This window comes from Bradyrhizobium sp. 23AC, from assembly GCF_054863025.1.
Genome location: NZ_JAVAYN010000001.1, coordinates 1012241 through 1067874, shown reverse-complemented (window position 1 = coordinate 1067874; position 55634 = coordinate 1012241). Strand labels below are relative to the sequence as shown.

Here is a 55634-nt window from a genome sequence, read left to right as displayed (position 1 = left end):
CCTGGTGCAGGCTGCGGCCGGCGACAGCGACGGCGAGCTGATGATCGAGAGCGGCGGCGGTAATCTTGGCGCCACTCACGTCGTCACCGGCACGGCGAGCGCCGAGGCGATCAAGGTGCCGTCGCTGCGGCTGACACGCATTCTCGACGAGGCCGGCGTCCGCCAAGTCGATTCGCTGAAGATCGACGTCGAGGGTTTTGAGGACCGCGTGCTGATCGGCTTCTTCCGCGATGCGCCGCCCTCGCTATGGCCGCGCGCGGTCGTCATCGAGCATCTGTCACAAAACGAATGGCAGCAGGATTGTATTGCCGACATGGTCGCGCGTGGATTCGCGATCATGCGCAAGACACGAAGCAATACGTTCCTCTCACGCTGACAAGGACGAAGGAGGTTACGATGATCGACCATCTGGGTTTCTCCGTCTCCGACTATGACCGCGCCAAGGCGTTCTACGCCGAGGCGCTGGCTCCGCTCGGCTACGGCCTGATCATGGAGGTCACGGCGGAGCAGACCGGCCACGCTGCCGCCGCAGGCTTCGGCGCCAACGGCAAGCCGGATTTCTGGATCGGCGGCGAAGGCGCCATGAACAAGCCGGTGCATGTCGCGATCGCGGCCAGGGACCGCGCCACCGTCGACGCGTTCTACAAGGCGGCCATCGCGGCCGGCGGCCGCGATAACGGCCCACCCGGCATCCGCCCGCATTACCATGCGAACTATTACGGCGCCTTCGTGCTCGACCCTGATGGCCACAACATCGAGGCCGTCTGCCACGCGCCGGAATAAGGCAGATCCAGCGCGGCGCGATGAGGGAACATCGGCGCGGCATCATCGTTGTTCTTCTCCGGACAACTGATCCCGATGATGCCGATGCCGATCGAACCGCCCGAGATTCCACCGGCAACACCGGGGACTCCAGCCGAACCGCCGCCCGGCATTCCGCCGGGCAATCCGCAGCCTGAAATCACGCCGCCGGTGCGCGAACCCGGCTCGCCACCGCGGCCCGACGAATTGCCGGGCCGCATGCCTGAAGAGATTCCATCGCGCGGGCCGAACGGGCCGCTGACGCCGAATCCTGCGACGGATGCAATTCCTCCGCGGGATCGCGCATGAAGCGGCCGATCACATGTGGGGCAATTGCAACCAGCGTCTGAATGCGCAATGAACGTTGCCGGAGTGACGTGATTTCCGTGCAGAAATAAATCGGGCCGCGACCGCATCGCCCGCCACAATCCGGCCTAACGCGTAGCTGTTCATCCCAACACTTCGTCAAAGAACCTTCCGGGGAAGTTCACCACCATGACCAATCTTCGTTTCGTGCTGCTCGCGACGACGGCTCTGACCGCGATGCAATTCGCAAGCTCCGCATCGCAAGCGCAAAGTGCGCCGCCGCTCGTGGTCGCACAGGCGCAGCCTCAAGACACGGGCCCTGACGGAAAACCGAAGCAGCCGCCGAAGGGACCCGCGGCTGCGCCGCCTGCTGGGCCCGCGCGCCCGGCCGCTCCGCCGCCCGCCGCTGCACCGCCCCACCCGCCCGCTGCGCCGCCGCCGGCTGCCGCACCGCCGCGTCCCGCCGCGCCGCCACCGCCTCCGCCGCCACCTGCGGCCCGTCCGGCCCCGCCGCCGCCACCACCGCCGCCTGCCGCACCGAAGCAACCGTCGCCGCCGCCGGCCGCAGCGCCGCAGCAGCACGCCCCGACGCCTCCGCCGCCTGCGGCACGCCCGGCTCCCACGCCGCCGGCACCGCCGCCTGCTGCAGCTCCGCAGCACGCACCGACGCCGCCGCCTCCCGCAGCACGTCCGGCTCCGACGCCGCCAGCGCCGCCGCCCGCTGCAACGCCTCCGGGCCGCCCCGCCCCGGCACCCACGGCGACGCCTTCTCCCGCGCCCGCAGCGCCGACGGCGCGACCGGGAGCGCCTGCTCCGACCGCCACACCTGCCCCGACTGCGACACCCGCGCCGACCGCAACGCCGGCTCCGGGCAGCACGCCTGGCGCACCGCCGGCGGGCCGTCCCGGTGCACCGCCGCCCGGCGGACGTCCCGGCACGCCTCCGGCTGCAGGATCGCCGGCTCCCGGTGCCGCGCCCGCTGCGACGGCCACGCCGGCTCCCGGCAGCACGCCGACGCCACCGCCCGGACGTCCGGGTGCGGCGACGCCGGCCCCCGGCGCGGCTCCGGCCCCGACTGCGACGCCAACCCCTGGTCAGCAGGGTGCAACGCCGCCCGCGGCCGGAACCCCGCCTGCCGGCCCGCAGGCTGGTGCCCCGCCCCGGCCGCCGGCGCCTCCCGCCGGCGCTGCCGCGCCGACCGTCGTCCCTGGCACACCGGCCGCCGCGCCGCCGCCCGACAGGGCACAATACAGGCCGCCGACGGTCGCGCCCGCCTTCCGGGCCGCGCCGACGATCGCCGCGCCCTTGCCGCCGCCGCCGCGCCCGCAGCAGCGCGACCTGACCCCGCTCGCGATCGGTGCAGGCGTGGTGGCCGGCGCCGTGATCGGCGCCACCATTGCCGACATGCACAGCCAGCGACGCGAGGTCGTCGAAGGCGGCCGCACCGTCTACACCGAGCCGGACCGCATCATCATCCGCGATCCGGGCGGGCAGGCTTATGTCCGCGGCAACGACCTCTATCGCTTCCGCTATGGCGCCCGTGACATCCGCACCGACACCGTCGGCGGTGAAACCCGCACCGTCGTGGTCCGTCCCGACGGCAGCGAGATCATCACCGTGGTCGGTGCGGACGGTTCTCTGCGGCGGCGAATCCGCAGGGACCCCCGCGGGGGCGAGCTCGTCATCATCGACAACACCTACCGCGATCCGCGGGCAGTCGGCGGCTTCTATGTCGACGTGCCGCCGCCGGTCGTGAACATTCCCTATGATCGCTACATCGTCGACGCCCAGGAGGCATCGCCGGACGTGATCTACCAGACCATGGTGGCACCGCCGGTGCAGCGGATCGATCGGCGTTACTCGCTCGACGAGATCCGCTACAGCCCCAATGTTCGCATGCAGATGCCGAGCATCGACGTCAACACGATCAACTTCGAGACGGGATCGTGGACCATCCCGCCGGACCAGGCGGCCCGGCTGCAGGTGATCGCCGACGGCCTCAACCAGGCGATTCAGCAGAACCCGCGCGCGGTGTTCCTGATCGAGGGACACACCGACGCGGTCGGCAACGAGGTCGACAATCTGTCATTGTCGGACCGTCGTGCGCAGTCCGCGGCCGAATTGCTGACGCAGCAATTCAACGTGCCCGCGGAGAACCTGACATCGCAGGGCTATGGCGAGCAGTATCTGAAGGAGCAGTCGCAGGGTCCGAGCCTGATCAACCGGCGCGTGACCATCCGCAACATCACGCCGCTGCTCAACGGCGGTCAGGCCTCGCTGCCGCCGCCCCCGCCCGGCACCGCCCCGCCGCGCTGAGGCGAAACACAAATGCAAATGGCCGGGAGCAATCCCGGCCATTTTTGTTTGGAGAGCATTGCCGCTATTGCCGAGCGGCCAGCCCCAACGCGTCGACCATGACGCGAAAGACTTCAGTATTGTCCATCGAGCCGCGCACATGATCGCTGCCCGGCCCCGTCGCCGTGAGGATGACATCCTCACCCGAATGCACACTGGCGCCGATCATCGCCGGCAGATTGCCCGGGCGCAGCACGACGCCCGGAACATCCTTGTATTTGTCGTTGGCCTTGAACGTCCCGTCCTCCGCAGCTTTCACCGTCGGCTCGTTGGGATTGTCGAGCTTCGGGCGGAACGTCTCGTAATGGTCCGGCAGGCTGGCCGAGAAGATGGCAAGCCGCCGGCTCACGTCGATGCGGGCCGGATAACCCTCCGCATCCGGCGCCGGATAATTCGGAAACCCGGCCTGGTCGTAGACGCCGACGCGCTCGCGCAGCGACACGTTGGGCGCGGTGCCCATGTCGTCATTCACCGTGCCGACGAGGCTGTTGGGATGATTGTGGTCCGCCAACACCAGGATGAGGGTGTCCTCGCCACGCGCACGCGCCCATTCACGGGTCTGACGCACCGCGTTGTCGAGCATGATCGTGTCGAAGACGGCGCGCTCCATGTCGAGCAAATGCGCGTATTTGTCGATCATTCCGGACTCGACCATCAGGAAGAAACCGGCCTCGTTCTTCGCCAGGATGTTCAGCGCTGCCTGCACCTGCTCGGTCAAGTCAGGCTGCTCGGGAAACTTCTTCACGCCGCCGGCTTTGAGGAATTTGCGGTCCAGCACGCCGTCCATGTTGCCGGCGGCGAAGAGGCCGAGCAGCTTGCTGGTCTCCGGCTTTGCTGCAGAAGCACCGAGCTCGCTCGCGGTGGTCGCCACCTGATAGCCTGCGTCACGAAACTTCGCGATGTAGTCGGTCTCGTCCTTACGCTTGGAGCCGGCGGCAGATTTCGGCAGGAAATTCGCGCTGCCGCCGCCCATCAGCACATCCGGCCTGGCCGCGAACAACTGCTCGACGATCTCGTCATAAGCGGCGCGCCTGCGCGTATGCGCGACCATCGCCGCCGGCGTCGCGTCTTCGATCTCGGTGTTGGTGACGATGCCGATCGCCATGCCGAGCCGCCTCTTGGCGAGGCTCGTGATGGTTTCGACCCGGGGATCGTCGAACGGGCTTGCGGTGCGGTCCGCATAGACGCCGAGAGCGTTGACGGCACTCTTGTGCCCGGTCGCATAGGCGCTGGCCGAGTTCGCGGAGTCCGTGATGATCGAGTCCGAGCCCGCGGTCGCCACCAGTGCCATATGAGGCATGTCGTCGATGGCGAGCTTGCCGCGGCTCTTGCCCTCCGTAATGCCCTTGGACAGGATTCGGGCCGCGACCCGATGCGCCGGCGACATGCCATCGCCGATGAACAGGATGACGTTCTTCGCCTTGCGCGGACCCGTGTCGTAGACCGTCCATGTGACGCTGCGCTGGCGCGTGCCCTCGCTGACGTCCACGACAATGCTGCCCGGCGTTGTCAGCGTGACGTCGCGCAGAATCAGCGCCGACTGCTCCTTGCCGTCCTCGCGCTCAATGAAGGTCCCTGAACGGCCGAACGTGGTCGCATAATCCGCGCCGTTCACCGTGACCTTCAAGCTGGCGGGATCGACCGGCCCGGGGAATTCGACCTTGAAGTCGAATTGGGCTCCGGCAAGGATCTCGGCACGATCGATCGGATAGATCGTCTGTGCCGACAGTGACGTTGTCCAAAGCAAGACGATGAGAGAGGCGACGGCCGATCCCTTGACCATGTTCGATGCTCCGCGATGCCCATTCAGGGGGAAGCGGGGAGCCTAACGGCCGAGGATGACACCGTCATTATGTCGTCCATCGCCCGATCGGGCGGCAAAAGGCCTCAACCCTTGTCGCTCTCGAGCCGGAAGATCTGCGAGCCTTCGCTGCCCGAGAGCAGGCCGGTGTCGCTGTAGAGCTTCAGCTTGGTGCGGGTGTCGGCGATGTCGAGGTTGCGCATGGTCAGCTGACCGATACGGTCGGCCGGCGAGAACGCGGCATCCTCGACCTTCTCCATGCTGAGCCTTTCAGGCGCATAGGTGAGATTCGGGCTCTCGGTGTTGAGGATCGAATAATCGTTGCCGCGGCGCAGCTCCAGCGTCACCTCGCCGGTGACGGCGCGCGCGACCCAGCGCTGCGCAGTCTCGCGCAGCATCAGCGCCTGCGAGTCGAACCAGCGGCCCTGATAGAGCAGGCGACCCAGGCGCATGCCGCTGATGCGGTACTGCTCGATGGTGTCCTCGTTGTGGATGCCGGTGACGAGGCGCTCATAGGCGATGTGCAAGAGCGCCATGCCCGGCGCTTCGTAGATGCCGCGGCTCTTGGCCTCGATGATGCGGTTCTCGATCTGGTCGCTCATGCCGAGGCCGTGGCGGCCGCCGATGACGTTGGCTTCCAGGAACAGCGCGACGGGATCGGCGAAGGTCTGGCCGTTGAGCGCGACTGGCTGGCCTTCCTCGAAACGAACCACGACTTTCTCGGCCTTGACGGCGCAGTCGTCGCGCCAGAACGGCACGCCCATGATCGGGTTGACGATCTTGATGCCGCTGTCGAGGCTCTCGAGGTCCTTGGCTTCGTGCGTGGCGCCGAGCAGATTGCTGTCGGTCGAATACGCCTTCTCGGCGCTCATCTTGTAGGCAAAGCCCTGCGCGGTCATGAATGCCGACATCTCGGCGCGGCCGCCGAGCTCGTCAATGAACTGCTGGTCGAGCCAGGGCTTGTAGATCTTCAGGCCGGGATTGGTGAGCAGGCCGTAGCGGTAGAAGCGCTCGATGTCGTTGCCCTTGAAGGTCGAGCCGTCGCCCCAGATGTTGACGCCGTCTTCCTTCATCGCCGCGACCAGCATCGTGCCGGTGACGGCGCGGCCGAGCGGGGTGGTATTGAAATAGGTGATGCCGCCGGTCGAGATATGGAAGGCGCCCGACTGGATCGCGGCGATGCCTTCATGGACCAGCTGCGTGCGGCAATCGACGAGCCGGGCCTTCTCGGCACCGAACTCCATCGCCTTGCGCGGGATCTCGTTGTAGTCGGCCTCGTCGGGCTGGCCGAGATTGGCGGTGTAGGCGTAGCAGCGCGCGCCCTTCTGCTTCATCCAGAGCAGCGCCGCGGAGGTGTCGAGGCCGCCCGAAAAAGCGATGCCGACTTTCTCACCCTTGGGCAGGCTTTTCAGGATCGTGGTCATGGCGCTTCCAATCGGGTCTCAAGGGGCTGATGTCATGGACGGGTTGACCGCGCGAATATCAAATTTCGCGAGGCTCGGCACCCATTTAATGGCTTAAACCGAGGGTTCGGGACCGGTCTTGCCGCCGAACAGGCGCCGGCGGAGCCGGTAGGCGGGCATGTTCAGCCGGGTCAGGGCGGCATCCACCGCCTCGTCCGAGAACCGGGTCCGTGGCCAGCGGTAGATCAGCGCGTAGGCAAACCAGATCACGACGAAACTGACGAGGCCGGCGATCGCCACATCGGTGAAGAAATGGCCGCCAAAGGCCATGCGCAGCCCGCTGGTGACGGCGCCGAACACCACCGCGCCGGCATAAGCGAGCGGGCGCCATGCCGGCGGCGCCAGCGCGGCCGGCGCCAGCGTCCAGAACGCGGTCGCGCCCTCGCCCGAGAAGAACGAGCAGTTGCGCACGCAATCGCCGCGCGGATCCCACCAGGCCACGAACTGCTGGTCGCCGGCGAACTGCGTCACCACCACCGGGCGCGGGCGGCCCCAATAGGTCTTGAAGGTGAGGTTGGTGAGGATGCCGGCCGACATGATGATCGTGACCAGCAGAAACACGATCGCGCGCCCCGACACCATCAAGGGACGATCGGGCCGGATCATCTTGACCACGAGCGCCACAAGCGAGGGCAGCACGAAGGCCCAGGCGACCCACATCGCGGCGTCACGCGCAAAGCCCGCCCAGTCGTTCAGCTTGAGCGGAAAGGTTTTGGTTTGGGGGTCGAAGGACAGCGACGCGAGCTTGAGATCGAGCTCGGGATAGAGGCCGAAAACGACGCCGATCACGAGCCACAGCGCCAGGGCGATGAAGAGTCCAGTCCGGTTCATGGCGCGCGGTTTAGCGGAGTGGAGAGGCGATGGAAACCCTTGCCAGGGTCATTCCGGGGCGGCTCGCGGAGCCGAACCCGGAATCTCGAAGCAACCTACCGCGCGTCCGGCCTCGAATTCGACGGCAGCGGTGGAGGCGGCCGGCGCGGGGGCGGCGGGATGCGCCAGGCGCCGGCATTGCGGCCGGCGATCAGCCAATAGACGATGCCGGCGACGATGCCGGCGCCGGTCATGATCTCCAGATGGCGCCGCACGATGCCTTCGAACTGAAACGTGTCGGAGTGAAAGGGAACGAGGCCGAGATAGCAGGCAAGCCCGACGAGGCCGCCGCCAACGGCGTAAGCGAGCGCGCTGCGGATGTAGAGGGCTTCGGTGATCGCAACGATCACTGCCGCCGGCACCAGCGCAAAGCCGGAGATGAAGATGAAGCCGAAGCCGAGCAGGATGTCGATCGCGCCCTGATCGACTGGGCCGGCGCCGAGATCGGCGAACTCCGGAAACAGCAGCGCGACGACCACGATCATGCCGCCGACGAAACAGGCGGCGAGGAAGCCGATGAAGATGACGATGAGGCGGCCGATCAGGGACATGCGGGGGAAGCCACCGTAGTCGTCATTGCGAGCGCAGCGAAGCAATCCAGACTGCCGCCACGGAGGGATTCTGGATTGCTTCGCTTCGCTCGCAATGACGAAGATGCGAGACGCAGGCACGCATCCTCAATCCGTCATCGCCATGGCGCGCAGCGCCTGGCGTTCCCTGGCGCTGAGCTTTTCGGTCTCCGACTTGAGCTGGCCGCAGGCGGCGAGGATGTCGCGGCCACGCGGGGTACGCACCGGCGAGGAATAGCCGGCGTTAAAGATGTATTCGGAGAATTTTTCGATCTGGTCCCAGTCCGAACACTCGTACGCGGTGCCGGGCCAGGGATTGAACGGGATCAGGTTGATCTTGGCGTGAATGCCCTTGAGCATCTTCACCAGCAATTTTGCATCGTCGAGCGAATCGTTGACGCCCTTGAGCATCACATATTCGAAGGTAATGCGGCGCGCATTCGAGGCGCCGGGATAGTCGCGACAGGCCTGCAGCAGCTCCTTGATCGGATATTTGCGGTTGAGCGGCACCAGCTCGTTGCGCAGCTCGTCGCGTACCGCATGCAGCGAGATCGCGAGCATGACGCCGATCTCCTCGCCGGCGCGCACGATGTTCGGCACCACGCCCGAGGTCGACAGCGTGATGCGGCGGCGGGAGATGCCGATGCCTTCATTGTCGCCGACGATCAGCAGCGCATCGCGCACCGCGTCGAAATTGTAGAGCGGCTCGCCCATCCCCATCATCACGATGTTGGTGACGCGGCGCGTGCCGTCCTCGCGATCGGCCCAATCATTCAATCGATCCCGCGCCACCATGATCTGTCCGACGATCTCACCGGCGGTGAGATTGCGCACCAGGCGCTGCGTGCCGGTGTGGCAGAAGGAGCAATTCAGCGTGCAGCCGACCTGCGAGGAGACGCAGAGCGTGCCGCGATCGGTCTCGGGAATGTAGACGCACTCGACTTCATGGGCGCGCTCGACATTGTCGCCGCTCGGCAGACGCAGCAGCCATTTCCGGGTGCCGTCGTTGGAGATCTGCTCGGCCACGACTTCGGGCCGGTCGACCGTAAAATGCTGTGCGAGCTCGGCGCGAATGCCCTTCGAGATCGAAGTCATATCGTCGAAACTCTGGGCGCCGCGGAAATAGAGCCAGTGCCAGAGCTGCTGCACGCGCATCTTGCGCTGCGCCGGCGCGACGCCGATCTCGCCGAGGCGATCGGCAAGCTCGGTGCGCGACAGACCGATCAGCGAGGGCCTCGCCGGCGGCACATAGGTCTCAAGTGGCGTCTTCTCCACCAGGATTGCGTTATGCGGCTCGGTCGTCGTCGGTTGCATTGAATGGACCTAAAGGTTTTGCGTCGTTTCGGAATGGTCCGAAGGGATCGCAAAGCGACCCTGAGGACCAGACCTCAGGTGCGCAACTGCGCACCGGGGAACCTCGAGATTCCGGGTTCGATGCTGCGCATCGCCCCGGAATGACGGAAGAAATCTGGAACCGGCCCTATATAGCAACCGGAACAGCCGATTGCGACCATGGCTGTCGCTTAGCCTTAAAGGACTAAGCCGAGAGGCTTACCGCCGGCAATCCTGGGCGATCTTGTCCAGCGCCTGGGCGAGGCCTTTCAGCGAGAACGTGTCGGTCGTCTCGGTGCCCTTGGCCGAGACACCCTTGACGACCAGCTCGGCGGATTTGCGCATGGCTTCGACCATCCGCTCCTCCTCGGCCGCGTTCTTGATCCAGAGGCCGTCGCCCTGCGTGTACATGGCGAAGGCGGCGCCGCCGACCTCGACCGACGATTCCGAGCCCGGCTTCAGCGCGTAGCCGATCATGACCGAGACTTCGTTGTTCACCTTCTCGGCCGGACGGGTCGAGACGAAGGCATAAGCGGGATCGCGCGGCCGATTCGGCGGATTGGTCTTCGACGACGAGGGTTTTGCCAGCGCGAAGCAGACCTTCTTGCCGTTGGGGGTGGCCGAATAAGCGCCCCAGGTGCCGAACTGGCCGATCAGGGTCGGCTCCGCGCCCCCCGCAACCGCCGCGGGCGGGACCGCAGGCTTGCTCTCGGGCTTTGCCGCACTCTTCGCAGCCGCATTGGCCGGCGGAGCCGCCGACTTCGGCGCGGCCTTCGGCGCCGGTTGCGCCGTCTGCGCCCGCGCAAGATCGGCGATCCCGCACGTCATCATGCCGATCATCAAAGCTAAAGATAGCACCCGCCACATGCTGGAGTGGTTCCCTCAATATTGTGACTGGAAGATGGCCCGGCCGCGCTTTGTCCCCCGGCAGGGATAGCCGGGAAAGTCCAATTTGGGAAGGCAGTTAGCGGTATCAGCGGCGCCTTAAGCTTTGGATCGCGCGGCGCGCTGGTCGGCCCATTGCGTCTCGGTCCAACGCAACAAATCCTCGGCGCCGGAACTGCGCAAATGTGCGCCACCGTCGATGACGACCATCTCGCCATTGATGTAGCCGGCGCGGTCCGAGACCAGGAAGCTGGCAAGGTCGGCGAGCTCGCTGTGCTCTCCGGTCCGGCCAAGCGGATTGCGCGCGGTCCAGCCTTCGTCACGGCCTTCGGGTCGGAGCTGCCCCGACGCGCCCGCGGTCGGGAACGGACCCGGGGCGATGGCGACGGTGCGGATGCCTTTCGGCCCCCATTCCACCGCGAGGCTTTTGGTCATCGCCAGCAGCGCCGACTTCGCCATCGCCGAGGGCACGGTGAAGGCGCGGCCGGTGATGGTCGAAGTCGAGAGGATCGAGAGCACGACGCCGCCATGCTTGTCCTCGATCCAGCGCCTGCCGGCGGCGAGCGTGCAATACATCGCGCCATGCAGCGTCGGCGCGAGGATCGCATCGGCTGCTCGGAACGATAAATGCTCGCTCTGTGCGATGAACGTCGCAGCGGCGTTGTTGACGAGAATATCGAGCGGGGCCTCGCGCCAGATCTGCTCCATCATGCTGTCGACGGCGGCGCCGTCGCGGATGTCGCAGGCGATGGTGGTGACCTTGCCACCGGTCTCTTCGCGCAGCTCGCTCGCGGTTGCGTCCAGCCGGTCGAGCTTGCGGCCGCAGATCACGAGCTCGGCACCGAGCGCGAGGAAACGGCGTCCCATCGCCGCGCCAAGGCCGGAGCCACCGCCGGTGACGAGGATGCGCTTGTCCCTCAGCAGGCCTGTTTCAAACATCGTTTGAATCCTCCCTTTCTTCTTGCTCCGTCATTGCGAGCGCAGCGAAGCAATCCGGAATCCGTCCGGCGGAAATAGTCTGGATTGCTTCGCTGCGCTCGCAATGACGAGGATAGGCCGAACATGGCGTCCAGCAAAGAAACCGGATTGTCGCCCGTGCCTAAATCCGGCAGAAACGGCCAAACTATAATTCCACTCGAAACGTCCAAGGTGCCGCCATGAAAGCCATCCTCTGCTCGCAATATTGCCAGCCTGACGATCTCGTGCTGGCTGAAGTGCCGGATCCGGTGGCCGGTCCCGGCGAAGCGGTGATCGCGATCAAGGCGGCGGCGCTGAACTTCTTCGACATCCTGATGATTCAGGGCAAGTACCAGATCAAGCCGCCATTCCCGTTCTCGCCGGCCGCGGAAGTCGCGGGCGTAATCGAGAGCATCGGCGCCGGCGTGACCGATCTGAAGGTCGGCGACCGCGTCGTCGCTTCCTGCGGCCACAACGGCGCGCGCGAGAAGATCGCGCTGCCGGCGGCATCCATCGTGAAGATCCCCGACAATCTCGACTACGACCGCGCGGCCGGCATCATCATCATCTACGGCACGGCGCTGCATGCGTTGGAAGATCGCGCCAGCCCGAAGCCGGGCGAGACGCTTGCGGTGTTAGGTGCGGCCGGAGGCACCGGCCTTGCCGCCTGCGAGCTCGGCAAGCTGATGGGATTGAAGGTGATCGCCTGCGCCTCGTCGGACGAGAAGCTCGAATTCGCGAAAGCGCATGGCGCCGAGCTGACCTTGAACTACGCCAAGGAAGATCTGAAGGAAGGCTTGCGAAAACTCACGGGCGGCAAGGGCGTCGACATCATCTTCGATCCGGTTGGTGGTGCCTATGCCGAGAAGGCGCTGCGCTCGATCGCCTGGGAAGGCCGCTTCCTCGTGATCGGTTTCGCCGCGGGCGACATTCCGAAGATGCCGCTGAACCTCGCACTCTTGAAGGGCTGCGACATCCGCGGCGTGTTCTGGGGCGCCTGGACCCGACAGAATCCGGAGAAGAACCGCGCCAATCTCGAGAAGCTCGTGAAGTGGACCGCGGAAGGAAAGATCTCGTCGCATGTCGACCGCACCTTCCCGCTGGCGCAGACAGCGGATGCACTGAAGGTGCTCGCGGGACGTCAGGCCATGGGCAAGGTGATTTTGCATCCGTGAGGATGTAGGCATCGCCATCGCCACATACACAACTGTCACCGCTCGAATCGCTGGCGTCGCTGAAGCTGCGCCAGCTTTTTCGTGCGCCGTCGCCTGGTAAAGCTCCCTCAACCATTCCCGCCAAAATTGCGGTGCATTCCCCGGCTTCGCCGCAATCAAACCCAAATCTCTCCCGATTCGCGCAAATCGTCGTCGTTTTTTGGTCTGATTCAGACGGCGATTTATCGGCTCCAGTTTGCGGGGTACGTCTGGACAACAATAAAAAGACTGAAGCCGGGAATGCCCCTGCGTTGCGTAGTAATGGGGAGCATCACCATGGAGACGACGGCGTACCGCCCGTCGAAGGAGTCGAGTGCGCTCGACTTCAATCGAGCCGCATCACATCCGCCGACCGCGTCCTTTGTCCGTGCGCGCGCCGCACGGGCCGATCTTTCGCAGGACGATCCGATTCCACTGTTCCTGTCCGATCCGCTCGGCGCGCCGGACCCAAGCGAATATACGCCGGTGGAGTTGCGTTCCAGAATTGTGCCGCGTGTTCTCGCGGCTGTTCTGGCAGCGTCCACCCTGGCAGTTCTGGCCGTCCTGTATCAATCCGACTTTCGCGGCTTCTTCACCGCCAATGCCGGTAGCTGGGTGGGGCTCGCGCCGGACATGGCCATGGCGTCGGCCAATGCGCCGGCGACACCGCAGACCCCGCTCAAGGATCCGGCCCGCGTGTCCGACACGACGCTGGCGAGCGCCGACTTACGGGATACCCCTGCACCGCTGGCGCCAAGCCGCGAAGCGATAGCGACCGCCTATCAGGTTGCGCTGCAAGCGCAAGGACCAGTGCAAGGACCAGTGCAGGCACCGGAGCCCGTCGCGGCACAGCCTGCACCGCCTGAGCCGGTCAGGACGCTCGACGCCGACACGCTGGCAGGGTTGATGACGCGCGCGAAAAGCCTGTTGAGGATCGGTGACATCGCCGCAGCGCGGCTGCTGCTCGAACGCGCGGCCAATGCGCAAGATGCAACGGCCGCGCTTCTGCTGGCGCAGACCTATGATCCCACGGTGCTCGGCACCAGCGATGCGCGAAGTGTCATTGCCGACGCATCCGCCGCTCGTGACTGGTACCAGCGGGCTGCATCACTCGGATCGGCGGAGGCGCGCCAGCGCCTCGTCCGGTTTCAGAACTAGAACTCTTCAGAGGACATCATGCGTAACGCTTTTGGAATGGCACTTGCCGCCATCATGACGATCTATGCCTCCACCGCCAGCGGCGCCGAGCAGACCGAATATGATCCGGCCAAGGTCTCGGACGGCCTGAAGGCCATCTTCCAGTTCGGCTCGACCTCGACCAAGCAGGCGCTGAATGCCAACACCGTCACGCTGATCACCGGCACGATCGGCGGCACCTATGTGCAGTTCGGCGCCGACCTCGCCTCGGTGCTCGACGACGGCAACAAGATCCGCGTGCTGCCGATCGTCGGCCGCGGCTCGGTGCAGAGCGTTGCCGACATCCTGTTCCTGCAAGGCGTCGATCTCGGCATCGTGCGGGCCGACACGCTCGACTATCTCGAGCGCAAGGGTTTTGCCAAGGACATCAAGAAGCAGTTCACCTATGTGACAAAGCTCTACAACGAAGAGATGCAGGTGATCGCGCCGAAATCGATCGCGACATTGAAAGACCTCGAAGGCAAGAAGGTCAGCGTCGACCTGCCCAATGGCGGCACCTTCGTCACCGCGCTCACGGTGTTCGAGCGGCTCGGGATCAAGGCGAACTTCGTCTATGTCGAGCAGCGCATCGCGATGGAGAAATTGAAGGCCGGCGAGATCGACGCCGTCATCGTGGTCGGCGGCAAGCCCTACAAATCGGTCTCGACCTTCAACAATGACGGCCGCTTTCATCTTGCCAAGGTCGACTATGCAAAGCCGCTCCAGAGCGACTATCTACCGGCGACGCTGACGACCAAGGACTATCCGAACCTGATCAAGGAGGGCGAGAGCGTGGACACCATCGCGGTGCCGGCGGTGCTCGCGGCCTATAGTTGGGCGCCCAACACCGAACGCTATCGCAAGCTCGCGCTGTTCGTGGACGCGTTCTTCACCAAATTCCCCGCGCTCCAGAGCCCGCCTTTCCATCCCAAATGGAAGGAGGTCTCGCTCGCGGCACCCCTGTCGGGTTGGAACAGATTGCCGGTGGCGCAGCAATGGCTCGATAAGCACGGCGTCGAGCCGGTGACCCGGCAACGATTCGAGGCGTTCCTGAAGCAGAGCCCCACGGCCGCAAACGTCTCCGACGCGGACAGGGAAAAGCTGTTCAAGCAATTCCAGGCATGGGACGCGGAGAAGGCGCGGGCGGAGGCGGGGAAGAAGTAGCGAGCGCGTTTCGTCGCCACACACTCAGTGTCATCGCCCGGCTTGACCGGGCGATCCAGTATCCCAGAGACAGTCGTTATCGATCGAGAGGCCGGGGCGTACTGGATGCCCCGGTCAAGCCGGGGCATGACAGCGGAATGTGTGGTTGAGTCCGCGTTGACTACGCCGCTTCCACGTCCGCATCGCCCTCCTCACCCACCCCGCGCTTCAGCACAGCGCGCGCGGCTTCGCGATGCTCATTCGTGATGTGGCCGGAAACCATGCGGATGGCGGTGGCGAGCACCGCGGCGTCGTCGGCGAAGCCGAGGACCGGCATCACGTCGGCGACGAAATCGAACGGCAGGATGAAATAGGCGATCGCACCGAGCAGCGCGGCCTGGACGTGGCGCGGGGTCTGCCGGTCGAACGCGCAGTAATAAGCAGCAAGCAGGTCTTCCGCGAACGGCAGCTGCGCGGCGACACGCTTCAGCTTGCGCCAGAAGCGGCGGCGCACGCTCTCACGATCTTCCGCGAGCCGATCGGCCGGCTCGAAACCGACGCTGTGTTCGGCAGCCATCTTCGACAAACTCCCCGTTCGGCCCCGGGTGGCGGATCGCCGATCCCGGCTGATCACAAGATGGGGATGTGGCCGATCGCTGCAAGACGTCGGCCGGTCTCAGCCTGCGATCGCGTTCATCGTCTTGGCCAGCGCGACGTCGAGCGCCGTGACGCCGCCGGCGTCGTGGGTCGACAGCACCACCTCCACCGTCTTGTAGACGTTGCGCCATTCGGGGTGGTGATCCATCTTCTCGGCGGCCAGCGCAGCGCGGGTCATGAAGCCGAACGCCTCGTTGAAATCCTTGAAGATAAAGGTTTTGCCGATGGCATCCCGGCCCTGAACCTCGCTCCAACCGGGTAGTCCGCCCAGCGCCTGCCGGCGCGCCTCCGCCGAAAGCCGATCTGCCATTGTCATGTCTCCGTCCTTCAGGGGAACTTTACCCTAACACCCCGCTGACGCCCGGGTTCATACGGGGATTTCCGCCATCCGCTAACCATGACGGAGATGTAACCCCGCCGCACAAGAAATTTGCTACAATTGCGGGCGTAAATCGCCGGCCAAGATGAAACTGAGCCTGAAGCGCCTGTTTGGGAGATCGATGACCGGGGGATTGGACCTGGCCGAAACGCCCTCTCCGCCTTCGCCGCGATCTGCGGCGCGGAAGACCGCGCTCGTGTCTCTTGCGCTCGTGCTTGCGATCATCGGCGCGCTCGTCGGCGGCTACTACTTCGCCATGCGGCCCGTGACGTTGAAGATCGCGGTCGGTCCCGCCAACAGCGACGACGTCAAGGTCGTGCAGGCGCTGACGCAGGCCTTCACGCAGAGCAAGGGTCAGGTGCGGCTGCGACCGATCCAGACCGACGGCGCCACCGCCAGCGCCAATGCGCTTGCGGAAGGCAAGGTCGATCTCGCCATTGTGCGCGGCGACCTCGACGTGCCCAAAAACGCGCAAGCGGTCGCGACCCTGCGCAAGAACGTCGTGGTGCTGTGGTCCGTACCGGGCAAAGGCAAGAAGCGGGGCGCGAAGATCACCAAGATCTCGCAGCTCGCCGGCCATCGCGTCGGCGTGGTCGGCCGCACCCAGGCCAACGTCAATCTGCTCAAGGTGATCCTCCAGCAATACAACGTCGATCCCGCCAAGGTCGAGATCGTGCAATTCCCGGCCAACGAGGTCGCCGAAGCGATCAAGGCCCAGAAGGCCGACGTCTATCTCGCCGCCGGCCCGGTCAACAGCAAGATCACGGCGGATGCGATCGCCGCCTCCACCAAGGATTTCGGCGCGCCCAGCTTCCTCGCGATCGAGTCCGCGGATGCGATCGCGCAGAACCATCCGGTCTACGAAGCGTCCGAGATTCCCGCCGGCACCTATGGCGGCTCGCCCGCCCGCCCGGATGACGAGGTCAAGACCATCAGCTTCTCGCACCACGTGGTGGCGCGCAAAGGCGTGTCCGAAACCACCATCGCAGCGTTCACGCGCCAGCTCTTCGCCGTGCGCCAGCAACTGGTGACGGAATTCCCGCTGGCGGCGAAGATCGAAACGCCCGACACCGACAAGGATGCGGTGATCCCGGTGCATCCGGGCGCTGCCGCCTTCGTCGACGGCGAGGAAAAGACCTTCCTCGACAAATACAGCGATTACATCTGGTGGAGCCTGATGGCGTTGTCCGCCATGGGCTCGATCGGCGCCTGGTTCGCCGGCTATCTGAAGAAGGACGAGCGCGACAACAACAACCATCAGCGCGAACGGCTGCTCGACATGATCGCGGCCGCACGCAGATGCGAGACGACCGAAGAGCTCGACCAGATGCAGACCGAGGCTGACGAGATCCTGCGCGACACGCTGCGCTGCTTCGATCACGGCGCGATCGAGGAAGCCGCGCTCACCGCCTTCAACATCGCGCTGGATCAGTTCCACGCCGCCGTCGCCGACCGCAAGGCGGTGCTGTTCAGCCTGCCGCAGAACCTGCAACGCGCTGGCGCGCAGTTCAGGGCCGCCGGCAACGCGTAACGCTCGCGCGCGTTATCGCTGCGTCACATTGTCTCAATATAGCTCACACGGTCATTCCGGCATGGTCCGAAGGACCAGACCGCAGGTGCGCAATTGCGCACCGGGAATGCTCAAGATTCCGGATTCGCGCTTCGCGCGCCCCGGAATGACAGCGCAAGACAGCTAGCCAGCGAACCCGTCCCATGAACATCAAATTCTCCCGCCGCCGCTTCCTCGCCACCGGCGCCGGTGCGCTCGGCACGATGGCGATGCCCTATCTCTCGCGCGCCGCGGACCGGCCGATGGTCACTCATGGCGTGCAGTCGGGCGACGTCACAGCCAGTGGCGGCGTGGTGTGGGCGCGCACCGATCGGCCCGCGCAGATGCTGGTCGAGGTGGCGACGACGGAGTCATTCAGGGATGCCCGCGCGCTGCCGCCGATCGCAGCGCTCCCCGAGAGCGACTTCACCGCAAAGATGCTGATCGACAGCCTGCCGGGCGGCCAGGACATCTTTTACCGCGTCCGCTTCCGCGATCTCTCCCACAGCGCCATCGAGGGCGAGCCGGTGGTCGGCCGCTTCCGCACCGCGCCGGCCGACCGCCGCGACGTCAGCTTCGTCTGGGGCGGAGACGTCGCCGGCCAGGGCTGGGGCATCAATCCCGACGACGGGGGCATGTTCACCTTCTCGGCGATGCGCAAGCACCGTCCGGATTTCTTCCTGCATTCGGGCGACACCATCTATGCCGATGGCCCGATTGTATCCGAGGTGAAGCTCGCCGACGGCAAGATCTGGAAGAACGTCACCATCCCCGAGAAGGCCAAGGCCGCCGAGACGCTGGACGAGTACCGCGCCGCGCACAAATACAATTTCACTGACGAAAACCTCCGCGCCTTCAATGCCGAGGTGCCGATCTTCGTGCAATGGGACGACCATGAGGTGACCAACAACTGGTCGCTGTCGAAGGAATTGCCGGCCGCCTACAAGGAGCGCGACATCGCCTTGCTCGCCGCCCGCGCGGGCCGCGCCTTCCACGAGATGTATCCGATGCGCGAGAGCATCGTTGAGCCGGGGCGGGTCTATCGCCAGATCTCCTACGGCCCGCATCTCGACGTGTTCGTGCTCGACGAGCGCAGCTATCGCGGTCCGAACGGCCCCAATCTCGAAACCGCTTACGGCCCCGCCAGCTACTTCCTCGGCCCGCACCAGATCACCTGGCTCAAGCGCGGCCTGCTCAATTCCCGCGCGACCTGGAAGGTGATCGCCTCCGACATGCCGCTCAGCCTCGTCGTCGCGGACACGCCGAAGGGCGGCTCGGAAGCGATCGCGCAGGGTGACGGCTCGGAAGCGATCGCGCAGGGTGACGGCCCGGTGCGCGGCCGCGAGTTCGAGATCGCCGACATCCTGCGCTTCATCAAGATGGCGCCGATCAGCAACACGGTGTGGCTGACGGCGGACGTGCACTACGCCGCCGCGCATTATTACGATCCGAACAAGGCGCAATTCCAGGAGTTCGAGCCGTTCTGGGAGTTCGTGTCGGGCCCGCTGCATGCCGGCACGTTCGGTCCGAACGCGCTCGACAACACCTTTGGACCCGAGGTGCGCTTCGTCAAGGCGCCGGGCAAGGACAGCCAGAACCTGCCGCCCTCCGCCGGCATGCAGTTCTTCGGTCACGTCAAGATCGACGGTGCCTCGGGCCAGATGACGGTGACCTTGCGCGACCGCGCCGACGTCGCGCTGTGGTCGACCACGCTCGATCCGAAGCAGGCCTGATCGCTAATCGAGAGCGCGCACCTTGAGCGCCGCCTCCAGCGCGTCGCTCGAGCACGGCTTCTGCAACCGCGGCTGGCCGGAGAATTCAGGCGGAATGCGCGCCTCGGCGCCATAGCCGGTAACGAAGACGAACGGGATCTTCAGCGCAGCCAGCCGCTCCGCGACTGCAAAGCTCGTCTCGCGGATCAACTCGACGTCGAGCAGCGCGAAATCGGGCGCACGGTTAGCGATGGCGCCGAGCGCCTGCGTCACCGACCCGACGGTCCGCACGCCCGGCACTCCAAACCCGAGCAGACGGTCCTCGAAATCGATGGCGATGATCGGATCGTCCTCGACGATCAGAACGTCGGCCGGCCAGCTTGAGCCATTGGAAAGTGCGGGTGTCATGATCGCATCTTGTGTGTCGGGGGTTCGGATCAGGACTGCCGCGACACGATGCCTGCGCACAGCGCACCGGAGGGTTCCTGGAACGAAACCCACCACATTGCCGTTCTCCAGTCTGTCCACTTGTGCACACAGGGAATGCACGGAACTCGTTAAGATGGGGAGGAGGATGGGAGTTCACGATGGATGCGCGTATCAGCAAGATGACCGAGGTCGAGAGCCGTCCGGCCAACAATCTGTTGCGGCGTTTGAGCCAGGCAGACTACGCCCTGCTCGCACCGCACGTGACCGTCGAAAACTCCGCCGCCAGCCAGCTGCTCTACAGCCCCGGTGACGATGTCCAGGTCGTCCACTTCCCCTGCGGACCGGCCCTCGCAACCTTTCTCGTGCCCAACGAGGATGGCCGAGACGTCGAGACCATCCTGGTCGGTCGCGAAGGCGCGGTGGGCGGCATCGTCAGCGAGGGATTCCTGCCGGCCTATACCCGGATCTGCGTGAAATTCGGCGGCCCGTTTGCGCGCGTTCATGTCGCCAAGCTGGAAGCGGCCAAGCTGCGCTCGGCGTCGCTGCGCAACATCTTTGCCCGCTACGCCGATTGCATGCTGGCGCAGATCTTCCAGTCGACCGCCTGCAATGCGATCCATTCGATCGAACAGCGGACCGCCAAATGGATCTTGGCGGCGATGGAGCGCACCGGCGACGAGAATAGCGTGCCGCTGACCCACGAACAGCTTGCGACGCTGCTCGGCGTTGGCCGCAGCTATGCCAGCCGCGTGCTTCAGTCGTTCAAGGCGGAACGGATTCTCGATACCAGGCGCGGATCGATCCTGGTTCGCAACCGCGACGGCCTGAGGCTTCGCGCCTGCCTGTGCAACGACGCGGTGAAAATGCATTTCGAAGAGGTGCTGCGCGGCGTCTATCCAACCGAGGAGCGGGAGGCCGGCTAGCGATCCGCCTCGCTTCCCCGGCGTGGAGAACGAGCAGGCGCACTATCCCGCACGGCCGGAACCTGGGCTAATATCCCCCGCATGAGCGGGGCTTTGCTTCATACCCTCTTCGACATTGCAGCCTGGCTGGCGGCGGCGGCGGCCGTCTACTGGCTGTCGCGACAGCGCCTGCAGTTTCCGGCGCAATCCTTCGAGCTGCCCTATATCGCCGCGCTGGTGTTCGGCGCGGGCCTCGGGGCCTACCTGTTCGGCTCCGCCAATCTGTGGCTGTCGGGCGAGAGCGGCATTGCGCGCTCGGTCGAGGGCGCGCTGGCCGGCGGCATCGTCGCGATCGAGCTCTACAAATGGTCCGCGGGGATCGCCGCGCGAACCGGTGCCCGTTTTGCGCTGCCGCTGGCGCTCGGCATCGCGATCGGCCGGCTCGGCTGCTACTTCGCGGGCCTCGACGATTTCACCTATGGCACGCCGACGACGCTGCCATGGGCCCATGATTTCGGCGACGGCATCCTGCGCCATCCCGTGCAGCTCTACGAGAGCGCGGCCATGGCCGTATTCGCGCTGCTCTATGTGCTGGCCGTCGTGAACCGGAACGCCTTTGTGATCACCAATGGTTTCTACCTGGTTCTCGTCTATTATGGAGCGCAACGCTTCGTGTGGGAATTCCTCAAGCCCTACGGCACGCTGATCGGTCCCTTCACCCTGTTTCACCTGCTGTCGCTGTCCATTTTGCTCTACGCCGGCGTCATGCTGGCGACGGCGCCCAAAGCGAGACCCATGCATGAACGCGCCGTTGCGTAAGTCGCGTCCCTATATTTTCTGGGGCCAGACCCAATCTCTTTGCGAGACCTGCCTGAAGCTGGTGCCGACCAAGATCCAGATCCTGGACAACGAGGTCTGGTACGAAAAGCGCTGCAAGGAGCATGGCGTCCAGTCGACGCTGGTGTCGACGGATGCCGCCTATTGGCGCCTGTGCAAGGATTTCATCAAGCCCGGCGACCGGCCGCTGCAATTCCAGCAGCGCACGGAATTCGGCTGTCCCTATGATTGCGGTCTCTGTTCCGACCACGAGCAGCATTCCTGCCTGGCGCTGATCGAGATCACCGAGCACTGCAACCTCACCTGCCCGGTCTGCTTTGCGGAATCCTCGCCGGCACGAACGAAATTCACGCCGCTCGCGACGATCGAGAAGATGCTGGACGCGCTGGTCGCAAGCGAGGGCGAACCCGATCTCGTGCAGATCTCCGGCGGTGAGCCGACGCTGCATCCTGATTTCTTCGAGATCCTGGACGCGGTCCGCGCCCGCCCGATCCGTCACGTCATGATCAACACCAACGGCCTGCGCATCGCCCGCGAAAAGGATTTCGTGGCGCGGCTCGCCGAGAACAGGCGCGGGCTGGAGGTCTATCTCCAGTTCGATTCGCTGCAGCGCGATGCGCTGATCGACCTGCGCGGCGCGGATTTGCGAAAGATCCGCCAGCAGGCGCTGGAGAATCTCGAGCATTTTGGCGTGTCGACCACTCTGGTCGCGACCATCAAGCGCGGCGTCAATGATTCCGAGATCGGCGACATCGTCCGCCACGCCCTGACCTGGACATGCGTGCGCGGCGTCACGCTGCAGCCGGTGCAGGACGCCGGCCGCAACGAGAATTTCGATGAGAAAACCGACCGCATCATGCTGTCGGAGATCCGCAAGCACGTGATCGAGACCGGCGTGTTCGGCGACAAGGACATGATCCCGCTGCCCTGCAACCCCGAAAGCATCTCGATCGGCTATGGCCTGCGCAATGGCGAGAGGGTGCTGCCGCTGACCTCGCTGATCCCGCAGGAGCAGCTCGTCGCCGTGATGCCCAACACCATCAGCCCGGAGAAATATCCGGTGCTCCGGGAAAAATTCGTTGATCTGTTCTCGCTATCGTCGGGGCCGCTCAACACCTCCGAGCGCGTCTGCGAGCTGTTGTGCTGCCTGCCGAGCTTTCAGGTGCCGGAAGGGCTCTCTTACGAGAACGTCTTCCGCGTCACCATCGTGCAGTTTCTCGATCGCTTCAATTTCTGCATCGGCAACGTCAAACGCAGCTGCATCCATTTCGTGACGGAGCAAGGCGCGATCATTCCGTTCGACACCTACAATCTGTTCTACCGCAACGGCAAGATCGACGGCATTCGCGCGGCGCTGCGCGGCGACACTTATCGGGAAACCACGCAGCGCGAGGAGATGCCTCGTTGAGCGAGACGCCTTCACCTCCACCGTCGCGAAGCGGACTTGTCACCGCGTTGATGGTGATGTTCGGGGTGATCCTGCTGCTGCCCGGCATCTGCGCTCTGATCTTTGCCTTCGACCAGACCCAGTCGTCCCACTTCGACACCCGCTTTACCCCCATCCTCGTCCTCGCACTGCTGGTGGCATTTGCCGGCGTGATGCTGATCCGGGCCGCGAGAAAGAGACCATGAGCGATTCCAGCCCCAACCCACCGGCAGTGCCTCCGCAGAACCAGCAACAGCGCAGCGGCTGCCTGACCGCGCTGATGGCGATCGCCGGCATCTTCATGCTGCTGCCGGGGCTCTGCGCGCTCCTGTTCGGCGAATGTCGGTGGTCGAGGGTGGCCAGATCCCCTCCGACATCGCGTCGCTGGTGTTTTTGGGACTAGTCATCGGCATCGGAGGCGTCGTCCTGATCTGGGCGGCCATCATGGGGCGAAAGGCCCCGCCGGCCCGGAACGGCAGCTAAGCCCCGGGAATTCCCGGGCAAAATTCAGTCAACCAAGGCCCAAAGAACGCATTGTTTTTTGGCGGTTTTTGCATATATTGCGCCGCAACGCGTAGGCTGCCCGGTCGATATGGCCGGGCTTCCTTTTTGGGCGGAAAGCGCCCCGTTTCCAGTCTTCCAGCGTTGTTTCGAGAAGAGGTCCCGGTCCGACCGGCGAGATCGCGCTTAACCCATTGTTCGAACCAAAGAAGCTCACTCATGAACCTCCGTAACGTCGCCATCATCGCTCACGTCGACCACGGCAAGACGACCCTGGTCGACAAACTCCTCCAGCAGTCCGGCACGTTCCGCGAGAACCAGAAGGTGACCGATCGCGCCATGGACTCCAACGATCTGGAGCGCGAGCGCGGCATCACCATCCTGGCCAAGGCGGCCTCGGTGCAGTGGAAAGACACCCGCATCAACATCGTCGACACCCCCGGCCACGCCGATTTCGGCGGTGAGGTCGAGCGCATCCTGAACATGGTGGACGGCGCCCTGGTGCTGGTGGACGCCGCTGAAGGCCCGCTGCCGCAGACCAAGTTCGTGGTCTCCAAGGCGCTCAAGGTCGGCCTCAAGCCGATCGTCGTCATCAACAAGGTCGACCGCCCCGACGCGCGCCCGACCGAGGTCATCAACGAGGTGTTCGACCTGTTCGCCGCGCTCGACGCCAGCGAGGAGCAGCTCGACTTCCCGATCCTGTACGGGTCGGCCAAGCAGGGCTGGATGGCCGACAGCCCGGAGGGTCCGAAGGACAAGGGCATGGAGCCGCTGTTCGACCTGATCCTGCGCCACGTCGCGCCGCCGAAGGTCGAGGAAGGTCCGTTCAGGATGATCGGCACCATTCTCGAGGCCAACCCCTATCTCGGCCGCATCATCACCGGCCGCATCTCCTCCGGCATCCTCAAGCCGAACCAGCAGGTCAAGGTGCTCAACGCCGAGGGCAAGCTGGTCGAATCCGGGCGCATCACCAAGATCCTGGCGTTCCGCGGCCTCGAGCGCACGCCGCTCGATGAAGCCGAAGCCGGCGACATCGTCGCCATTGCCGGCCTGACCAAGGGCACCGTCGCCGACACCTTCTGCGATCCGACCGTCGAAGTGCCGCTGCCGGCGCAGCCGATCGATCCGCCGACCGTGTCGATGTCGTTCATCGTCAACAACTCCCCGCTCGCCGGCACTGAAGGCGACAAGGTGACGAGCCGCATGATCCGCGACCGTCTGTTGCGCGAGGCCGAAGGCAATGTCGCGCTGCGCGTCGTCGAAGCCTCCGACAAGGACGCGATGGAAGTCTCGGGCCGCGGCGAATTGCAGCTCGCGATCCTGATCGAGACCATGCGCCGCGAGGGCTTTGAGCTTTCGGTGTCGCGCCCGCGCGTCGTGTTCCAGAAGGACGAAGCCACCGGCGCCACCCTGGAGCCGATCGAGGAAGTCGTGATCGACGTCGACGAGGAGCACTCCGGCGTCGTCGTGCAGAAGATGAGCGAGCGCAAGTCCGAGCTGATCGAGATGAAGCCCTCGGGCGGCAATCGTCAGCGCCTGGTGTTCTACGCGCCGACCCGTGGCCTGATCGGCTATCAGGGCGAGCTGCTCACCGACACCCGCGGCACCGCGATCATGAACCGGCTGTTCCACGGCTACGCCCCGTACAAGGGCGAGATCCAGGGCCGCCGCAACGGCGTCCTGATCTCCAACGACCAGGGCGACGCGGTGGCCTACGCCATGTTCAAGCTGGAAGACCGCGGCCCGATGATGATCGAGCCGGGCTGGAAGGTCTACAAGGGCATGATCGTCGGCGAGCACACCCGCGACAACGATCTCGAGATCAACGTGCTCAAGGGCAAGCAGCTCACCAACATCCGCACGACCTCGAAGGACGAAGCCGTGCGCCTGACCCCGCCGATCCGCATGACCCTGGAAAAGGCGCTCGCCTATATCGAGGACGACGAGCTCGTCGAGGTCACCCCGAAGTCGATCCGCCTGCGCAAGAAGCATCTCGACCCGAACGAGCGCAAGCGCGCGGAGAAGGCCAAGGAAGCGGTGGCGTAAGGCCACCGTTCTCCGTAGTGCCGTAGGGTGGGCAAAGCGCAAGCGTGCCCACCAATGGACGATGGTGGGCACGGCGCAAGAGCGCCTTTGCCCATCCTACGAAGCTGTCGCGTGCCCCGGACGCAGCGCAGCGCTTCTTCAGCGGTGCGCTGCTGAGCCGGGGCCCAGACACTCTCATCACTCACCCATCACCTTGGGTCCCGGCTCTGCGCAGCAGCGCAAGCGCGCTGCAGCGCGTCCGGGACACGAGAGCTGCACAACCTAGCCGGCTTCAGCACACCCAGCGAACGTGCTAGAGCCCGCCCATGACCTCCCTCCCCTCCTCCGTGGACGTCGCGATCATCGGCGCCGGTGCAGCCGGCCTCGGCGCGGCACATGCGCTGGCGGGCTCCGGCCTCGCAGCGATCGTGCTGGAGGCGCGGAACAGGCTCGGCGGCCGCGCCTGGACCGTACAGGCATCACCTGACGTGACCTTCGACGTCGGCTGCGGCTGGCTGCATTCGGCGGACAAGAACTCCTTCGTCGCCATCGCGCAGCAGCTCGGTTTCGAGCTCAACAAGGACCTGCCGCCCTGGCGCGAGCGCGCCTATGGCAACGCGTTTCCGCAAGGCGAGCGCGACGATTTCATGCGCGCGATGGACGGGTTCTATGAGCGCCTTTGGCAGGCCGCGCAAAAGGGCAAGGATGAGCCTGCGAGTCGGAGCCTCGAGGCGGGCAATCGCTGGAATCCCATGATCGACGCGATCTCGACCTACATCAACGGCTGCGAACTCAAGGACATGTCGACGCTCGACTGGGACGCCTATGAGGACTCTGGTCTCAACTGGCGCGTCCGCCGCGGCTATGGCGCGCTCGTTGCGGCCTATGGCGCGCCCTGCCCGGTGGCGTTGAACTGCAACGTCGCGCTGATCGATCATTCAGGCCGACGCATCCGCCTCGAAACCTCGCAGGGCACGCTGACCGCGGACAAGGTGATCGTCACCGTGCCGACCAACCTGATCGCCGATGAGACGATCCGCTTTTCACCGCCGTTACCGTCCAAGGTCGACGCAGCAGCCGGCCTGCCGCTCGGCGTCGACGACAAGGTGACGCTCGCGCTGGAGGACGCCGAAGCCTTCCCCAAGGAAGCAAACTTACGCGGCGCCACCATGCGCACCGCGATGGGCACCTACCACATCCGCCCGTTCGGCCAGCCCTGCATCGAAGGCTTCTTCGGCGGCAGCTTCGCGCGCGCGCTGGAAGATGCCGGCGACGGCGCCATCGCCGCCCACAGCATCGACGAGATCGCCGGCTTCCTCGGCAACGACATCCGCCGCAAGCTGAAGCCGCTCGCCGAGTCGCGCTGGGCGCATGATCCGTTCGCGCGAGGCTCCTATTCGCATGCGCTGCCCGGCCACGCCGGCGATCGCGCCGTGCTGGCCGCGCCGGTAGTTGGCCGGCTGTTTTTTGCGGGCGAGGCGACGTCGCCAGCCTTCTTCACGACTGCGCATGGGGCGCGGGACAGCGGGGAACGGGCGGCGACGGAAGTGCTGGCGGCAATCGGGAAGCGCTAACCTCCCCACCAATGTCGTCCCGGCGAACGCCGGGACCCATACCGCGTGATCTTTCAGTCACGCGTGGTGCGCGTACCGCGGATTGACCCTAACTTCCAGTCTTCGCCAAACTCCGTCCTGTGGTTATGGGTCCCGGCGTTCGCCGGGACGACACCAATCTTGTGGTGCCGCTGTCGCGTCACTCGATCACTCGCGCCCGCAGATCAGCATCGGGCACGAAGCACGCGTCATACTTGCCGAAGATGCGATAGCGATTGCGCGCGATGAGGCTGTACACGGGGTCCCGCAGCGGCTTTGGCACGGCGAACAGCACGCGCACCCAGCTCCAGCCCGGAAGCTGCGACAACACGGTCAGTGCAGCGTCGGATTTCATGAACACCTCGCCGCCATGGACAACTGCATTGGTGTCGGGATCGTCGGGGTCGATTCCGAACGTCTGCGCGAGCCGGGCGCCATAGTCCGACTGGATCGGCGTGAAGCGAAACCGCTTCGCCGTGTCGCGCTGCGCGACGAAGCGGACCCAGCGCGAGCAGAAGACGCAGACGCCGTCGTACAGGATCACATCGTCGTCGGGCCATTTGGTCATCAGCGATTATCCAGCGTCAAGAGCGCCACCAACATCAGCACGATCGCCGGCCCCGTCTTCACCAGCGCGCCGAGCGGTTCGATCCAGAGATCGGGCGTCAGGACCGCCGCGCCGAACATATAGCCGAGCGAGGCGACGATGCCAGCAACGAGCCCGGTCGCCGCGGTGCGGCGGAAGGCAATCATCGCGCCAATGCTCATGTCCATCAGGCTGGTGCCGATGGTGATGGGATCGACCAGCGCGGCCGGGAAGTCGTGCGCCGTCAAAATGCCGGCGGCGGCGCGATAGGACACGAACAACGCGATGAAGCCGGAGATCAGCCAGAACGCGACCAGGCTGGCGAAGATCAGCGCCTTGACCAGGAATAGCCGCGCGAACCATTTGTCCTGAACGGTCGCGGGATGACGACCAATCGTCTCGACCAGCGTCTTCGGCGTGATGCCCGTGGCTGCGCTCCATGCCGAGGGATCACCTCGCACGCCGCGGCGCAGCTCGGCGATGGCCGTGGAGCGCATCGGCGGCATCCAACCGAGATAATTGGCGAGATCGCCGATCTTGGCGCCGAGATCGAGCATGAAGGACGGCATCGCGACATGCGGCCACCCGGCCGTGCCGAACGCAAGGCGGAACTGCCTGATGACGCCGGCCATGGTGACCGGCTCAGCCTGCATCAGATCCCAGCTCACGGCTTTTACAGAGGCATCGTCGATGTCGCGCGCGGCAAGCCAGGCGATGGTGGCCGAAATATCCTCGATGGCTACGGGCTGGAACGACGTCGCCATCGCCTTGTCCGGCAGGTTGAGTGGGAAGGCAGCGAGCGCGCGGAGCATGGCGCTGCCGCCATAGGCGGACGGTGCGATTACGAAGCCGGGCCGCAGGATGGCGTGCGCAATGCCTGAGGCCGCGATCAGGCGCTCGGCCTCGCGCTTGGTCGTTGCGAAGGCGGTGCGATCGGCTTCGGCCGCTCCGGGGATCGAGATGTGCACCAGCCGGATCGCGCGGCCGCTGTCGGTGATCGCCGCAAGCAGGCGCGCGACGAAATCGCGATGCACGGCACCTGTGTCGCTGCCGGGGCCGTCCTGGAGCACGCCGAGACAGTTTACGACGACATCCACCGCATTCTCGCGCAACAGCCGCGTCAGCACCGTCACGTCGAGCGAGAGGATCGGCAGCTCGATGTCGAGCGCGCTCGTCTTCTGCGCCGGCGACAGGCTGCGCGCCACGCCAAGCGCGCGAAAGCCACGCGTGCGAAGATCGTCAGTAACGAAGCGGCCGATCAGGCCGGAGGCGCCGAGCACCAGGATGGTTCGCTGGTTCATCACTGCTCTCAAAACGGCTTTGCAACCATCAGCCAGAGGATCAGCATCGTCGCGCCGAAACCGGGGAAGCCGAACGCGAACCAGCGGCGAAACAGGACGAAGTATCGTTGTGGCAACGCCTTGTGCTGCTCCGCGGCCTTTCGCGCGAGATCGCGCATCTCGATCTGCATGAACACGACAGGGATCCAGAACAGGCCGGCGACGGCATACAACACGAGCGAGGCGAGCAGCCAGCGCTCGGTGATCGGCGTCGCCGAGAGCATCATCAGCAAGCCGCCCGTAACCGGCTGGAGGAGCACGGCCGACAGTGTGAAGATTGCGTCCGCGATGACGACGACCGAAGCGGTGCGCGCGATGAACTCCGCATCGTCGGTGCGATGCGCCATCAGCATGAAGAAGGCGATGCCGGTTCCGGTGCCAAGGATGACGATGGCACCGAGCACATGGAGATATTTGACCAGGAAATACAGCGTCATGGCTTCTTGGTCGCTGTCGGCTTGCCCTGGTTCAGCGCTCCCACGAGCTCCCGGCTCGCGGCTTTGACGCCGGCCTCACTCTCGATCATCCAGTGCCCCTCGCTGCCGACGGCCGGCAAGGTGTGGAAGTCGATCTTGCCGCCGCTGCCGCGAAACGCGTCGGCCAGGCCCTTTGAAAACGCCGGCGCAAAATAGCTGTCATTGGTCGCAACGAGCCATGTGACAGGGATGCGCGCGCCCTTGCCGAACTCTGCAGCAGTGGCAAGCAGCGTGTGCGGCGCGCAGATCCGGTTCGGCTCATCATTGGCATGGCCGCCGCGCCCCGGCGCAAGCACTGTGATCGCGGCGATCGCCTTCGGATCGGCATCGGCGAGCGCCAGTGCACCCCAGCCGCCGGCGGAATGGCCGATGACGATGGCGGCGTCCTTGCGGATAAAATCCTGCTTTCGCAAGAACTCCAGCGCGAGCCGGATTTCCTCGGCCGTTGCACGGCCCGAACGCGCATAGTCGGCCTCATCGCAGCCACCCTGGTCCTCGACATAGCGGCCGCCGGTCGCGCCATGGCCCAGCCGCTCCGGCACCAGAACGGCAAAACCGCGCGCGACGAGATAGGCGGCGAGCGGACGATATTCCGGCTGCGGCATTTGCGCTCGACGCAAGCCATTCTGCGTCGAGGCGTGCGCGACGACCGCCAGCCGGAACGGACCTGCGCCGGCGGGGCGAAACAGCAAGGCACGCGCAGCAATGTCGGTATCCGGCGACGGCACCCGCCACTCTTGTCGGCGAAACGGTTCGCCCTCCTCGCCCGATGGGCCAAACGTGACCTGAGCGCACAGAGGCGGCGCTGTCAGCAAGGCCAGCAGAGTCAGAAGCGCGAAGATGTTGAGAAGCCGCATGAATGGCCGAGAGCGAGCACGAACAGCGACAGCCACACTAGTAGGAACGAATCACTATGGGCGGACTTTCTGCGTGGCCCTTCGCCCTTCATTCGGTGCCGCAGAGGGAGTTTTGCACCGACACACGGCACGTCGGTGCCATTCGAGTCGGCGTCCTGTCTTTTTTCGGTACAACATAGTTCAGATACTGATGCACAAAGTCCACACGTTAACCGATAATTAACGATAGGTCTTGCCGCCGGCGCGGCGACTTGGTTTGATTGCGCCCATGAGCACAACCCTGATCGAGGTCCGGCCGGCCAAAGCTGCAGATGCAACTGCGGTGGCGTCGACGCATGACGAAGCCTGGCGCTCCGCCTATCAGGGCATCATTCCCGGCGCCGAGCTGGAAAAGCTCATCAACCGCCGCGGCCCGCAATGGTGGGACAGCGCGATACGCAAGGGCAGCCGCGTCAGCGTGCTGGTGTTCGGCGACAAGATCGCGGGCTACGCCAATTACGGCCGCAACCGGGCTCGCAGCCTGCATTTCGACGGCGAGATCTACGAGCTTTACCTGCGCCCCGAATTCCAGGGCCTCGGCTTCGGCCGCCGCCTGTTCGCCTCCGCCCGCCGCGACCTGATGCAGAGCGGGCTGAAGAGCATGGTGGTGTGGGCGCTCTCGGACAACGACCCGGCGACCGAGTTCTACCGGGCGCTGGGGGGCCGTATGGTGGCGCGCTCCTCGGAGCGGTTCGGGCCGAAGTCGCTCGACAAGGTTGCCTTCGCTTGGACCAATTGAGCTGCTGAAAGCTCTAGCGGCAGCGTTTCCCTTCCGTCGATACCGTTGCCTTTGAGCCGGTGACTTCCGGATTCATTATTTCACAAAAACGCGATGGATCAGCGGGCCAAGCCCGCGTATGACAGCGCCAAATCGCTGCCGGGCGCGATTTATCCTCGGCAATAACGGAGCCTTGAATGCGTATCGATGCGATCTCGATCGGGAAGAACGTGCCTCACGAAGTCAACGTCCTCATCGAAGTCCCCGTGGGCGGCGAACCGATCAAATACGAGATGGACAAGGAAGCCGGCACGCTGGTGGTCGACCGCTTCCTCTACACGCCGATGCGTTACCCCGGTAACTACGGCTTCATCCCGCACACCTTGTCGGATGACGGCGACCCCTGCGACGTCCTGATCATCAACACCCGCGCCATCATTCCCGGCGCCGTCATGAGCGTGCGCCCGGTCGGCGTGCTGTTCATGGAAGACGAAGCCGGCGGCGACGAGAAGATTCTGGCGGTGCCGTCGTCGAAGCTGACGCAGCGCTACGACAAGGTGAAGTCGTACTCCGACCTCCCCGACATCACGCTGCAGCAGATCCAGCACTTCTTCGAGCATTACAAGGATCTCGAGAAGGGCAAATGGGTGAAGATCCTGCGCTGGGGCGGCCCGGAGGACGCGCACAAGCTGATCCTCGAGGGCATGGATCGCGAGAAGAAGAAGAAGAAGGGCTGAAGCATCCGGGTCCCGGACGCGGCGCGGCATGAAATGACGCGACGCTGAGCCGGGACCCATGTCGTCACTGGGCCCTGGCTCAGCAGCGCACCGCTGAAGAAGCGCTGCGCTGCGTCCGGGGCACGAGAACCCGACCTACACCGCCGGCTTCGGTAGCTCGGCGATCGCGCAGGCCGCACGTAGCGTGTTGACCAGCAGGCACGCCACGGTCATCTGGCCAACGCCGCCCGGCACCGGCGTAATCGCGCCGGCGACCCCAAGCGCTTCCTGATAGGCGACGTCGCCGACGAGGCGCGTCTTGCCGTCTTCTTTGGGGATGCGGTTGATGCCAACGTCGATCACGGTCGCACCCGGCTTCAGCCAGTCGCCACGCACCATCTCAGGTCTTCCGACCGCGGCATAGACGAGGTCGGCCTGCTTCACGAGCCCGCGCAGGTCGCGCGAGCGCGAATGCGCGATCGTCACCGTGGCGTTCTCGTTCAGCAGCAATTGCACCAGCGGCCGGCCAACGAGATTGGAGCGGCCGATGACGATGGCGTTCATGCCTTCCAGCGAGGCATGCACGCTCTTGGTCAGGATGATGCAGCCGAGCGGCGTGCAGGGCGACAGCGCCTCGAAACCGCCGGCGAGCCGGCCGGCATTGTTCGGATGCAGCCCGTCGACGTCCTTGGCGGGGTCGATGGCGTTGACGACGGCTTCGGTGTTCAGTCCCTTCGGCAGCGGCAGCTGCACCAGAATGCCGTGCACGGCCGGATCGCGGTTGAGCTTTGCGACCAGCGCCAGGAGATCTGCCTGCGAGACGTCGGCTGGCAGCTTGTGCTCGAACGAGGCCATGCCGGCGCCTTGGGTCTGGGTGTGCTTGGAGCGGACATAAACCTCGCTGGCGGGGTCGCTGCCGACAAGCACGACCGCCAGTCCCGGCACCAGATTGTGCTCACGCTTGACGCGGGCGACCTCCTCGGCGACGCGGGCCCGAAGTTCCGCGGCGATGACTTTTCCATCGATAATCTTGGCGGTCATGTCAGTTCCCTCAGTCTTTCGATTGGGCCGAGACGAGCTGGCGCAGGGCTTCGCCGAGCCGTGCCGGATCGCCGTCGACCGCGATCTGCTTCAGCCGCGAGGTGGCTCCGGACAGGAGCTTTACGCCAGCCTTGGGGACGCCCAGCGATTTCGCCAGCAGGACCAAAACGGCCTTGTTGGCCTCGCCGCCATCGGCGATGGCGCGCACCCGCACCTTGAGCACGCTGCGGCCGTCGGCCAGCTGCTCGATTCCGTCGATGCCGTCGCGACCGCCGCGCGGCGTCACCCGCATCGCGATGCTGATTCCTGCGGCCGAGTAACGCCAGGGTTCCTTACAAGCTTTGTTGGCAACCAAGGGCTCCAGCCCGCTCAGATCACGTTCGGGTAGATGTAGTACAGGATCACCCGCTCGATGAACATGATGAGCAGGATCAGGATGATCGGCGAGATGTCGAGACCGCCGAGACTGGGCAGGAAGTTGCGAATCGGTGCCAGCACCGGCTCGGTGATCCGGTACAGGAACTCTGCCACCGCCGACACGAACTGGTTGCGGGTGTTCACGACGTTGAAGGCGATCAGCCAGGACAGGATCGCGGAGGCGATCAGCAGCCAGACGTAGAGGTCGAGCACGATGATGACGATGTCGAGAACGGCACGCATGGCTTTTGAAGCCTCTGGCTTTGAAAACGTTGGCTGCGGTCGGGATTGACGCCTTTTGCTAGATATCGGTTCCCCCCCGCCCAAACAAGGGAAGTCGGCGCCCCGAATGGCTAAAACCGCCTTGCACCCGTCCTTGACTTGACCTTGGCGGGGACTTAAATGGCGCCCGGTTGTCGGCCGCATTTACCAGAGCGGCCAGCAAAGGGGCCATAGCTCAGCTGGGAGAGCGCGTCGTTCGCAATGACGAGGTCGGCGGTTCGATCCCGCCTGGCTCCACCAGCCTTCGCTGGCTTCGCCAGCTTCGGCTCGGCAAGCCCTTTCGTGGCGAAGGCTGCCGCGGCGTAGCCCGCAGGGCGAAGACGGACTTTTCCAAGCTCCCCCTACCTCCCCTTAAACCTCGGTGGCCGCTTTTCCATGAAGCTCGCCACGCCTTCCCGGAAATCGCTGCCGGCGAGCGCCACCATCATCTCCCGGTTGGCTTCGATCGTTGCCTCGGCCAGCGTCTGGAACGGCACCTCGTAGAGCTGGCGCTTGATCACGGCCATCGCACTCGGCGAGACGAAATCGGCGAGATCGCGCGCATAGGCATAGGTCTCCTCGCGGAGCTTCTCAGGCGAGCAGAGTCGGTTCACGAGGCCGATCCGCAACGCCTCGTCACTTGAAACGCGCCTCGCCGAGAGCAGCAGATCCATCGCGTTGGCGTGGCCGACGATGCGCGGCAGCATCCAGCTGATGCCGTGCTCGGCAATCAGGCCGCGCCGCGCGAAGGCCGTCGTGAACACCGTATTGTCGGCGGCAAAGCGCAGGTCGCAATAGAGCGCGTGCACCAGCCCGATGCCGGCCGTGGCGCCGTTGAGCATGGCGATCACTGGCTTCTTGATCGACGGATAGAACCCGTAGCGCGTCTGCCAGTCCGGACGCCGGTTCATGTCGAACGGCGGCAGGTTCGACGCGCGCCGGACGTCGTCGGGGTCGAGCCCCTTCAGCGCATCCATGTCGGCGCCGGCACAGAAGGCGCGGCCCGCGCCGGTGAGGATGATGACGCGGACATCGTCATCGGCGCTTGATGCTTCCATCGCATGGCGCACGTCGCGCTCCATGATCGGCGTCCACGCATTCATGCGATCGGGACGGTTGAGCGTGACGGTCGCGATCTTGTCGCTCACCTCATAGAGAATGTGCTCGTAGGCCATGACGCTCTCCCTTTGTCTGCCGGCGCGTTCGCGCGCTCGTTGGCGGCGAGCCTAGCATATCCAGGAAAGAGGCAGAGACTTGCGCCAAGGACCTGTGCGAAGGACCTGCGCCAAGGACTTCGCGCGAACGCGCGGATCACTCGGCGGCTTGCGCCAGAACCGGCCGGCGCGCCAGCCAGCCGTCGATGAAATGGTCGAGCCAGGCGCGCTCCGCGACATCGTATACGGCACGATCGGCGAAATGATGATGTCGCTGCCGCGCACCGGGCGCGCTGAAGCCGTCATAGCCGCGCGTGGTCCAGCGATGCATCATCGCGTAGGTCACGTCAGGATGAAACTGCACGCCGAAGGCATTGCCGGTGCGGAACGCCTGCACCGGAAAATCGTCGCCTTCTGCAAGCAGCTCTGCGCCGACAGGCAGCTCGAATCCCTCGCGATGCCAGTGATAGACCTGGGCCGGCCAGGCCGGGCAGAGGGCGTGGCCCGCGGCTGTGGGCCGGATCGGGTAGTAGCCGATCTGGGTCAGCGCATCGGCATGCGGCGCGACGCGGGCGCCGAGCTGCATCGCCAGCATCTGGGCACCAAGGCAGATGCCGAGGAATGGCCGCTGCTCGCGCAGCGGAATTTCGATCCAGTCGATCTCGCGGCGAATATAGTCGTCGGAATCATTGGCGCTCATCGGACCGCCGAAGACCACGGCGCCGGCATGCTGATCGAGCGTCTCGGGCAGGGGATCGCCGAAGCGGGGACGGCGGATGTCGAGGCGATGGCCGAGCGCACGCAGCGCATTGCCGACACGGCCCGGCGTCGAGGATTCCTGGTGCAGGATGATCAGAACCGGCAACTGGGTTTCGGAGGCGACGGCACTTGGCGTCCTTCTCGGGAAGGGCACCGCCTCTGCGCCACCAAACCTGTTCGTCCGGAACGACATGGCCTCTGCGAGTGCTATCGGTTCAGACCGCCAGCATAACTAAGCGATCGTTAATTTCGTGTGAGTTCGCGCACACAACGAAACCGAAGCAAGCCCCGGGCCAATACGGGAGCTTCGAGAGCTAATGCCTCTGCCTCTGGAACCGGCTGGTGGCGGCCAGGATGAAGCCCCGCGGGAAGAAGCGCAGCGCAAATGGCACAATCTTGATGCCGAGACCAGGCAGCACTGCCCGTTTGTTGGCCATCAGGCCACGATAGGCTTCCTGCGCGACATCGGTGGCCGAGACATTGAGCAGGGCCGTATCATGTCCGGAGCCGACGCCGGCGCGCGCCTGGAATTCGGTGGGCACGGGACCCGGGCAAAGCACGGTGACGCGAACGCCGCGCGGCGCGAGCTCGGCCCGCAGCGCTTCGGTGAAGGAAATCACGTAGGCCTTGGACGCATAATAGACGGCCATGCCGGGGCCGGGCAGGAAGCCCGCGACCGAGCCGACATTGAGAAGACCGCCCTTGTTCCTGATGAGTTGATCGGCGAAGCGCAGCGACAAATCGGTCAGAGCCCGCACGTTGACGTCGACAATCCCGATCTGCTCGTCGCGATCGCGCTCGATGGCATCGCCGAACACGCCGAAGCCGGCATTGTTGACGAGGTGGTCGAGCTCGACGCCTTCGGCAGCCAGCGCCGCCGCGATCGTCTCGCCGGCGTCGAGGTCCTCGAGATCGCAGGCGATCACGATCGGCTTCTTGCCGCCCTTGGCGGCGAGCTCGTTGGCGAGCGCCTCCAATCGATCCGCGCGCCGCGCTGTCAAAGCGAGGCGATGTCCATTGGCAGCGAACACGCGCGCCAGCTCCGCACCTATGCCCGCCGAAGCACCGGTGATCAACGTTACCCGCTCAGCCACGATCGAAGTCTCTTGAATTGAAGTTTTTGGCCCCGCAATGACGGAACGAGAGCATAAGCCGTGCGCGACAGGCAAGCGGCGTCGGCCGCATGGCCGCCTGAGCGGACGACAGGAGGAGCGGGAAAGCCGGGTTTTTACGGACGAATCCGAAGCCGGACGGCGGGCAGCTACATTAAAGTTTCGTCATGTGATCCCCACAACCGGCCATCCACCGGTTTGCGCGGATCAGCCGCCGACGGCGCTGTCCGTCACCTGACCACCGGCGCGCTCGGCCACCGTATGCTTCAGGTCGATCCGGTCGCGCTGGGAAATCCCGAGCAGGTCGGAGGCGCGCCAGACGACGTTGTCTTCGAATTCGGAGACCTGACCGTCGGCATAGACCAGCTCCCACATCATCCGGACGATGCGCTTGCGGCCCTCTTCGTCGAGCGAGCGCATGATGACGCTGGTGAAGTGATAGAGGTCCACCGCCTCGCCCTCGACCTGGGTGGCGTCCGCGATCAGACGATCCGCAGTGCCGCGATCGAGCTTAAAATGGCTTTCGATCAGGCTGTGCAGCTTGCGCTGCTCGGCCGCGCTCGGCTGGCCGTCGAGCGAGATTACGTGGACCAGCAGCGCGGTGGCCGCCAACCGATAATCGCTGTCACCGAACGTGCGGTTCTGGTCATTGGGGGCGACAATGTCGGCGATGAATTGGCGCAAGCCGTCGAGCATAAGATCCTACCGAAATCGATACAGCCGCGAGACGCGACCGTTACCAGCATTATATGAGCAGGAAACTCAACCGGCGCAACGTGCGTCAGTTCCGCGCGCTGCATTACGTTTCGGCAATATGGCCGCAGCGAGTCGGACGCGAGTAGCGAGCCGAGTCCTTCGGTGTCGTCCCGGCGAACGCCGGGACCCATAACCACAGCCTGTGGATTGACGAAGACTCAACGACCATCCCGCCCATTCCAGAAATCACGCGGTATGGGTCCCTGCTTTCGCAGGGACGACAGCGGAATTCCGTCAGGGAATCTCGTACACCACCATCTTGTCGGCGATGCCGCGCAGCGCCGCCTGTTTCTGGATCGGCTTGATCGCGCGCTGCTCCAGCACCTCGGCGACCGCGGGCGCATCGAGCACCGGGCCGGTGATGTGGATCTCCTGCGCGGTCGACAGGCTCTGCACGCGGGCGGCGATGTTGACCGTTTGGCCAAAATAATCCTGCCGCTCGTTGAGCATCACCGCGAGGCAGGGACCTTCATGGATGCCGATCTTGACGATGAGATCATCAGTGCCGCGCCGCTTGTTGAGCTGGTCCATCGCCGCGCGCATCCGCAGGCCCGCGACGATGGCATGCTCGGGGCGGACGAAGGTCGCCATCACGGCATCGCCGATCGTCTTCACCACCGCGCCCTTCTCGGAGGAGATGATCTCGAGCAGCGCATGGAAATGCGCGCGCACGAGATCGAAGGCGGCGAGGTCGCCGACGCGCTCGTAGAGCGCGGTCGAGCCCTTCAGATCGGTGAACAGGAAGGTCAGCGACGTGATCTGGAGCCGCTGGTCCAGACTGAGATTGTCCGCCTTGAAGACATCGCGAAAGGTCTGGTTCGACAGCATCCGCTTGGCGGTGAGGAACGGCTTGCGCTTGCCGATCAGATGATGGAGCGCCTCGGCCGCGATGAACACCGATGGCAGCACGCGCACGCCGGCCTGGTTCTCCAGCGACAGCCGCAGCGGACCCGGCCGCATGGTCGTGGTCCCCGTCGGGGCCTGCACCTTGTTGTACATGATGGCGAGCTGCTGACGGTCCCTGGTCGGCTCGCCCTGGACGTCGATGAAATGGGCGGCGTGCGTGACCGGCTCGAAGATGATGACGAAGTCACCAGGCAGCTGCAGCGACATGGTCGCCTTCTCACCGGCCGGCAACTCCATCGTATCCAGCGTCACCTCGTTCGCCAGCGTCGCAAACGATTCCTTGTTGAAGTCGACGCCGGAGCTCCAGAACACCTGCTTGAAATACTCCCACACCGGCAGCGTGTCGGGGTCGTGCGCCGCGATGCGCCGGACGCGCGGATTGACGGTGAAGGACACTTCGACCTGATCGTCGACGGAGGCCTTGTAGCCGCAGGCGCAGAGCGCGCAGTGATAGTCGTCGGGCTTGAGCGCCTTCAACGTCGTGTGCGCACCGAGCACGCCGCCGCAGCCTGGACACAGCACGTTCCAGCCGAGATCGAACAGCCCGAGCCGTGCTGCGTGCAGGAACGCGGAGATCGCGTGCTCTTCGTCAACGGCATGCTGCGTGGCAAAGTCGAGGACATTGACGCGATTGAGCTCGTGATCCTCGCCGTCCTCAATCAGACGCGCAATCGCATCGACCACCTTCGTGTCGGCGGTCTGCTTGAGAACGGAGAACTGGGCCTGGATGTCGCTCATCGCGGGACTCTGCTGGTTGAATCACGCCATCGGCCAGGCAATCGCCTGTCACCGACGGGTGATACGGAACATGGGTGAGTGGTCCGGCTGGGTCGTGACGACGCCGAGCGGGATCACGGGATTCGCCTGATCGGCGAGCTCGACGCGGAACGCGCCGATCAGCCGGGCCAGCGCCAGCACGGATTCGGCTTGCGCAAACGGTGCGCCGATGCAGACGCGTGGACCTGCGCCGAACGGCAGATAGGCGAAGCGATCGGGCGCCTCCGTCGACATGAAGCGCTTTGGAATGAACGCGTTCGGCTGATCCCACAGCTTCTCGTGCCGGTGCAAAAGCCAGGGCGCGATCATGATGATGTCGCCCTTGCTGATCTCGATTCCGGCCGCATTGTCCTTTTCGCGTGCGGCGCGCGCGACCAGGAAGGCCGGAGGATAGAGCCGCATGGTCTCGTCGATTACCGCGCGGGTGAATTTCTGGCGATCGATGTCGGCCATGCTGTCGAGATGCTCACCGCTTGTCTCGGACGCCACCTCCTCCTGCGTCTCCGGATCGAGTGCGAGCAGATAGAGCGCCCAGAACAACGCCGTTGCGGTGGTCTCGTGACCCGCCAGGATCATGGTCGCGACCTCGTCGACGAGCTGCTCGTCGGAAAAGCCTTTGCCGGTTTCCGGATCGCGCGCCGCGTCCATGAGGTCGAACAGATCGCGCGGCGGCGCGCCGTCCTTCTTGCCGGCGGCACGCCGCTCGGCGATCAACATGGCGACGAACTCGGTCCAGCGCTTGCGGAAGCGGGCGCGGGCAAAATCCATCGGGCTCGGCCACGACACCGGCAGCAGCATGTCGAGGAAGTAGGGCCGTCCCAGCCGGGATGCATACTCCATGATGAAATTGCGCAGGGTCGCGCCATGCCGGTCCATGCCGAACGAGAACATCGTGCGCCCGGCGATCTCCAGCGTCATGCGCTGCATGATTTCGCGCAGATCGACCGGCGCGCCCGTCTGCGTATCGAGCTTCGCGATGGTCTCGTCGAGCACCGCCGTCATGTGCGGCACGAGGTTGGCGGTGGCGCGCGGCGTGAAGGCCGGCGCGAGCGTCCGGCGCTGGAACGTCCAGGAATGACCTTCCGCGATCAGAAGCCCGTCGCCGAGCACCGGGCGCAGCATGCGGATGCCCGCCGGCGTGCGCGTATAATTCTCGTAATTGTTGAGCAGGACGTGCCGGATCGCATCCGGCTGATTCAGGATGAAGCTGTTGCGAAGGAAGAAGCGGCCCTTGATGACCTCTTCCTCATAAGCGGGCTGCCCCCATGTCGCGATCATGTTGCGCCGGATCACGGCAAGCCGGCCGAAGAACGACATGTCGTCGGGCGCACGCGGGGGAGCCGGGGGGATGATGGGCCTACGCACGCTGGCGATATTCATGGCTCTCTCCCGCAAGATGTGACGCAGGCAAATAGCTAGTAAGTCAGCTCGGCGACCGCAATCCTGTTCTCCTGGGCGGGCCAGGCGCGCGCCACAATTCGCTCTTCGCCGAACTCGGCCACGATGTTACGCCCAACCTCGCTGGCGGGAAGCCGCAGGGTTGCTGCCGCATCAGTGGGCACGCCCGGCTTGACATCGGCCGGCTCCTTGCCGTCGAAGAGCACCACGTCCCGCGGCAGGCCGAAATAGCCCCTCGGCCGCGACATGATCACGACAGCGCCTGCGTCCTTGTCGGCCGGCCCGAGCGGGCGCGCGGCGCGCAAATGCACGACGTCGGATGAGCGCGGGAAGGGCGAGCGATAGATATGCGTCGTCGGCGTGTCGGGCGATGCCAGCACGAATTCGAGCGACCAGGCGGGATCGACCTGCGCCGGCCCCCAGCGGCCGTCGGCACCCGTCTTCGCGCTGTGCAGCGCACCGCCCTTGCGCTCTCCGGTATCAGGATCGACGCGGAAGATATCGACGGTTGCACCGGCCACCGGGCGATTGGTCGGCACGCCGCCCGGCGTCCCCGTGACGAGGCCGCTCAGCCGGACGCTTGGCTCCGGCACGATCGCAATGCGCGCGGGCTCGCGTCCCGCGATGAATTTGTAGATCTCGCGGAAGGCACGCGGATGGAACGCCACTTCGCGATGGTCGAGTGCGCCGAGCACGAGATTGGTGGCGCCCTTCAGCTCGGGCCCTTCATTGGTGACACCGGTCGGCGTGCCGGGCTTGCCGATGAAGCGGCCGTCGGCCTGGGCGTATTTGTCCATGCCGTCGCTGCGCAAGGTGAGGAAGGCAACGCCCGGCGTCACCTCGCTCTCGCCCTCGTTCAGGCCACGCAGGAATACGCCACGGCCGTTGAACTCGTTGTTAGGCTGGTCGTCGGTCGCGAACACGCCGTGATTGGGCGTGCCGCACAAGACGGCGTGGCTGACATCGCCGGCACCACCGTTCTTGATCACGTTGCGGATTGAATTGCCGCCACGCGAGCTGCCGACCAGCGCCACGCGCGCCGCGCCGGTGCGGCGCTTCAGCTCAGTGATGGCGGTAGCGAGCTCGCGGCGCTGATCCTCGATCGAGGAACGGCCGGCCTGCTCAACCTTGTCGTCACTCCGCGCCAGCGGGTCGGTGAAATTGATCGCCATCATGCGATCGTGTGCGATGCCGTTGGATTCCAACCGCCACAAGGTCGTCATCCAGAGCGCGTCGTAGTCGCCATTGCCGTGGACGAACAGGATCGGCGGCACCTCGGTGCCAGGCGCCGCAGCGGGCGCGGTTTGGGCCGATGCGCCCGTCCGCAAGCTCGCAATTGCGAAAGGCAAGCTGCCCGCCCCCTGCAGGATCGTCCGTCGCGACAGCTTCATTTGTTCCTCCCGGCAAACCAACTCTTTGCACCGCTTATAGCGGCCTAACCACTGGACAGCGAAGGACTTTCGCGGGCATCACTGAATTTGCCGGAATCGCCCAAGATCACTCCAAGACCATTCTGCCAGCCCGTTTGGAAGGGGATATGACCGAGCAGACGAACCGCCAGAAAATCGCCGCCGACGGCATCACCGCGCCTCTGCGGTACACGGTGTTCCGGCGCATCTGGCTCGCCAGCCTGCTCTCCAATCTCGGCCTCCTGATCCAGGGCGTCGGCGCGGCCTGGGCGATGACGCAGATGGCGGCCTCGGCGGACAAGGTGGCGCTGGTGCAGACCGCCTTGATGCTGCCGATCATGCTGATCTCGATGCCGGCCGGCGCCATCGCCGACATGTATGACCGCCGCATCGTCACCCTGGTCTCGCTGATGGTTGCACTCGCCGGCGCGACGGTACTGACGGTACTGGCCGGGTTCAATCTCATCACCCCGGAGACGCTGCTCGCCTTCTGCTTCGTGGTCGGCAGCGGCAACGCGCTGTTCGGCCCGGCGTGGCAGTCTTCGGTCAGCGAGCAGGTGCCGCCCGATGCGCTGCCTTCGGCCGTCGCGCTGAACGGCATCAGCTACAACATCGCGCGCAGCTTCGGCCCCGCGGTCGGCGGCGTCATCGTCGCCGCGCTCGGCGCGGTGGCCGCTTTCGCCTGTAACGCGATCCTCTATCTGCCGCTGCTGGTGGTGCTGCTGCTGTGGCGGCGCAGCACCGAGCCCTCGCGCCTGCCGCGGGAAAAGCTCAACCGCGCCATGGTCTCCGGCTTCCGCTACATCACCAATTCACCGCCGATCAAGATCGTGCTGTTGCGTACGCTGGTGATGGGCCTGATCGGCGGCGCCATCATGGCGCTGATGCCGCTGGTGGCGCGCGACCTGCTGCATGGCGGGGCGCAGACTTACGGCATCATGCTGGGCGCCTTCGGCATGGGCGCCGTGATCGGTGCGCTCAACATCCACGAATTGCGCAAGCGCATGAGCGGCGAGGCTGCGATCCGCGCCTGCACCATCTCGATGGCGTTTGCGATGGCCGCCCTTGCCCTGAGCACCGAGCCGGTGCTGACGGCGACCGCGCTGGTATTGGCCGGGGCGGTCTGGATGGCCGCGATCGCGCTGTTCAATATCGGCGTGCAGCTCTCGGCGCCGCGCTGGGTCGCCGGCCGCTCGCTCGCGGCGTTCCAGGCCTCGATTTCCGGCGGCATCGCCATCGGTGCCTGGGGCTGGGGCCATCTCACCGACTATGCCGGCGTCGAGGTCGCATTGCTGACCGCCGCTGGCCTGATGCTGATCTCGCCGCTGCTCGGGATCTGGCTGACGATGCCGCGCGTCGGTGCCCGCAACGAAGATGCCGACGTGCTGGCCGATCCCGAGGTGAAGCTGTCCCTGACGGGGCGCAGCGGACCTCTGGTGGTCGAGATCGAATATCGCGTCGCGCAGGAGAACGCGCGCGCGTTCCACAACGTGATGCAGGACGTGCAGCTCTCCCGGCAGCGCAACGGCGCCTATGGCTGGTCGATCGCCCGCGACATCGCCGACCCCGAATTGTGGACCGAGCGCTATCATTGCCCGACCTGGTTCGACTACTTACGCCAGCGCAACCGCTCGACCCAGTCCGAGCGCGCGCTGCATCAGCAGGCGATCGATTTCCATATCGGTCCCGAGCCGGTGCGGATCCGCCGCATGCTGGAGCGTCCGTTCGGTTCAGTGCGCTGGAAGGAGGAGACGCCGGATCGTGCGAGCGCCGAGGTGCTGCCGGTGGTCGCGACCGCGGCGGGGAGCAGCACGTAGGTTTTGTGAGTCCGTAGCCCGCATGAGCGGAGCGATATGCGGGGTCAGAAGTCCCGGATGTCGCTTCGCTCATCCGGGCTACGGGAATCACTACTGCCCGTGCTCCGTCAGCACCTTGTCGCAGCCTTTGCTCAGGCGGGTGCGGTTCTGCTTGAGGCAGGCGAGCACGGCGCCATCGCCATTGTTCATCACGGCACGGCAAAAGCGGGTGACATCGCGCGCGCAGGCATCGCGGCCCGGCTGCTGCTGCGCGGATGCGACCGATGCGCCGAGCAGCAAAGGAAGAATGAAAAGAAATCTGGTCATCGCGTAATGCCTCTTACCCGGAAGAATGTGCGGGCGAAGCTAGTGCGACGATCCCTCAGCCGCAACGGCTTTATTGGCGGGCTGCATGGCGCCGCCGCGTTGCCCCGGCTTGACGCCGGGGCGTATCGCGAGGGGAGCTAACCGACGCAACGATGCAGTGTTGCGCGCTCTTACTGCTTGTCCTGGGCGTCAGCGACCTTGCGCGAGGCGCCCTTGGCGAGATCCTTGTCCATCACGGCGCGGCAGCCGGCGCTCAGATCCGAACGATGCTTCATCATGCACGCGGTGATCTTCGGGATGTTGGGGATGTCCGCCGAGCACAGGCGGAAGGCATCGCCGGTGCACTGCTGCTGCGCCTCGGCCGAGAAGGCGAAGCTTGAGGTGGTCGAGACGATCGACACGATCGCGGCAAAGCCCAGCGCCAGGCTGGTGTCGCGGATCTTGCTACTCAGGGACTTGGTCGAGAAGGACTTGGTCATTTGAAGCTCCCATTGGCGCCGTCGCAACGGTGCCCGTTGTTGATGGGAGCTACGATGCTCCAGCAAAACAGTTTCCACTGTGATGATGGTCACGGGCGGCACCCCGACTGTGACGTCGGTCACTTTGGCGCACCTCCCTGAAATTCCTCCACAACCGCCGTCGTGTTGGTGTCACGTTAACTGTTACTTCGCATTAATGGCTCGTCGCGCGGGAAATTCCGCCGGTTTGGTTGCGTAATTGGAAAGAGTAGCGATGCGTAATGCGTTGGGCCTGATGTTGGCCAGTGTAGTTGCGGCGGTCGTGATCGCCGCCGGCGGTTGGTTTTATTATTCCTCGCGCGCCGATCAGGCCGCTCCCAAGACAATTGCCGCCCGTGCCGCCGATCAATTGCCGGCACCGGCGAAGCTCGCCGCCAGGGATGACGTCGAGACCACCGCGACGATCGCGGCCAGGCCGACGATAGTTGCTCAGGCACCCGCGCCCGCCCCGGCCATGCCGGTTCAGCAGAAATCGACCTGCGCCAATCCGAACGCGCTGGGCGTCTCCCGCGTGGTCGAGATCGACACCACCGGCGGCCCCGGCTTCGGCTTCGATCATTTCAAGCAATTCGACTTCCTCACCGACAAGGAGGTCGTGCTGACCTTCGACGACGGCCCCTGGCCCGTGAACACGCCGAATGTGCTGAAGGCGCTGGCGGACGAATGCACCAAGGGCCTGTTCTTCTCGGTCGGCAAGCACGCGACCTATCATCCGGAAATCCTGCGCCAGGTGCTGGCCCAGGGCCACACGGTCGGCACGCATACCTGGTCGCACGTCAATCTGAACGGCAAGAAGATGACCGAGCAGATGGCCAAGGACGAGGTCGAAAAGGGCATCAGCGCGGTGAGGTTCGCACTGGGTGCCAACCCCGCGCCGTTCTTCCGCTTTCCGCAGCTCCAGCACAATCCGGCGATCGTGAGCTATTTCGGCACCCGCAACGTCGCGATGTTCTCGACCGACGTCGACTCCTTCGACTTCCGCAAGGGCGCGACGCCGGAGAAGATCATCGAGACGGTGATGACCCGGCTGGACAAGCTCGGCAAGGGCATCATCCTGATGCATGATTTCCAGAAGAATACCGGCATAGCCCTGCCGACGCTGCTCGCGCGGTTGAAGGCTGGCGGTTACAAGGTCGTGCAGATGAAGGCCAAGACGACGCTGCAGACGCTGCCGGAATACGACGAAGCGATCATGAAGGACATGAAGGTGCCGACCGCGAGCACCAACACGCGTCCGATCGGGAGCGTGGTGCAGACGGTGTCGCAGTAAACGCCATCTATCCAAACCAAAACTCTTGCGTCATGGCCGGGCTCGTCCCGGCCATTTGCTTTTGGCGAGCGGCTTACCAATAGATGCCGTGGCGGTGCAGCTCGCTGATGATGCGGCCCTCGGTCCGGCGCTTGGACTTCGGCTTGTCCGCCCTTGCCGTTTTCTTGGTGGCGGGCTTGGTTGCCGCGACCGGCGCGGGGGTGGTCGTGGGCGTGGTCACCGCCGGAGCCGCCGGCGTGACCGTGGCGGCCGGCGCAGAGAGCGACACTGCCGGCGGACGATCGGAATATTTCGCCGCCTCCGCGGCTGGCGCGATTTCGCTCACCTGCGCCGTGGCGGCGGACGGCGTCGTTTGTGGAGCAGGGGCCTGAGCACCCGCCGCGGACAGCGACAGGCTGCGGGAGCCGTCTGCCTGGGCAGAGGCGGAAGCCAGGACCATGGCGGCAACCAGAATGATCTTGCGCATGTGAAATCTCCCCGTGTTGGCGTACCCGGGACATTACGGGGAAGGGTGTCCTGGGTTAAGTGATTGGCCTCACACAATCGCGGAGCAATTTCGAACCGGCCGGCTGCTATCAACACCCCCGCCGATACAGCCGCAGCGTCACGTCCGGAAAGCTCATGCTGTCGAGCAGGCAGACGCCCTTTTCCGCGTCCATGCGGGCGATGAGCTCATCGCCGACCCGCGGTCCGACCAGCGTATGCTGGATCGAGCTCGAGACGACGAGGATGTTCGACTGCAGAAGCGCGTCTGCGGTGGCCGCTGCCGTTCGATGCAGCATCTCGCCGCGGACGACGAGATTCATCCGCGCCTGCGCCGCATACAACTGAATGGTCGCGGGCGTGACCGGGTAGGGACTCGAAAAGCCGACATAAAGCGGGCCCGGCGGCGGTGGCTTGACGTCGCGCAGAAACGACCAGAGACGCTCGGTCGATGCGCGGATGCTGTCCTGCTGCTGTGCGCTCAGCGGCGTCGCCACGCTGAGCTGACCGATCACGACGTGCTTGACGAACAGCGCGAGGGCGATTGCGAGCGCAAGCACCCGGCCCGCCGTCAGCAGATGCCGACGGTTGGCTGTCGCAAGGACCGTGCGCGCAAGCAGCGATTCCATGGACGCCATGCTGGCGCAGCCATTGAGGACCATCGCGACGATGAACACGCCGTAGAACATTGCGCCGAAAAAATAGGTCTTGATCTCGGCAACGGACGGAATGGCGTAGGCAATCAGCACGGTCGCGAGCAGAACGACGGCGTCCAGCACCGCAGCCCGGCCCTGGATCGCAGCGAGCACGAAGCGCAGCAGCATCAAGGCCAACCCGATGGCGAGCCAATAGTGCAGGCCGAACTGTCCCTCGCCACCGATGGAGAAGCGTAGCAGTCCGGGCCAGAAACCTTCGCCCGTCGTCCAGAGGTCGCGCTGGCCGACGAACACGTTGAGAATGTAGGTGACGGTCTCGACCAATGCGGGTCCGATCAGCGCGGCCGTGGTCGCGATCAACGGCAGCACGAACCACGCGAGCGCGCCGAGCGCGGTCCTGATCGACAGGCGCAATCCGCCCGCCTGGATGCAATCGACGACCAGCCGGATCGCGAACGCACTGCCGAGCAGAGCAAGCGCAGCCGGGAACGATGTCGGCTTGATGCAGGCGGCGAATGCGCAGGCAACGCCAAGGCCAGCCAGCGACCGGGCGCTACGCCGGAGCACGCCGCGGTAGACGATGGCACCGGCAGCAAGACCAATGGCGAGTCCCGAGGGCAGATCGGGACGCGCTTCCGTGATCGTGTGCCACAGCACCGGCACGCACACCGCTACGACCAGACACGATGCGATCTCGAGGACCGGCCGTCGCCGAACCAGCCAGATGATCCCGAGCAGGAAGCCGAAGACGATCACGGCATGAACGAGATAAGGACCGACATAGCTTCCCGGAAACGACCAAAAACCGGTGGCCGCCACCAGCGTCGAAAACGGCGCATGGTGATGCAGCAAGTCCCAGACGCTGCCGGCGACGCCGCGGCTTCCGAAGGCATTCACCCATCTGACCGCGTCGCCGAAATAGGCGACGTCGTCATAGAGCGGGGGAACGGACAGCCGGCTGTGCAGCCGCGACGCGTCGAGCGATTTGGAAGCGACGATGGCGGTGATCAGCGCCGCAAGGATGACGAGGCCGGGCAGCCGGACCCGGTCGCTCCGATCCGCGGAGCCCGGCTCCGTTCGCGATGCCCCTGCCTGCCCCATCGCCCACACCCCGCCAGCGCGCATCGTAGAGACGCCAGCATCGCGCGCAATGCGCCGGATGCAATGGCCGGGACTAGGCTCGCGCTTCTTGGATCGGATGAGTTTGAGCGCTGGTGCCGCAAGAGGGATTCGAACCCCCGACCCCGTCATTACGAATGACGTGCTCTACCAACTGAGCTATTGCGGCGAACCCTGCCGGGGCCAAGGCGATGCCGGCCCCGATACGCGCGCTCCTGATATCGGGCATGGCCCGAATTGGCAAGGACAAGCCGGGTTCGAAATGCGGCTCACGCGCCCCAGCGGGACCAGAATCCGCGCCAGCCGCCGGCCTGGGCCTTGGGTGTACCGATTTGTTCCGTAAATTCATCACTCGGACCCTCGTCATCGATCCCGGGATCGTCGGGGGCCCGGACGATCGGGATGACCGCGGGAATCGGCGCTGGAGCGGGTTTGCCGAGATCGGCGCGGCTCCGGAATACCGGTGTCGGCGCCGGCGGCGCTGATTCGGCGGGCTCGGGGGCCGGTTGGGCCGTCTCGGCAGGCGTAACCGCCGGCTCGTCCTTGAGGGTTTCCTTGGCGTTTTCCTTGGCGTTTTCTTTGGCGGCTTCCTTGGTCTCAGGGGGCGAATTGTCCTGAGCGGCCGGTACTGGGGCTGGGGCCGTCACGGCCGGTTCCGCCGGGCGTTCGCTGGAGGCCACCGTCACCCGCTTCGGCGGCGGGGCCGCCAGCATGGCCTCCTCGAAGGCCGAGGATTCGATCGTGGTTCCCTTGTCCGAAGGCAGGCTCGCGACCGGGGTCTGCCACTGGAACGCGTCGAGCCGGCCGGTGACCGGCGAGACCGGGCGCCAACGGTCGCTGACATAGCCGTCGGCAGTCCACGCCGGGTCGTGGCGGGCGCGCACCGCGCGCAAGGTCCAGGCGCGGGCACGGCCGCTATCGCCATGCTCGGCACGCTCGATCTCGGCCATCAGCAGCGCGACGCGCTGGGTCGGATCGCTGAGATAAGGCGCGAGCACTTCGCGCGCGCGGGCGAACTCGGAGGCGTCGATCGCGGCACGCGCGATCGCGAGCTGGCCCTCGATATGGCCGGACCTGTCGGCAGGCGTCTTCGCCGCCAGCGTCTCGACCCGCTGCAAGCGGTGCCACGCGGTATCGCCGAGCTTCACATGGGCATAGGCATCCGCGAGATCCGGATGCGGATTGGCGAGCCAGGCGGCCTCCACCCGCTTCATTGCGCGGCGCACCTGATGTGCCTCGCTGTCGAATTTTGCCGCGAGCACGGCCGCGGGCACCAAGGTCGGCGCAAGCTTGACCGCCTCCATCACGCTCTCGCGCGCGACGTCGCGGTCCATGGTTGCCAATTCCAGCGCGCGTGCGGTGAGCAGCACGCCGCGCTGGCGGCGATAGGCCTGCTTGTCGATCAGGCCTGCGGACAAATTCGAATCGAGGATCGCGAGCGCGCCGCTCCAGTCGCCGCGCGCGCAGCGGAAGCCGAGCACCGCTTGCGAGGCCCAGGTCGAGGACGGCGACAGCTTGATCGCTTCCTCCGCGATCATCACGGCGCCGACCGCATCGTCGGCGCGCTGCGCCTCGATGAACAGGCCGCGCAGGCCGAGCAGGCGCGTGTCCTCACGCTCGGCCATGGCACGGAAGACGCGCTGCGCCTCGTCGCGATTGCCTTCGAGCTGCGCCGACTGCGCATGCAGGAGCAGCGCGAGCGGATCATTCGGGGCATGTCGCCGCGCAGTTTCCGCGTGCCGGCGGGCGAGCGCGGTGTCACCATGACCGATCGCGAGCAGGCCGTGGGTGATGGCGTGGCGGCCTCTCGCGTGGCGCTTGTCATGGCGGCGGCGGCGCAGACGCCCCGGCGTGCGCCAGATCGTCGTCACGATGCTCCAGACCAGCACGACCGCCGCGGCAAACAGGCCAAGCAGGAACACGAATTTGGGAAGCGTGGTCGAGGCGCGGAAACTGCCCGCAGTCAGGACGAGATCGCCGGGCTGGTCGGCAACCCAGGCCGCGCCGGCCGCCGCCAGCGCGATCAGGACAAGGAAGAGGACGATGCGAAGCATGGCGATCCCTATACGCGCTTAGTATTGCGCGAACCTTTATTGAGCAGGCTTGGCGAGATCCGCCATGGCATCGTCGGCGAACTTGCGGGAAGCGGCGAGAGCAGCGTCGCGGGCATCGGCCTTGTCGAGCCAGGCCTGCGCCGGCGCACGATCGGCCTCGGCCAGCGTCTTGAGCTCGCGCCGCGCTTCCACGAAATCATTGCGAAGCGCCGCGGCCGTCACCCGCGCGACGATGGCGCCACGATCGTTGCCGACCCCGTCGGTGCGCTCGATGCGGACGAGCTTTGACGCTCCTGCCTGGAGACGCTCGACGATGCCTGTGCCGCTGGTCTGGGTTTCCGCCGGCGGCGACAGCTTCGGCACGATGTTGAGCAGCTCGCGGCTCAGCGCCACCGGCGTCGGGATGCCTGACGCGGCAAAGGTGTCGAGCGGCTTCAGCATATCGGGCTTTGCCGCCATCGCCCGCGCTGCGGCCAATTGCGACTCGTAAGCATCGCCGTGACGAACGGCGACATCGAGCAGCGCCGCCGCCACCACATGGCGCAGCGGCTTGTCGTCCACCTTCTTCGCATCGGCGATCTTCTCGCCCTGCTGCGCAAGCTCGGCACGTTCGGTCTTGCTGGCGCGCTCGAGCTGGGCGATGCGGTCGCTCAGAGCGGCAAGGTCGGGCGCGGCCGTTTGCGCCGCCGATTTCGCATCGTTCAATGTGCTCGCGGTCTTGTCGGACTGCGCACGCAGATTGGCGACGTCGCTGCGCAAGCTGCTCGCGGATTTCTCCAGCGCGTCGATCCGCGCCGCCATGGCGGGATCGGCGGCGGGCTTGCCGGCCTTGGCTTCCACTGCCGCAACGCGACCGCTCAGCGCATCGACCGTCGCGCTCGTGACTTGCGGGGCCGCCGGCGGCGCCTGTACGGCGGGCCAACCCAGCATCCAGCCGACCGCGATCACGACCGCCGCTGCGACAGCGCCGGAGAACGGCGCGATGACCCAGGGCGAAACCGACGACACCGGAGCAGGCGCAACCGCGGCCTGCGGTTCGGTCCGCTCCGGCTCTGCGTCAACCTGGTCGGATTTTGCCTGCTCAGGCTCGGCGTGCTCCGGCGCCGGCGGTGCCTCCGGCTCGACCGCCGGCTCCTGCGGCTGGGTCGAGACTTCGGTGGCTTCGAGGTCGATGGTGGGCGGAGTGCGCTTGGCACGGCCGGACTCAGGAGCCAATCCTGCGTCTTCAGGCTTGTCGTCGGCCATCGTGACGGTTCCTCACACTTCCATACGCGGGACGGACCCGATTACGTCGGATTCGGCTCGACCTCTTACGCCAAACGGGTGCGCAACGCACGCTCCAAGGTGGTAAATAAGGCATTTTCGTCCGGTGTCGCAGCCACCAGAACCTGCGATGCGCCGGCATCGCGCAGCACGCTGGCAACGGTCTCGGACAGGCAGCATTGCGGTATAGCCAGCGCCGAGATTTCGACGCCCTCGTCCCTGGCCGCATCCAGGAACGCCCGGGCGCTGCGCCGGGAGTAGTGCAGCACCGCCTCGACGCCGTGAGCGGCAAAGCCCTCGCAGACCTCGCGCGGCAGATGCTTGACCGGCGCCATGCGATAGGTCGTCTGCGTGACCACGCTAAACCCCTCCGCACCGAGCTCGCCGCCGAGGTCTCGCGACAGATCCGCGCCTGCGAGATACAGCAGCGTGCTCTTTTTCTTCAGCACCTTGTCGCGCGCGCTCTGCATCACCTTGTCGCGCAAGGACGCGGCATCGCCGCCGGCGACGATCACCTCGGCAAAGCCGGCGTCGCGCGCAGCAGCAGCCGTGTGCTCGCCGACCGCAAACAAGGGCAGCTCCAATAGACCAAGATCCCGCAATTGTGGCGCGACGGCACGGATCGCGTTGGCCGATGTGACGAGGATGGCACCGTAGGGAGCTTCACTCTCATCATGGAAGGCGACCGGCTCGAACTTGAGCACCGGCGCAAGCAGCACCGCAAGCCCCCGCGCACGCAGGCTTTCCGCCGTCGCCTCATTGTCGGGGTGCGGCCGTGTGACAAGAATGGACATCGCTGGTGTTCCCGAACCAATTGGCGGCGACGCATTCGTGAGGAAGCCGCGCGTGGCGATTGCGCAATCTGGCCCCGGAATGCTACCGGACGTACCAGAACTCCGCTTTCCGGATGAGCGCAAGGGCGCAAATTGGATAACAATTCGCCAATGCTGGTACTGGGCATCGAGACCACCTGCGACGAGACCGCCGCGGCGGTGATCGAGCGCGCGCCTGACGGCAGCGGCAGGATCCTGTCCAACATCGTGCGGTCGCAGATCGAGGAGCACGCCCGCTTCGGCGGCGTGGTGCCGGAGATCGCCGCCCGCGCCCATGTCGACCTGCTCGACGGCATCATCGCGCGCGCGATGCAGGAGGCCGGCGTCGGCTTCGCCCAGCTTGGCGGTGTTGCTGCCGCGGCGGGGCCGGGCTTGATCGGCGGCGTCATCGTCGGGCTCACCACCGCGAAGGCGATCGCGATGGTGCACGACACGCCGCTGGTCGCGGTGAACCATCTGGAGGCGCACGCGCTGACGCCGCGCCTCACCGACGGAATCGAATTTCCCTATTGCCTGTTCCTTGCCTCGGGCGGCCATACCCAGATCGTCGCGGTCACCGGCGTCGGCCAGTATGTACGGCTCGGCACCACCGTCGACGATGCGATCGGCGAGGCCTTCGACAAGGTCGCGAAGATGCTGGGCCTGCCCTATCCCGGCGGCCCGCAGGTCGAGCGCGCGGCGGCAAGCGGCGATGCCACGCGCTTTGCGTTCCCGCGGCCGATGCAAGGGCGTCCCGATGCCAATTTCTCGCTGTCGGGATTGAAGACGGCAGTCCGCACTGAAGCGAGCCGGCTGGCTGAGATCACGCCGCAGGACATCAGTGATCTCTGCGCGAGCTTTCAGGCCGCCGTGCTGGATTCGACCGCCGACCGGCTGAGCGTCGGCCTCAGGCTGTTCCGCGAAAAATTCGGCGCGCCGCGCGCGCTGGTCGCGGCCGGCGGCGTCGCCGCCAATCAGGCGATCCGCGGCGCCCTCGATGACGTCGCACAGCAAGCCGGGACGCAGCTGATCATGCCGCCACCCGCGCTCTGCACCGACAACGGTGCGATGATCGCCTGGGCCGGCGCCGAACGCCTCGCGCTCGGCATGACCGACACGATGGAAGCGCAGCCCCGCGCGCGCTGGCTGCTCGATGCCAACGCAACGGCGCCGGCCGGCTACGGCAAGACCCGGGCGGGATACTAGCCATGACCACGTTCCAATCCGTCGCGGTGATCGGGGCGGGCGCCTGGGGCACGGCGCTGGCGACCGTGGCGGCGCGGGCGGGACGGAGCGTCACGCTGTGGGCACGCAATGCCGAGCACGCCGCGCGGATCGCCTCGACACGCGATAATCCGCGGCTGCCCGGCGTGCGGATCGCGCCGGAGATCGTCGTGACCAGCGATCTGGCGCTCACTGCGCGCGCCGACATGTTGCTGATCGCAACACCGGCGCAGCATTTGCGCGGTGCCGTCAACATGCTGGCCTCGCATTTGACAAGGCCCATGCCGATCGTTGCCTGCGCCAAGGGCATCGAGCACGGCACCCATAAATTCATGACCGACGTGATTGCGGAGGCCGCGCCGCACGCCCAGCCGGCGATCCTGTCGGGCCCGAGCTTTGCCGACGATGTTGCGCGCGGCTTGCCCACGGCGGTGACACTGGCGGCAAAGGACGAGGCGCTGGCGAGCGGCCTGGTGCAGGCGCTGGGCTCACCGACGTTCCGTCCCTATCACTCTACGGACATCCGCGGCGTCGAGATCGGCGGCGCGGCCAAGAACGTGCTTGCGATCGCAGTCGGCATCGCGGTCGGGCGCAAGCTCGGAGCCTCCGCCCAGGCAGCGCTGACGACCCGCGGCTTTGCCGAGCTGACGCGCCTCGGCCGCGCGCTCGGCGCACGCAGCGAAACGATCACCGGCCTGTCTGGCCTTGGCGATTTGATCCTGACCTGCTCGAGCCCGCAATCGCGCAATTTCGTCCTTGGCCTTGCTTTGGGCCGCGGCGAACAGCCGCCTGCGGGCAAGCTTGCCGAGGGCGAGTTCACCGCGCCGGTGCTGATCGAACTCGCAGCTTCGCAAAACGTCGAGATGCCGGTATCAGAAGCTGTCGCGTCGATCCTGAGCGGCCGGAGCACGATCGACGCCGCGATCTCGGCACTGATGACGCGCCCCTTCAAGGCAGAGGAATAAACATGGCGTACTGGCTGGTGAAATCCGAACCATCGGTGTGGTCCTGGGACCAGCAGGTGGCGAAGGGCGCCAAGGGCGAGGCCTGGACCGGCGTGCGCAACTACACCGCGCGCCAGAATCTCGTCGCCATGAAGAAGGGCGACAAGGCGTTCTTCTATCATTCCAACGAGGGCAAGGAGATCGTCGGCATCGCCGAGATCGTCAAGGAGGCCTATCCCGATCCGACCGACAAGACCGAGAAATTCGTCTGCGTCGACATCAAGGCCGACAAGCCGCTGAAGACGCCGGTGACGATGGCCACGATCAAGGCCGAGAAGAAGCTCGCCGACATGGCGCTGGTGAAATATTCGCGCCTGTCGGTGCAGCCGGTGACGGCGGAGGAGTGGAAACTCGTCTGCAAGATGGGCGGGGTTTAGCCGCAGGTGCTGTAGCCCGGATGAGCGAAGCGATATCCGGGAGCACTGGCCCCACATGTCGCTTCGCTCGTGCGGGCTAGGATATCGGAGCTTGCGCATCCGGCAGCGCAAACACCTCGCATGGCGCAGCAATGCCGCGCAGCGAATGCGATCCGAGCGCGATCAGCGGCACGTCCGTTTCCGCGGCGAGCGCGCCCGACACCAGCACGGTCCGCCCCAGCGGCCTGCACAAGCCTTCGAGCCGGCTGGCGAGATTGACGGCGGGACCGATCGCCGTGAAGTCGAGCCGGTTGGCGGCGCCGATATTGCCCCACAGCATCTCGCCCAGATGGATCGCAGCACCGAATGCCAGCGGCGGCAACCCTTGAGCGCCGCGCTCCTTGTTGAGATAGACCATGCCGGCCTCCGCTGCGCCTGCGGCACGCAGGGCGGCCTCGCAGGCGCGGCGCGGCGATGCCTCGACCACCGGAAAGATCGCGAGCACGCCGTCGCCGATGAATTTCAGCACCTCGCCGCCAAAGGCGTGGACAGCGCCGGCGATGCGATCGAACCAGGCATCGAGCGCGGCGATGACCTGTGCAGGCGGAGAGGTTTCCGACAACGTCGTGAAGTTGCGCAAATCCGCATAGAGCAGCGCGGCCTGAATGGTCTCGCCGAGATCGCGGCGCAGAGGTGCCGCCAGCACCCGCTCTGCGCTGCGCTTGCCGAGATAGGCATCGAGCGTTGCCCGCAGCGTAGCGCGCGCGGCGAGCACGGCGAGGGGCGTCGCGGCAAAACGCGCGGCCTGGCGCAATTGCCCGATGTCGTCCGCGGTGAAGGAACGCGACCCGATCCAACAAAGCTGCGGCCCATCGGGCCGTCCGATGATGTCTTCGTGCACCTCGCCGCGCGCGATGTCGCGCAGCCAGCGGCGGCCGGCATCGTTGGGCGGATCGGGCGCCAATCCGCCCGGCGCGAAGCCGAGTGCTTCGATCACCTGGCCGCCATCGGCACGCCACAGCCAGGTCCGCTTTGCGATCAGAGGATGCGGCACCTCCAGCGTCAGGGCGCCCGCCGCAAGCGGCACGCCGTCGGCGAGCAGATGGGCGCCGAGTTCCGCAAGCAGGCGGTCCGCCCCGGAACTATCCGAGGCGGCATCGACAAGCCAGG

The 55634-nt window shown here is 65.5% G+C and carries 55 protein-coding genes and 2 tRNA genes (2 of these 57 running past the window's edge); 24 read left to right on the top strand and 33 right to left on the bottom strand.

Annotated features, from left to right (window positions below; all coding sequences use genetic code 11):
• The 4 genes from RAD10_RS05045 to RAD10_RS05030 all read left to right on the top strand — a co-directional run.
• Positions 1–376, top strand: the 3' portion of a protein-coding gene (locus RAD10_RS05045; RefSeq protein WP_461616550.1) for an FkbM family methyltransferase. Its footprint begins 449 nt before the window's first position; the window shows 376 of its 825 coding nt (coding positions 450–825); its start codon lies beyond the left edge, outside the window; its stop codon occupies positions 374–376.
• Positions 377–396: 20 nt separating this feature from the next.
• A complete protein-coding gene (locus RAD10_RS05040; RefSeq protein WP_461616549.1) occupies positions 397–783 on the top strand; it encodes a VOC family protein in 387 nt (128 codons plus the stop codon).
• 84 nt (positions 784–867) lie between these two features.
• On the top strand, positions 868–1110 hold the full coding sequence (locus RAD10_RS05035) for a hypothetical protein (protein WP_026202099.1): 243 nt from the start codon (positions 868–870) through the stop codon (positions 1108–1110).
• A gap of 186 nt (positions 1111–1296) precedes the next feature.
• Positions 1297–3423 carry an OmpA family protein gene (locus RAD10_RS05030; protein ID WP_461616548.1) on the top strand — a complete coding sequence of 709 codons (2127 nt, stop codon included), beginning with the start codon at positions 1297–1299 and terminating at the stop codon, positions 3421–3423.
• Between the two features lie 64 nt (positions 3424–3487).
• Here RAD10_RS05030 and RAD10_RS05025 read toward each other — a convergent pair whose 3' ends face one another.
• The 7 genes from RAD10_RS05025 to RAD10_RS04995 form a co-directional block, all read right to left on the bottom strand.
• Positions 3488–5245 carry an alkaline phosphatase gene (locus RAD10_RS05025; protein WP_461616547.1) on the bottom strand — a complete coding sequence of 586 codons (1758 nt, stop codon included), beginning with the start codon at positions 5243–5245 and terminating at the stop codon, positions 3488–3490.
• A gap of 104 nt (positions 5246–5349) precedes the next feature.
• Positions 5350–6687, bottom strand: a complete 1338-nt coding sequence (gene argG / locus RAD10_RS05020) for an argininosuccinate synthase (RefSeq protein WP_091965052.1) — start codon at positions 6685–6687, stop codon at positions 5350–5352.
• A 93-nt stretch (positions 6688–6780) separates the two neighbouring features.
• Positions 6781–7557, bottom strand: a complete 777-nt coding sequence (locus RAD10_RS05015) for a phosphatase PAP2 family protein (RefSeq protein WP_461616546.1) — start codon at positions 7555–7557, stop codon at positions 6781–6783.
• Between the two features lie 95 nt (positions 7558–7652).
• The gene (locus tag RAD10_RS05010; RefSeq protein WP_461616545.1) at positions 7653–8147 is read right to left on the bottom strand and encodes a hypothetical protein; all 495 of its coding nucleotides are present in this window, start codon (positions 8145–8147) and stop codon (positions 7653–7655) included.
• Positions 8148–8273: 126 nt separating this feature from the next.
• The gene (gene rlmN / locus RAD10_RS05005) at positions 8274–9479 is read right to left on the bottom strand and encodes a dual-specificity RNA methyltransferase RlmN (protein WP_104465589.1); all 1206 of its coding nucleotides are present in this window, start codon (positions 9477–9479) and stop codon (positions 8274–8276) included.
• A gap of 237 nt (positions 9480–9716) precedes the next feature.
• A complete protein-coding gene (locus tag RAD10_RS05000; RefSeq protein WP_461616544.1) occupies positions 9717–10364 on the bottom strand; it encodes an invasion associated locus B family protein in 648 nt (215 codons plus the stop codon).
• A 117-nt stretch (positions 10365–10481) separates the two neighbouring features.
• On the bottom strand, positions 10482–11321 hold the full coding sequence (locus tag RAD10_RS04995; RefSeq protein WP_461616543.1) for an SDR family oxidoreductase: 840 nt from the start codon (positions 11319–11321) through the stop codon (positions 10482–10484).
• A 218-nt stretch (positions 11322–11539) separates the two neighbouring features.
• On the opposite strand from RAD10_RS04995, the gene RAD10_RS04990 reads away from it, so the two are divergent.
• The 3 genes from RAD10_RS04990 (at position 11540) to RAD10_RS04980 (ending at position 14872) form a co-directional block, all read left to right on the top strand.
• Complete coding sequence (locus tag RAD10_RS04990) at positions 11540–12514, top strand: NADPH:quinone oxidoreductase family protein (RefSeq protein WP_461616542.1); 975 nt, start codon at positions 11540–11542, stop codon at positions 12512–12514.
• A 315-nt stretch (positions 12515–12829) separates the two neighbouring features.
• Positions 12830–13690: a hypothetical protein gene (locus tag RAD10_RS04985; protein WP_461616541.1), complete on the top strand. Its 861-nt coding sequence runs from the start codon at positions 12830–12832 to the stop codon at positions 13688–13690.
• 18 nt (positions 13691–13708) lie between these two features.
• Positions 13709–14872 (top strand): TAXI family TRAP transporter solute-binding subunit, encoded by a 1164-nt coding sequence (locus tag RAD10_RS04980; protein WP_461616540.1) that lies wholly within the window; start codon positions 13709–13711, stop codon positions 14870–14872.
• A 160-nt stretch (positions 14873–15032) separates the two neighbouring features.
• Here RAD10_RS04980 and RAD10_RS04975 read toward each other — a convergent pair whose 3' ends face one another.
• Positions 15033–15428, bottom strand: coding sequence for a YkvA family protein (locus tag RAD10_RS04975; RefSeq protein ID WP_092261474.1), 396 nt, complete (start codon positions 15426–15428; stop codon positions 15033–15035).
• A gap of 99 nt (positions 15429–15527) precedes the next feature.
• Positions 15528–15824, bottom strand: coding sequence for a 4a-hydroxytetrahydrobiopterin dehydratase (locus RAD10_RS04970; protein WP_283814509.1), 297 nt, complete (start codon positions 15822–15824; stop codon positions 15528–15530).
• A 148-nt stretch (positions 15825–15972) separates the two neighbouring features.
• Here RAD10_RS04970 and RAD10_RS04965 point away from each other — a divergent pair, with 148 nt between their 5' ends.
• Positions 15973–17418, top strand: coding sequence for a TAXI family TRAP transporter solute-binding subunit (locus RAD10_RS04965; RefSeq protein ID WP_028139291.1), 1446 nt, complete (start codon positions 15973–15975; stop codon positions 17416–17418).
• A gap of 182 nt (positions 17419–17600) precedes the next feature.
• Complete coding sequence (locus RAD10_RS04960) at positions 17601–19169, top strand: alkaline phosphatase D family protein (RefSeq protein WP_461616539.1); 1569 nt, start codon at positions 17601–17603, stop codon at positions 19167–19169.
• Positions 19170–19172: 3 nt separating this feature from the next.
• On the opposite strand, the gene RAD10_RS04955 is transcribed toward RAD10_RS04960, so the two are convergent.
• On the bottom strand, positions 19173–19556 hold the full coding sequence (locus RAD10_RS04955; RefSeq protein WP_026202102.1) for a response regulator: 384 nt from the start codon (positions 19554–19556) through the stop codon (positions 19173–19175).
• Positions 19557–19735: 179 nt separating this feature from the next.
• Between RAD10_RS04955 and RAD10_RS04950 the strand changes: the two genes are divergently transcribed.
• The 7 genes from RAD10_RS04950 (at position 19736) to RAD10_RS04920 (ending at position 26842) form a co-directional block, all read left to right on the top strand.
• Positions 19736–20500 carry a Crp/Fnr family transcriptional regulator gene (locus tag RAD10_RS04950; protein ID WP_461616538.1) on the top strand — a complete coding sequence of 255 codons (765 nt, stop codon included), beginning with the start codon at positions 19736–19738 and terminating at the stop codon, positions 20498–20500.
• Between the two features lie 81 nt (positions 20501–20581).
• On the top strand, positions 20582–21298 hold the full coding sequence (locus tag RAD10_RS04945) for a prolipoprotein diacylglyceryl transferase (RefSeq protein ID WP_461616537.1): 717 nt from the start codon (positions 20582–20584) through the stop codon (positions 21296–21298).
• A complete protein-coding gene (locus RAD10_RS04940; protein WP_461616536.1) occupies positions 21279–22724 on the top strand; it encodes a radical SAM protein in 1446 nt (481 codons plus the stop codon). Before RAD10_RS04945 ends, RAD10_RS04940 begins: the two co-directional genes overlap by 20 nt.
• A complete protein-coding gene (locus RAD10_RS04935) occupies positions 22721–22948 on the top strand; it encodes a DUF308 domain-containing protein (RefSeq protein WP_461616535.1) in 228 nt (75 codons plus the stop codon). The genes RAD10_RS04940 and RAD10_RS04935 overlap by 4 nt, the downstream gene beginning before the upstream one ends.
• Positions 22945–23145 (top strand): hypothetical protein, encoded by a 201-nt coding sequence (locus RAD10_RS04930; RefSeq protein WP_461616534.1) that lies wholly within the window; start codon positions 22945–22947, stop codon positions 23143–23145. The genes RAD10_RS04935 and RAD10_RS04930 overlap by 4 nt, the downstream gene beginning before the upstream one ends.
• A gap of 317 nt (positions 23146–23462) precedes the next feature.
• Positions 23463–25289, top strand: coding sequence for a translational GTPase TypA (gene typA / locus RAD10_RS04925; RefSeq protein WP_271594453.1), 1827 nt, complete (start codon positions 23463–23465; stop codon positions 25287–25289).
• A 305-nt stretch (positions 25290–25594) separates the two neighbouring features.
• On the top strand, positions 25595–26842 hold the full coding sequence (locus tag RAD10_RS04920; RefSeq protein ID WP_461616533.1) for a flavin monoamine oxidase family protein: 1248 nt from the start codon (positions 25595–25597) through the stop codon (positions 26840–26842).
• 178 nt (positions 26843–27020) lie between these two features.
• On the opposite strand, the gene RAD10_RS04915 is transcribed toward RAD10_RS04920, so the two are convergent.
• Genes RAD10_RS04915 through RAD10_RS04900 form a run of 4 tightly spaced genes read right to left on the bottom strand, consistent with a single transcriptional unit; the run spans position 27021 to position 30119 of the window.
• The gene (locus RAD10_RS04915; protein ID WP_461616532.1) at positions 27021–27428 is read right to left on the bottom strand and encodes a thiol-disulfide oxidoreductase DCC family protein; all 408 of its coding nucleotides are present in this window, start codon (positions 27426–27428) and stop codon (positions 27021–27023) included.
• Positions 27428–28747, bottom strand: coding sequence for an SDR family oxidoreductase (locus tag RAD10_RS04910; RefSeq protein ID WP_461616531.1), 1320 nt, complete (start codon positions 28745–28747; stop codon positions 27428–27430). The genes RAD10_RS04915 and RAD10_RS04910 overlap by 1 nt, the downstream gene beginning before the upstream one ends.
• An 8-nt stretch (positions 28748–28755) precedes the next feature.
• Positions 28756–29223 (bottom strand): DUF2269 family protein, encoded by a 468-nt coding sequence (locus RAD10_RS04905; protein WP_461616530.1) that lies wholly within the window; start codon positions 29221–29223, stop codon positions 28756–28758.
• Positions 29220–30119 carry a dienelactone hydrolase family protein gene (locus tag RAD10_RS04900; RefSeq protein WP_461616529.1) on the bottom strand — a complete coding sequence of 300 codons (900 nt, stop codon included), beginning with the start codon at positions 30117–30119 and terminating at the stop codon, positions 29220–29222. Before RAD10_RS04900 ends, RAD10_RS04905 begins: the two co-directional genes overlap by 4 nt.
• Positions 30120–30387: 268 nt before the next feature.
• Between RAD10_RS04900 and RAD10_RS04895 the strand changes: the two genes are divergently transcribed.
• Complete coding sequence (locus RAD10_RS04895; protein WP_018318962.1) at positions 30388–30897, top strand: GNAT family N-acetyltransferase; 510 nt, start codon at positions 30388–30390, stop codon at positions 30895–30897.
• 176 nt (positions 30898–31073) lie between these two features.
• On the top strand, positions 31074–31613 hold the full coding sequence (ppa, locus tag RAD10_RS04890; protein WP_038972974.1) for an inorganic diphosphatase: 540 nt from the start codon (positions 31074–31076) through the stop codon (positions 31611–31613).
• A 135-nt stretch (positions 31614–31748) separates the two neighbouring features.
• Here ppa and folD read toward each other — a convergent pair whose 3' ends face one another.
• The 3 genes from folD to RAD10_RS04875 are packed head-to-tail and all read right to left on the bottom strand — an operon-like array spanning position 31749 to position 33293.
• Positions 31749–32633 carry a bifunctional methylenetetrahydrofolate dehydrogenase/methenyltetrahydrofolate cyclohydrolase FolD gene (folD, locus tag RAD10_RS04885; RefSeq protein ID WP_461616528.1) on the bottom strand — a complete coding sequence of 295 codons (885 nt, stop codon included), beginning with the start codon at positions 32631–32633 and terminating at the stop codon, positions 31749–31751.
• Between the two features lie 10 nt (positions 32634–32643).
• Positions 32644–32988 (bottom strand): DUF167 domain-containing protein, encoded by a 345-nt coding sequence (locus RAD10_RS04880; protein WP_461616527.1) that lies wholly within the window; start codon positions 32986–32988, stop codon positions 32644–32646.
• A 14-nt stretch (positions 32989–33002) separates the two neighbouring features.
• Positions 33003–33293 carry a YggT family protein gene (locus RAD10_RS04875; RefSeq protein ID WP_007598721.1) on the bottom strand — a complete coding sequence of 97 codons (291 nt, stop codon included), beginning with the start codon at positions 33291–33293 and terminating at the stop codon, positions 33003–33005.
• A gap of 203 nt (positions 33294–33496) precedes the next feature.
• On the opposite strand from RAD10_RS04875, the gene RAD10_RS04870 reads away from it, so the two are divergent.
• Positions 33497–33572 (top strand) — tRNA-Ala (locus RAD10_RS04870).
• A 101-nt stretch (positions 33573–33673) separates the two neighbouring features.
• Here the strand turns inward: RAD10_RS04870 and RAD10_RS04865 are convergent.
• The 7 genes from RAD10_RS04865 to RAD10_RS04835 form a co-directional block, all read right to left on the bottom strand.
• Positions 33674–34486: an enoyl-CoA hydratase gene (locus RAD10_RS04865; RefSeq protein WP_461616526.1), complete on the bottom strand. Its 813-nt coding sequence runs from the start codon at positions 34484–34486 to the stop codon at positions 33674–33676.
• A gap of 136 nt (positions 34487–34622) precedes the next feature.
• Complete coding sequence (locus RAD10_RS04860; RefSeq protein WP_461616525.1) at positions 34623–35417, bottom strand: glutamine amidotransferase; 795 nt, start codon at positions 35415–35417, stop codon at positions 34623–34625.
• Positions 35418–35538: 121 nt separating this feature from the next.
• Complete coding sequence (locus tag RAD10_RS04855) at positions 35539–36318, bottom strand: SDR family NAD(P)-dependent oxidoreductase (RefSeq protein WP_461616524.1); 780 nt, start codon at positions 36316–36318, stop codon at positions 35539–35541.
• A 225-nt stretch (positions 36319–36543) separates the two neighbouring features.
• Complete coding sequence (locus tag RAD10_RS04850; RefSeq protein WP_018318970.1) at positions 36544–37032, bottom strand: tellurite resistance TerB family protein; 489 nt, start codon at positions 37030–37032, stop codon at positions 36544–36546.
• Positions 37033–37326: 294 nt separating this feature from the next.
• A complete protein-coding gene (locus RAD10_RS04845; protein WP_271594448.1) occupies positions 37327–38736 on the bottom strand; it encodes an adenylate/guanylate cyclase domain-containing protein in 1410 nt (469 codons plus the stop codon).
• Positions 38737–38784: 48 nt separating this feature from the next.
• Positions 38785–40155, bottom strand: coding sequence for a cytochrome P450 (locus RAD10_RS04840; protein ID WP_461616523.1), 1371 nt, complete (start codon positions 40153–40155; stop codon positions 38785–38787).
• A 35-nt stretch (positions 40156–40190) separates the two neighbouring features.
• Positions 40191–41564, bottom strand: a complete 1374-nt coding sequence (locus RAD10_RS04835) for a hydrolase (protein WP_461616522.1) — start codon at positions 41562–41564, stop codon at positions 40191–40193.
• 146 nt (positions 41565–41710) lie between these two features.
• Between RAD10_RS04835 and RAD10_RS04830 the strand changes: the two genes are divergently transcribed.
• Entirely contained in the window at positions 41711–43399 is a 1689-nt protein-coding gene (locus tag RAD10_RS04830; RefSeq protein WP_018318974.1) for an MFS transporter, read from the top strand.
• A 90-nt stretch (positions 43400–43489) separates the two neighbouring features.
• Here the strand turns inward: RAD10_RS04830 and RAD10_RS04825 are convergent, their stop codons facing one another.
• The gene (locus RAD10_RS04825) at positions 43490–43705 is read right to left on the bottom strand and encodes a cysteine rich repeat-containing protein (protein WP_461616521.1); all 216 of its coding nucleotides are present in this window, start codon (positions 43703–43705) and stop codon (positions 43490–43492) included.
• Positions 43706–43875: 170 nt separating this feature from the next.
• Entirely contained in the window at positions 43876–44184 is a 309-nt protein-coding gene (locus RAD10_RS04820) for a hypothetical protein (RefSeq protein WP_461616520.1), read from the bottom strand.
• Between the two features lie 253 nt (positions 44185–44437).
• Here RAD10_RS04820 and RAD10_RS04815 point away from each other — a divergent pair, with 253 nt between their 5' ends.
• Entirely contained in the window at positions 44438–45493 is a 1056-nt protein-coding gene (locus RAD10_RS04815) for a polysaccharide deacetylase family protein (protein WP_461616519.1), read from the top strand.
• Positions 45494–45566: 73 nt separating this feature from the next.
• Here RAD10_RS04815 and RAD10_RS04810 read toward each other — a convergent pair whose 3' ends face one another.
• The 6 genes from RAD10_RS04810 to RAD10_RS04785 form a co-directional block, all read right to left on the bottom strand.
• A complete protein-coding gene (locus RAD10_RS04810) occupies positions 45567–45959 on the bottom strand; it encodes a hypothetical protein (protein ID WP_461616518.1) in 393 nt (130 codons plus the stop codon).
• Positions 45960–46068: 109 nt separating this feature from the next.
• On the bottom strand, positions 46069–47757 hold the full coding sequence (locus tag RAD10_RS04805; protein ID WP_461616517.1) for a hypothetical protein: 1689 nt from the start codon (positions 47755–47757) through the stop codon (positions 46069–46071).
• An 87-nt stretch (positions 47758–47844) separates the two neighbouring features.
• Positions 47845–47920: transfer RNA gene (locus RAD10_RS04800), tRNA-Thr, on the bottom strand.
• Between the two features lie 100 nt (positions 47921–48020).
• Entirely contained in the window at positions 48021–49805 is a 1785-nt protein-coding gene (locus tag RAD10_RS04795) for a heme biosynthesis HemY N-terminal domain-containing protein (protein WP_461616516.1), read from the bottom strand.
• A gap of 36 nt (positions 49806–49841) precedes the next feature.
• The gene (locus RAD10_RS04790) at positions 49842–51050 is read right to left on the bottom strand and encodes a COG4223 family protein (protein ID WP_461616515.1); all 1209 of its coding nucleotides are present in this window, start codon (positions 51048–51050) and stop codon (positions 49842–49844) included.
• 65 nt (positions 51051–51115) lie between these two features.
• On the bottom strand, positions 51116–51862 hold the full coding sequence (locus RAD10_RS04785) for a uroporphyrinogen-III synthase (protein WP_092261502.1): 747 nt from the start codon (positions 51860–51862) through the stop codon (positions 51116–51118).
• Positions 51863–52012: 150 nt separating this feature from the next.
• Between RAD10_RS04785 and tsaD the strand changes: the two genes are divergently transcribed.
• Genes tsaD through RAD10_RS04770 form a run of 3 tightly spaced genes read left to right on the top strand, consistent with a single transcriptional unit; the run spans position 52013 to position 54485 of the window.
• On the top strand, positions 52013–53086 hold the full coding sequence (gene tsaD, locus RAD10_RS04780) for a tRNA (adenosine(37)-N6)-threonylcarbamoyltransferase complex transferase subunit TsaD (protein WP_461616514.1): 1074 nt from the start codon (positions 52013–52015) through the stop codon (positions 53084–53086).
• A 2-nt stretch (positions 53087–53088) separates the two neighbouring features.
• Positions 53089–54069 (top strand): NAD(P)H-dependent glycerol-3-phosphate dehydrogenase, encoded by a 981-nt coding sequence (locus RAD10_RS04775; RefSeq protein ID WP_461616513.1) that lies wholly within the window; start codon positions 53089–53091, stop codon positions 54067–54069.
• 2 nt (positions 54070–54071) lie between these two features.
• Positions 54072–54485, top strand: a complete 414-nt coding sequence (locus tag RAD10_RS04770) for an EVE domain-containing protein (protein WP_461616512.1) — start codon at positions 54072–54074, stop codon at positions 54483–54485.
• A gap of 76 nt (positions 54486–54561) precedes the next feature.
• On the opposite strand, the gene RAD10_RS04765 is transcribed toward RAD10_RS04770, so the two are convergent.
• Positions 54562–55634 carry the 3' portion of an adenylate/guanylate cyclase domain-containing protein gene (locus tag RAD10_RS04765; RefSeq protein ID WP_461616511.1) on the bottom strand. The gene runs 22 nt beyond the window's last position, so only the last 1073 of its 1095 coding nucleotides appear in the window; its start codon lies off the right edge, out of view; its stop codon occupies positions 54562–54564.

Excerpts from the sequence above, each read along its gene's own strand:
- RAD10_RS04825 (WP_461616521.1), bottom strand. The coding sequence starts at position 43,705 with ATGACCAGATTTCTTTTCATTCTTCCTTTGCTGCTCGGCGCATCGGTC.
- RAD10_RS04915 (WP_461616532.1), bottom strand. The coding sequence starts at position 27,428 with ATGACCAAATGGCCCGACGACGATGTGATCCTGTACGACGGCGTCTGC.
- RAD10_RS04920 (WP_461616533.1), top strand. The coding sequence starts at position 25,595 with ATGACCTCCCTCCCCTCCTCCGTGGACGTCGCGATCATCGGCGCCGGT.
- RAD10_RS05000 (WP_461616544.1), bottom strand. The coding sequence starts at position 10,364 with ATGTGGCGGGTGCTATCTTTAGCTTTGATGATCGGCATGATGACGTGC.
- ppa (WP_038972974.1), top strand. The coding sequence starts at position 31,074 with ATGCGTATCGATGCGATCTCGATCGGGAAGAACGTGCCTCACGAAGTC.
- RAD10_RS04850 (WP_018318970.1), bottom strand. The coding sequence starts at position 37,032 with ATGCTCGACGGCTTGCGCCAATTCATCGCCGACATTGTCGCCCCCAAT.
- RAD10_RS04945 (WP_461616537.1), top strand. The coding sequence starts at position 20,582 with ATGAGCGGGGCTTTGCTTCATACCCTCTTCGACATTGCAGCCTGGCTG.
- RAD10_RS04960 (WP_461616539.1), top strand. The coding sequence starts at position 17,601 with ATGAACATCAAATTCTCCCGCCGCCGCTTCCTCGCCACCGGCGCCGGT.
- RAD10_RS05025 (WP_461616547.1), bottom strand. The coding sequence starts at position 5,245 with ATGGTCAAGGGATCGGCCGTCGCCTCTCTCATCGTCTTGCTTTGGACA.
- RAD10_RS04820 (WP_461616520.1), bottom strand. The coding sequence starts at position 44,184 with ATGACCAAGTCCTTCTCGACCAAGTCCCTGAGTAGCAAGATCCGCGAC.
- rlmN (WP_104465589.1), bottom strand. The coding sequence starts at position 9,479 with ATGCAACCGACGACGACCGAGCCGCATAACGCAATCCTGGTGGAGAAG.
- RAD10_RS05015 (WP_461616546.1), bottom strand. The coding sequence starts at position 7,557 with ATGAACCGGACTGGACTCTTCATCGCCCTGGCGCTGTGGCTCGTGATC.
- tsaD (WP_461616514.1), top strand. The coding sequence starts at position 52,013 with ATGCTGGTACTGGGCATCGAGACCACCTGCGACGAGACCGCCGCGGCG.
- RAD10_RS04830 (WP_018318974.1), top strand. The coding sequence starts at position 41,711 with ATGACCGAGCAGACGAACCGCCAGAAAATCGCCGCCGACGGCATCACC.
- RAD10_RS04840 (WP_461616523.1), bottom strand. The coding sequence starts at position 40,155 with ATGAATATCGCCAGCGTGCGTAGGCCCATCATCCCCCCGGCTCCCCCG.
- RAD10_RS04810 (WP_461616518.1), bottom strand. The coding sequence starts at position 45,959 with ATGCGCAAGATCATTCTGGTTGCCGCCATGGTCCTGGCTTCCGCCTCT.
- RAD10_RS04790 (WP_461616515.1), bottom strand. The coding sequence starts at position 51,050 with ATGGCCGACGACAAGCCTGAAGACGCAGGATTGGCTCCTGAGTCCGGC.
- RAD10_RS04785 (WP_092261502.1), bottom strand. The coding sequence starts at position 51,862 with ATGTCCATTCTTGTCACACGGCCGCACCCCGACAATGAGGCGACGGCG.
- RAD10_RS04985 (WP_461616541.1), top strand. The coding sequence starts at position 12,830 with ATGGAGACGACGGCGTACCGCCCGTCGAAGGAGTCGAGTGCGCTCGAC.
- RAD10_RS05040 (WP_461616549.1), top strand. The coding sequence starts at position 397 with ATGATCGACCATCTGGGTTTCTCCGTCTCCGACTATGACCGCGCCAAG.
- RAD10_RS04970 (WP_283814509.1), bottom strand. The coding sequence starts at position 15,824 with ATGACAATGGCAGATCGGCTTTCGGCGGAGGCGCGCCGGCAGGCGCTG.
- RAD10_RS04815 (WP_461616519.1), top strand. The coding sequence starts at position 44,438 with ATGCGTAATGCGTTGGGCCTGATGTTGGCCAGTGTAGTTGCGGCGGTC.
- RAD10_RS04865 (WP_461616526.1), bottom strand. The coding sequence starts at position 34,486 with ATGGCCTACGAGCACATTCTCTATGAGGTGAGCGACAAGATCGCGACC.
- RAD10_RS04955 (WP_026202102.1), bottom strand. The coding sequence starts at position 19,556 with ATGACACCCGCACTTTCCAATGGCTCAAGCTGGCCGGCCGACGTTCTG.
- RAD10_RS04875 (WP_007598721.1), bottom strand. The coding sequence starts at position 33,293 with ATGCGTGCCGTTCTCGACATCGTCATCATCGTGCTCGACCTCTACGTC.
- RAD10_RS05010 (WP_461616545.1), bottom strand. The coding sequence starts at position 8,147 with ATGTCCCTGATCGGCCGCCTCATCGTCATCTTCATCGGCTTCCTCGCC.
- folD (WP_461616528.1), bottom strand. The coding sequence starts at position 32,633 with ATGACCGCCAAGATTATCGATGGAAAAGTCATCGCCGCGGAACTTCGG.
- RAD10_RS04905 (WP_461616530.1), bottom strand. The coding sequence starts at position 29,223 with ATGACGCTGTATTTCCTGGTCAAATATCTCCATGTGCTCGGTGCCATC.
- RAD10_RS04995 (WP_461616543.1), bottom strand. The coding sequence starts at position 11,321 with ATGTTTGAAACAGGCCTGCTGAGGGACAAGCGCATCCTCGTCACCGGC.
- RAD10_RS04965 (WP_028139291.1), top strand. The coding sequence starts at position 15,973 with ATGAAACTGAGCCTGAAGCGCCTGTTTGGGAGATCGATGACCGGGGGA.
- RAD10_RS04835 (WP_461616522.1), bottom strand. The coding sequence starts at position 41,564 with ATGAAGCTGTCGCGACGGACGATCCTGCAGGGGGCGGGCAGCTTGCCT.
- RAD10_RS04795 (WP_461616516.1), bottom strand. The coding sequence starts at position 49,805 with ATGCTTCGCATCGTCCTCTTCCTTGTCCTGATCGCGCTGGCGGCGGCC.
- RAD10_RS04900 (WP_461616529.1), bottom strand. The coding sequence starts at position 30,119 with ATGCGGCTTCTCAACATCTTCGCGCTTCTGACTCTGCTGGCCTTGCTG.
- RAD10_RS04845 (WP_271594448.1), bottom strand. The coding sequence starts at position 38,736 with ATGAGCGACATCCAGGCCCAGTTCTCCGTTCTCAAGCAGACCGCCGAC.
- RAD10_RS04770 (WP_461616512.1), top strand. The coding sequence starts at position 54,072 with ATGGCGTACTGGCTGGTGAAATCCGAACCATCGGTGTGGTCCTGGGAC.
- RAD10_RS05030 (WP_461616548.1), top strand. The coding sequence starts at position 1,297 with ATGACCAATCTTCGTTTCGTGCTGCTCGCGACGACGGCTCTGACCGCG.
- RAD10_RS04860 (WP_461616525.1), bottom strand. The coding sequence starts at position 35,417 with ATGTCGTTCCGGACGAACAGGTTTGGTGGCGCAGAGGCGGTGCCCTTC.
- RAD10_RS04895 (WP_018318962.1), top strand. The coding sequence starts at position 30,388 with ATGAGCACAACCCTGATCGAGGTCCGGCCGGCCAAAGCTGCAGATGCA.
- RAD10_RS04950 (WP_461616538.1), top strand. The coding sequence starts at position 19,736 with ATGGATGCGCGTATCAGCAAGATGACCGAGGTCGAGAGCCGTCCGGCC.
- RAD10_RS04805 (WP_461616517.1), bottom strand. The coding sequence starts at position 47,757 with ATGCGCGCTGGCGGGGTGTGGGCGATGGGGCAGGCAGGGGCATCGCGA.
- RAD10_RS04910 (WP_461616531.1), bottom strand. The coding sequence starts at position 28,747 with ATGAACCAGCGAACCATCCTGGTGCTCGGCGCCTCCGGCCTGATCGGC.
- typA (WP_271594453.1), top strand. The coding sequence starts at position 23,463 with ATGAACCTCCGTAACGTCGCCATCATCGCTCACGTCGACCACGGCAAG.
- RAD10_RS04775 (WP_461616513.1), top strand. The coding sequence starts at position 53,089 with ATGACCACGTTCCAATCCGTCGCGGTGATCGGGGCGGGCGCCTGGGGC.
- RAD10_RS04940 (WP_461616536.1), top strand. The coding sequence starts at position 21,279 with ATGAACGCGCCGTTGCGTAAGTCGCGTCCCTATATTTTCTGGGGCCAG.
- RAD10_RS04930 (WP_461616534.1), top strand. The coding sequence starts at position 22,945 with ATGAGCGATTCCAGCCCCAACCCACCGGCAGTGCCTCCGCAGAACCAG.
- RAD10_RS04980 (WP_461616540.1), top strand. The coding sequence starts at position 13,709 with ATGCGTAACGCTTTTGGAATGGCACTTGCCGCCATCATGACGATCTAT.
- RAD10_RS04990 (WP_461616542.1), top strand. The coding sequence starts at position 11,540 with ATGAAAGCCATCCTCTGCTCGCAATATTGCCAGCCTGACGATCTCGTG.
- argG (WP_091965052.1), bottom strand. The coding sequence starts at position 6,687 with ATGACCACGATCCTGAAAAGCCTGCCCAAGGGTGAGAAAGTCGGCATC.
- RAD10_RS04975 (WP_092261474.1), bottom strand. The coding sequence starts at position 15,428 with ATGGCTGCCGAACACAGCGTCGGTTTCGAGCCGGCCGATCGGCTCGCG.
- RAD10_RS05035 (WP_026202099.1), top strand. The coding sequence starts at position 868 with ATGCCGATCGAACCGCCCGAGATTCCACCGGCAACACCGGGGACTCCA.